The sequence below is a fragment of the Spirosoma endbachense genome, assembly GCF_010233585.1.
GTDB classification, from domain to species: Bacteria; Bacteroidota; Bacteroidia; order Cytophagales; family Spirosomataceae; genus Spirosoma; species Spirosoma endbachense.
Genome location: NZ_CP045997.1, coordinates 9,500,803 through 9,558,473, shown reverse-complemented (window position 1 = coordinate 9,558,473; position 57,671 = coordinate 9,500,803). Strand labels below are relative to the sequence as shown.

Here is a 57,671-nt window from a genome sequence, read left to right as displayed (position 1 = left end):
AGAACGATAAAGAGAATCCATACCTCGAAAAACGGAAGGTAGACTGGATTCGGGGATACCACGTAGGCGGCCGCTCCCTGATGTGGGGACGCCAGAGCTATCGGTTGAACAAAGAAGACTTTATGGCGAATGCCAAAGAGGGTATCGGTGTCGACTGGCCTATCCGCTATGAAGACCTTGCCCCCTGGTATAATTACGTAGAAACCTTCGCTGGTATTTCGGGTAGTAAAGACGGTCTTGATGTTCTGCCGGATGGTAATTACCTGCCACCCATGCAGATGAATTGTCTGGAGAAGGAAGCGAAAAAGAAAATTGAGAAAGCCTTCCCAGCCCGCACGGTTACAATGGGTCGCACGGCTCACCTGACTGCACCCAAACAACTGCATTACGATCTGGGCCGGGCGGCCTGCCAATTCCGTAACCAATGTATGCGCGGCTGTCCATATGGCGCTTATTTTAGCACGCAGTCGGCGACGTTGCCAGCCGCTGTCAAAACGGGCCGGTTAACGCTTCGTCCTGATTCGATTGTGGCTGAAGTCCTGTATGACGAGAAAAAAGGAAAGGCCACCGGTGTTCGCGTGATCGATCAGAATACGAAAGAAGTTCGTGAGTATTATGCCCGGATTATCTTCCTGAATGCGTCGGCATTTGCCAGTACGTCGATTCTGATGAACTCAAAGTCGCACCGGTTCCCGAATGGAATGGGTAATGAGTCTGACCAGCTTGGCCGGAACATTATGGACCACCACCTGGCGGTTGGAGCGGCTGGCACGTTTGATGGCATGGAGGATCAGTATTATTATGGTCGGCGGGCCAATGGAGTTTATGTACCACGTTACCGCAACTGGGCTGGCGACAAACGCGATTATGTTCGTGGCTTTGGCTATCAGGGTGGTGCCGGTCGGGGTGGCTGGGGCCGTGGAAATGGCATGGAAGGTTTTGGTGGTGATTTCAAAGACAGCCTGACCAAACCCGGTCCATGGACGATGAGCCTGGGCGGCTTCGGTGAAATGATTGCCGATCCGAACAACCGCATGACGCTATCGCCCGATCAGAAAGACAAATGGGGACTGCCCCTGATTGTGTTTGACGCGGCTTACGGCGAAAACGAGAAAAAAATGCGCATCGACATGATGAACGATGCGGCCGAAATGCTCGAAGCGGCTGGTATTAAAAACGTGACCCCATACAACGATGAGTCGAAGCATCCGGGTATTGGCATTCACGAAATGGGTACTGCCCGCATGGGTCGTGATCCAAAAACGTCGATCCTGAACGCGCACAATCAGATCCATACGGTTAAAAACGTGTTTAACACCGACGGAGCCTGTATGACATCAGCATCGTGTGTGAATCCTTCGCTAACATACATGGCCCTAACGGCTCGCGCTGCCGATTTCGCTGTAAAAGAAATGAAAAAGGGGAATCTCTAATAAAGTACGTTTTCATAAAAAGGGGGGTGGGCAACGGGTTGCTCACCCCCCTTTTTTTAGTTGATGATTTTGATCATTTAAGCTTTTAGCATAGGTAGTCGGGTTTGGTTGTAACAACGCCACGAATTGTTTTCACATAATGATTCGGTTGACTATAAATGGGAAGCTATTGATCGAAAACTCATGACAGATTTGGAGCTTCTTCGGGCGTGTCAGCGGAATGACCCTCGTGCACAAACCGTATTATATCAACGATTCAAGGGGCGCCTGATGGGGTTGCATCGTCGGTATGCCCGCAATCGGCCTGAAGCCGAAGATATGTTTCAGGAGGGATTTATCCGGATTTTTCAGCAACTCCATACCATTGAACAACCCGAACGAATGCTTCACTGGATGAAACGGGTAATGGTTAATACCGCTATCAATGCTTATCATAAGAACCAGCAGCAACGATATGAAACAGATCGTCTGGACGATATAGGCGAAGCCGCACTCGAATGTAGTACACATGATTATCGCGACACGTTTGCCCGCTTATCGGCCGATGAAGTAGCCAAACTGGTGCATGAACTACCCGATGGTTATCGGATGGTCTTTAAGTTGCATGTCATGGATGGTTATAACCATCCCGAAATCGCTCAATTGCTGGATATTTCCGAAGGTACTTCCAAATCACAACTGGTCCGTGCTAAAAATTCATTGAAAGTGAAACTTAAAAAAATCGGTATTGTCCGTTATGAATGCTGCTGAACTTTCCCGGATTAGCTCGGCGCAAAGCAGCCTTTACAATTGATATTCCTGGGATAGAATTAAGTAGTTGACGTGAAAAGTTGTTGATAAGAGCGTAGTGATTCAGGATTTTACGTATCTATGTTAATTTAGTGCGATTATTAGACTTTATGGAAGGTAAATTATTGATAATTAGTAGTTTATATTATTTTCTGCAAACTGTAAAAGCACGGATTTCCTAACTTTTACAGGAAAAAAAACTAAAAAAAGTTAAACAACACCTTATTAGTTGAGTTATACTATAGAATATCAGGTGAAAAGAGATAATCAATATAACTCAACTATGAAAAAGATACTAATGATGGGTTTCATGCTGGCAGCCGGCCTGGCCCTTAATGCACAAGCACAGACGACGAACACGGGTTCAACCGGAACGACGGGTACGACAAACACTGGTACTTATTCGAACGGTCAGAATACGGGCACAAATACTGGGACCTACCAATCGCAGCCGCAAACCGGTACGGCTCAGCCACCTACGAATACGGGTACCATAAATAACGGAACAACGTATGGTACTGGTACGACTGGTACCCAGCCACCAACAAATACCGGCACCACAAATACAGGAACAACATACGGTACGGGTACGACTGGTACCACCGGAGCTACAGGCACAGGTAGTACAACGTCTGGATCCTATTCAACCGGAACCGGTACGATGAACAGCGGTTCTACTACCGGTAGCCAGCCAACAATGGGTACGACCGACCGTGTAAATGGCGGTACGACTGGTAATCCGCCAACCCGTACAAACAGCCGTCCGTCGTCGACAACAACGACTCGACCCTCTTCTATGACGTATTAATTGAGCGCAATACGTAAAGAAATAAGCCGTGTGGATAACTTTGCGAAGTTGTTCTCCCGGCTTATTTCATGTCTACTCAAACCGATTTAATAGCGTTAAAAAATTTTTCAGTCAGTAGATCTGGCAAGGTTATCCTGTCAGAGCTAACCGTAACGATTCGCTCGGGCGAATGCTGGGCTATTACTGGACCCACTGGCAGCGGTAAAACCACACTTCTGCAAGCACTGGCTGGCCAACTACCAGTCGTACCGGGTACGCTAATCCGTAGACAGTTTGCTGCATTTGTCTCGTTCAAAGAAGAGTCGCAGCAGTTCTCCTATAGCGGACATTTTTATCAGCAGCGTTATCACGCAACCATGAGTGACTCTCATGGCGGAAAACCCGCGTTGACATTACGCGACTATCTGCGCTTTTCTGGGTCAGTAGAAGATACGGCTTTAGTACAACGGCTCGGGCTTGAACCTCTCCTTGATTCGGCATTCATAAAACTGTCAAATGGGCAGACCCGGAAAGCTCGAATTGGCCGTGCATTGTTACAACATACTGAGTTACTCTTGCTCGATAATCCCTTTGTGGGGCTTGATGCTGCTTTTCGCCAGGACTTGAGCCATTGGCTGGGCGATCTCATTCATCATGGACTTACGCTTGTAGTGGCAGCTGAACCTGATCAGCTACCTCCCTTTATTACCCATGTACTGGCGCTGGAAAAAGGACGGATGGTGGAAGCAGGTCCTAAACAAAACAGTGTCTGGACAGGAGTGATTCCGACGAATCCATCATTTCCTACTTTGGAAACCCCCGCAAAGCCTGCTGATTTTTCGGAAGCGTTCCGACTCACCGATGTTAGTGTGCGTTATGGTGATCGGGTTATTCTGGATTCCATCAACTGGGCCGTAAAAGTGAATGAACGCTGGGCTTTGATGGGGCGAAATGGGGCAGGTAAATCGGTATTGCTAAGCTTACTATATGGGGATCATCCGCAGGCTTATGCAAACGATGTTCGTGTATTTGAGCATCGACGGGGTAAAGGCGAGAGTATCTGGGATGTTAAACGTCGGATAGGCTTTGTTTCTCCTGAGCTACATTTATATTTTCCTCAGCATCTGACCGTTGCCCAGGTTGCCTTTACGGGTCTGACCGATACCCTGACCGTTCCTGCCCGTGTGCCAGCCAACGCTGAAACCGACTTACATAGCCTATTGTCCTACTTTGGCATAGTGCAGTTAATAGATCGCGCTTTTGGAACCTTATCTGTCGGCGAACAACGGCTTGCCTTGCTGGTGCGGGCCTTGCTCAAAAATGCACCTGTGTTAATTCTTGACGAGCCATTTCAGGCAATGGACGCCCATCGTATTCAACTGGCCCGGCAGTTGCTGGATTCGTTGCCCAACAAGACTATTTTGTTTGTTACACACGACCGGGGAGAACTACCTGATAGCGTTGATCAGATTTTTGAGTTAACGTAACAGAGTTTATGTAAAACTTGTTGAGTAAAAAGTTACTAAAAAAGTATTTTTCTATAAGTCTAGTAGCTTTTTGTAGTTCTCTAGGTGCACAAGATTGATAACGTTGGCATGGTTTGTGAGGAATTAGAGCCTTACTTTTTACAAGGACTTATCAGCTGAATCCGCCTTGCCATTAGAACAATAAGTGGTCGAATCTAAATTGAATACTACTCAACTTCCCTTCATGTGTTACTTTCAGCAGCGCTTGGCATGATATTCGTCTACTATACTGATATTATGCAGGATGTATGACAAAACGGCTACTGAATAAATTTATACAAAATATTTTGTGGGTGATTATGGGGATCATGGTAACAAATTATTCTGTTGCCAGAATGTATCCATTGGCTGATACATGCCAAAACCCAGAGCCACCCCTTATCATAGGTACAGCCAAATCTATATGCCGTAATGAAGTTGTCTCGCTGATGGCTACGGGCTGCGCAGGGCATGCTCGTTGGTCTGATGGGGGCAAAGCAGTGGTTCATTCGGTAACTCCTTATATAACGGCCACGTTTCGGGCTATTTGTGAAATTGGCTCCTGCCGAAATGATAATTCAGAAGCTAAGTCGATAACCGTCCTGCCGTTTAACCAGAAGTTCGCCTTAACTCATACACTTACGCATAGCTACCCCTTCCAGACGGCTGATTTGTCAAAAGCATTTAGCACCAACCGCCTAAACTCAGGTATTCGCCTTGACACGCTGGAATGGTTAAAAGGCGTTGTATGTTTGCAAGGCAGGCTCGGTAGCTCAGCTACCCAGGCTGCCTTGCAGAGTAATGGAGAAGGACTGGTTGCTAATCCGTTTACCCTAAATAGGCCTGACCTTGTTGGGAGCGGTCCTTGCGGAGGTGCCTCAGCACAAATTGCGGTAGTTGCTCCGGTTGCTCCGCGGGCGATTGTAGGTTTAAGTAAGAAAGTAAGTGAGCCAGTTTGGATTGTGGAAGGTGCTGCGCGGTTGGTCGAACTGACATATCAATTAACAGCGGTGAATGATGGCAAACGTGCGTTGACACAGCTACAGATTTCTGATAATCTGGACCCTGTATTTACTGCTTTGGATGCAGGAATACAGCCAGTACAGGTGCGTGCGGCTAGTGGATTAGTGGCAAATCCGGCCTACACAGGTCGTGGAGCTGATACAACATTACCTACTAGGGAGTCAACTGGCTTCTGGAAGAAAAGGTACTGTCTGGCTGACAGTCTGGGCTGATCTAAGTCAGGTTTTTTGACGCTGGCCCGTTGATTTTTGAGAAGTGAACTTTAAGGCGGTAAATCTGCCAATTGATAGATCAGAACCGGCTTTGCCGGACGTAAGTACGATACCAATGAGAACAAGTTGGGTAAAGCTGATTTTGGGCGTGTTACTATGGCTTGGCTGTTCAACAACGGCCTGGTCACAGGCAGATTCGTTATTACGGCAGGCAGAACGCCTGCTCAGTTATAAAGCGTATGGCCGCGCTATTGATGCCTACACGCAGATCCTGTCAGAACAGGGCGACCAGCTTACTACTGCCCAGAAAGCCACAGCGCAGGGGAAATTGGCTTACGCTTATCAGCAGGTTGGCGATGGCGTGAAAGCCGAACGCTATTATCGGGAGGCCCTGACCAACGGAACGGATGAAGATCCACAGCAACTATTGCAGTTTGCGCAGACGCTGGCCAGTAATGGAAAGTATCAGGAATCGCAAAAACAATATGAACGATACCTGCAATTACGGGAAAATACACCCTCTCGTCGACCATCAGTAACGCCAGACGGTGATGTTCCCATTTCAGGTGGTCGAAAAGAAGCGATCCGTTACCGATTAGAATACCTGGCCCTGAATTCAGCAGGAGAAGAATTTAGTCCGGCGTTTTATCAGGAAGGATTGGTATATGTATCTGGTAAAAAAGGAGGCTCCGCTATTGAAACCAAAGGGAATGGCGGAGGAGCTGGTTACCTGGATTTGTTTTATGTTCCGAATCGGAATAGCCTGAAAATAGCCAGTATCATCAATGCCGATGGAAGTACCAGTAAGCCGGTAAACGAGCGGATAAAAAACGAACGGCAGGTGGGTAGCGATGAATATACGCGACCAACGGCCAACGATTCACGAACGGTGCCCGGTTTTGATGCCAGCATCAACATTACAGAGGGATTGGGTTACGATGTTCGATCTACAAGTTCCGGGCAACGATTCAGTAAAACAATTAATACCAAATACCACGAAGGGCCGGCAACCTTCTCCAAAGATGGTTCCCGCATTATTTTTACGCGGAATAACTACAATGAAGGCCGCTCCGGAAAGAGCGATGAAGGGGTTAACAAACTTAAACTCTATACAGCTCGCCAGCAAAATGGAATCTGGATCGACGTTGAAGAACTGCCTTTTAACAGCGATGAATACTCGGTTGGTCACCCAACCCTGAGCCGAGATGAACAGTTCCTTTACTTTGCGTCAGATATGCCCGGCGGGTTTGGGGGGACGGATATTTACGTTAGCCGCTTCCTGAATGGCCAATGGGGAAGACCGGTTAATCTTGGGCAAACCGTGAATACAAAAGGAAATGAACTGTTTCCCTTTGTTGACGATGCCGGTAATCTCTATTTCTCGTCTGATGGTCGTGGTGGGCTTGGCGCTCTGGATGTCTTTTTCGCCACGTTAGCCAATCCGTCGACAGTACAGTCGGTTGAGCATCTGGATGCACCGATCAACTCCGCTGAAGATGATTTTGGCCTGATTACCGACGCCGGTCGGCGTGGCGGGTACTTCAGTAGTAGCCGGCGTGATGGCAATGATAATATCTATCGTTTCGTTCGGGAAAGTTCACTTTTTGGATGCCGTGACCTGACGATTCGGCTGTACGATACAAACACCGATGCACCCTTAGACAGCGTTACAGTACTGGTGAAAGCGAAGGGCGAAGGCCGTCCGGATCAGACCATAACAACCGACCGCAACGGACTGGTGCGCATATGCCTGGAGGGAAACAATAATTTTACTTTTCAGGCCAGTCGCGACGGCTACATCAACAGCACGATTGGTTTTACGACTCGCGCGCTAACCGACGATCAACCTACACGGCTTGAGATATCAATGATGAAACCTACGGTGATTATGGATACCATTCCGGATGCATCGGCAGGGCCTGTTTCGTTGACGCGTTCGCGAATTACAGGAATCGTAATAAGTGAACGCGACCGTCGACCCATCGAGGGCGTAACGGTCCGGCTCCGGAACGAGTGTGATCGTACGCAGCTTGAATACGTGACCGGCTCCGATGGACGTTATAGCTTCGATCTTGACCCTGGCTGTGATTATACACTGGTTGCGTCGAAACCGGAGTTTGGAACAAATACCAATCGAATCAAACGGCTTCCCAAAAAGGCAAAACCAAAGGAATTGTCGGCTGATTTACGCATGCTTAGTGTTGGTGATGTTGTCACGATTGATAACATTTATTACGATCTGGATCGGTACAGCCTCCGCCCGGATGCGGCTCGTGAATTAGATCGACTGGTCGCTACGATGCGTAAATATCCGTCGTTAGTCATCGAAATTCGATCCCATACCGACAGCCGGGGCGATGCGGGTCACAACAAAATACTATCGACCGAACGGGCTAAAGCCGTTGCCAATTACCTCAATTCGAGAGGAATTAGCCGTAAGCGCATGGTGGCTATTGGGATGGGTGAGTCGCAGTTAGTGAACAACTGTACCGATGGTGTTATCTGCACCGATGCCGAACATCAGCGGAATCGCCGGACAGAGTTTAAGGTGGTGTCAATAAAATGATGCGTGATGAATTATGAATGATGAGGCACCTATTGTACATTCATCGTTCATAACGGCACTGGTATCCCGTCATCATTTGCGTCAATGCTTACTTTTCCAAACGCCAAAATAAACCTCGGACTGCTCATTACCGAAAAACGGACCGATGGTTTTCATAATCTTCAATCTTGTTTTTATCCGGTCGGATGGACCGATATGCTGGAAGTAATTTCGGCGGAGAGCTTTAGTTTTAGCAGCAGCGGGCTCCCTATTCCCGGCAATACTTCGGCAAATCTCTGCGTTCGTGCTTATGAGCTAGTAAAAGCTGATTTTGACTTGCCGCCGGTTCAGATGCATTTGCATAAAATTGTTCCGATTGGGGCTGGTTTAGGGGGCGGTTCTGCCGATGCTGCTTTTGCGCTCAATCTCCTCAACGAGCAGTTTAAATTAGGCTTGAGCGGTTCGCACCTGCAGGCCTATGCCCGAAAACTAGGTAGTGATTGTGCGTTTTTTATTGAAAACAAACCCGCTTATTGCCTCGAAAAAGGCGATGTATTTGAAGAAATAGCCCTTGATCTAAGCGGCTATTACATCCTGCTTGTTTACCCAAACATAGCCATTTCTACCGCCGAAGCGTATGCGAATGTGCGCCCTCACAAACCTGAGCAATCCTTACGGAAACACCTTCAGGAACCGATTGAAACCTGGCAGCAAACGGTCCATAATGATTTTGAAACCAGCCTGTTTCCGAGCTATCCGGTATTGAGTGAAATCAAACAACAGCTCTATGATTCAGGAGCGGTTTATGCCAGTATGAGCGGTTCCGGCTCGACAGTATATGGAATTTTTAACGCCCCTCCTCTTGTCCCAAACCAATTTTCGGATTACAGCGTTTGGCAAGGAAGACTTTAAACCAGTTTATGTTCTGTAGTTTCTGGTTCAGGAGTATATTGACTGAGGTCTAACCCTAAACTACAAACCACGAAGCTCACCAATGGGTAATTTCATCACGAAACGGCGGGAGCCGTTCCGCTTTATGGTTTGGCTTGGAATTGCGAGTAGCGTCATGCTCTTCACTATTCTTCTGGTGACCTATATTATCCGCCGAACCGGACCAGACTGGGCCGATGTGAAATTACCCAACGTGTTTTTAATCAGCACAGTAGTAATCGTCCTGAGTAGCTTTACGCTTAATAACGCAACACAGGCGTTTCGGCACGAACGATTTGGCAGTTACCGCACAAATATTGCGACGACGCTGGTGCTGGGAACCTTGTTTATACTACTTCAGGGCTGGGGCTGGCGACAGATGATTTTAGCGGGTATCAAATTAGAAGGTAATCCGGCGGGCGGTTTTGTCTATATCATCTCCGGAATACACTTGCTGCATATTTTAATTGGCTTGATTTTTTTAGTTATTGCGTTGGCTGAAGCGTTACGCCGTCGGCCTTACGTCGACTCGTTTGTTTACAGTGTCAATCCGCCCAATCAGCTTAAAATCCGACTTATTACGCTCTATTGGCATTTTGTTGATATTCTTTGGGTGGGCCTGTTTGTATTTCTATTGATTCATCATGGTCTTGATTTACGGCTATCTTTCTAATTACGGGTAAACCTGATCATCCAGTTTTACTACTTTATCACGTTATTTGTATAAAATCTGTTTTTAATTGCTTCATGAAAAAAATCGCTCTTTGGGCGGGGCTATGGGCGTTTAGCTTAATTTCTTTCGCTCAGAACGCACCGTCGTCAACGTCGGCAGTGGGGTCAAAATATGATCCTCTTGCTTTGTTTCATCCCTTATTCAATATGCAGCCGGGCAACGACTACAGAACCGGCAGTGGTGCCCCTGGGCCTCGCTACTGGCAGAACCGCTCGGACTATCAGATTAACGTTGCGCTCGATGATCAGCAAAATACGATTACCGGTGAGGTAACGATTACGTATAAAAATAACTCACCCGAAACGCTGGCCTATCTGTGGTTACAACTCGACCAGAATGCTTTTAGCGATACGTCCAGGGCTTCTAAAACAACGCCCGTAACAGGCGGACGATTTGGGAATCAGGGCTTTGCTGGTGGCCTTTCCATCACGAGTGTGACTGTTGATCAGGGAAAAAATAAATTCGCAACGGTTCCTTACGAGATTACCGACACCCGGATGCAGGTGCGATTGGCTGAGCCAGTCAAACCAGGTGGCGATGTGGTGAAAGTAAAAGTCGCCTATTCGTTTAAAATCCCCGAATACGGTTCTGACCGGATGGGGCAACTGAAGCGTAAAGATGGTATCATTTACGAAATCGCGCAGTGGTATCCACGGATGTGTGTTTACGATGACATTGAAGGCTGGAACGTACTGCCTTATCTGGGAGCGGGCGAGTTTTACCTCGATTACGGCGATTATGAATACAATGTGACTGTACCCTGGGATCATATTGTTGTTGGTTCGGGCGAACTCCTGAATCCGAACGATGTACTGACCGCCGACCAGATCAAACGGTTGGCGCAGGCTCACCAGAGTGATAAAACGGTTATTATTCGCGGTAAGGATGAAGTAGCTGATGCGAATTCCCGCCCTAAGAAATCGGGTACACTAACCTGGAAATTCCGTTGTCAGAACACGCGCGATGTTGCCTGGGCTTCATCGAAAGCGTTCGTATGGGATGCGGCAAAAATGAATCTGCCGAGTGGTAAAACGGCTCTTGCTCAATCTGTGTATCCGGTTGAAAGCGCTACCAACGATTCATGGGGCCGCTCTACGGAGTATGTGAAAGGTTGTGTGGAGTTCTATTCCAAATACCTCTATGAATTCAGCTATCCGGTAGCAACCAATGTGGCTGGCATTGTGGGCGGCATGGAGTATCCGGGTATTATTTTTTGTGATCATAAAAGCCGTAAGGATGGGTTATGGGGCGTTACAGACCATGAGTTTGGGCATAACTGGTTCCCAATGATTGTCGGCAATAATGAACGGAAATTCCCCTGGATGGATGAAGGATTTAATACCTTCATCAATACATTGTCTACGACCAACTTTAATAAAGGTGAATATGACCGGGAGCGTGGCACCATGCATGATATAGCTCCGGCTCTGTTTTATCCGGCCGAGCCAATCATGACCATTCCTGATGTGCAGCAGGCGCGTGCACTGGGTATTCTGGCCTACTATAAGCCTGGTATGGGCTTGAAACTCCTGCGCGAGGTTGTACTTGGTCCGGATCGCTTCGACTTTGCGTTTAAAAATTATGTTAGCCGTTGGGCGTTCAAACACCCGACACCATATGATTTCTTCCGAAGTATGGAAGATGGTGCTGGCGAAGATTTAGGCTGGTTCTGGCGTGGTTTCTTCTACGAGACCTGGAAATTGGACCAGGGTATTAAGGAAGTAAAGTACGTAGATGGTTCTGCCGAGAAAGGCTCGCTGATTTCGATCGAAAATCTGGAGAAATTTGCGATGCCTGCAACCATTGAAGTGACAGAAAGTAATGGTAAGAAAGGCCGCGTTAATCTGCCGATAGAAGTCTGGCAGCGTGGTGGGACCTGGACGTTCAAATATAATTCGACGTCGCCATTGAAGACGGTTGTTCTTGATCCGGATGAAAAACTGCCGGATGTCAATGAAAAGAACAATACCTGGCGGGCAGAAGCTCAATAGATAAGTAGATAAAAAGGGAGTAGGATAATTAGATGGAGCATTACTTATGAACCAACTAATTATCCTACTCCCTTTTTACGTTTATAAGGCTAGACTTCAATAAGCATTGCTCCGAATGAATAACCACCGCCAAAGACGGTTACAGCAATGCGCTGGCCTTTCTGAAACGTGTCCCATTGCTCCGAGAGCGCAATAGCGCAACCGGCGCAACCCGTATTGCCGTAGTACTGAATGTTCGAGATAAGCTTTTCTTCCGGGAGGCCGAGCGTATTCATCACATTGCGTGAAATACGTAGGTTCGCCTGATGCGGAAGCACATAATCAACGTCGGCGAGGGTCAGGCCACAACGGTCAAGTACCTGTAACGTCGCCTTAGGCATATATTGACACGCATTGATGAACACATCGCGACCGAAGGGCATTGTAACACCTCCATCTATGGGTTTCATCATAACCGCCGTGGTCGCTTTGGAGGTGTGAGCCGCTCCGCCCGTTAATAAGGCTTTGATCGTAAAATCACCTTCGCTCTGGCGCTCTTTCGTAATCAGTAGTGCAGCGGCACCGTCGCCCCATAAATGCCCGGAGATTGTATCATTCTCGTTATTGTAGGCTGTATTATGTTCAGACACAATAACCAGAGCGCGACTCGCCTTGTTGAGCGCAAAATAACCTTCTACCACCTCAATTGCATTGAGTAACGACGAACAGGCCGTTGAGATCGATACGACCGGAATATCAGCAATGCCAAGTAGATGTTGAGCCTCGTGAGCCAGTGAGACGATCGTATCGTAAGGCGTATAGGTTGCCCCAACAATCAAATCAACAGTCGAGAGGTCGGCTTTGGGCATCAGCCGCCGAACCACATCAACTGTCATGGTATTTGTATTCTCACCGGGAGCCGCTTTACGGCGCTCCTTAATGCCGGTACGCTCAATTATCCAATCGCTGGAAAGGCCATTTAGCCTCGTAAAATGTTCATTGCCGACTACCTCTGTGGGGAGGTAATGACTTACTGCATGAATATACATCAGGTCAAAAAAGTAAGGCTAATGCAGGCATAACCCGAATTAACATCGAAAGTTAAATACTTCCGTGAAATCGTGGTATTCAACATTAGAACAATACTATAATGTGGGGGATAAGTGATAAGATTTTTCTATTTTACTGGCATAATCCCTCTATAATTATGCCATTCTGGACTTTAAGGTGTCGATGCTCAACTTTGTTTAGACTACTTTTCGATGCTATTCATTTGCATCTGACTCCCTTGTTGCGGGCCAACCATCATTAGTTTGCTACAAATCTACGAAGTAAAGGGCACTTTATGGTTTATATGGCGAATGTTGAATAGATCAGAACCTTATAGAGTGGTTAACCGTTCTGGTATTGTTTTCGCAAATCTGAGCGTTCGGCTGAGCCAATGTGAATCCAGTAAAGCCTACGACTGGTTCAGGACCGTTTCGTAAAAGCCTAGTAATTTTTGCGCTTCTGATTCCCAATTGTAGTAATTTTTAACAGCCAACCGACCCCGTTCACCCATCGCCCGACTTTCATCGGGATGTTTAATGAGGTAAGTTAATGCCTCTGCCAACTGCTTTGGGTCAGTAGGGTCTATACAAAAGCCGCACTGATGGTATTCGACTACTTGACGATAGAGCGCAAAGTTGGAGGTAATTACTGGTAGTCCTAAAGCCATGTATTCGAACATTTTAGTCGTATAGGAGTCCGGGTAGTCGCCAACGGCTTTGAGCAACGCAAAACCCGCTGTTGACCGGCTGACGTAGGGAAGAGCCTGCTGTTGATCGGTATAGCCGTAGAAATGTACGTTGTCCTGAATGGACGTAAAATCGGGGAACTGGTTCAGGTCTTTATTCGTGAAGGTTCGTTCGCCGAAAAAATGAGCCTGAAATTTCGGATGCGTTTTCTTCAGAATGGCTAATCCAGCCACTAGCGTATCGAAAGCCCGCTCGACGCTCATCCAGCCGATATAAAAAAAAGTTGGCTGTTCCTGGTCTGGATCATACGGTTGCCGAAATTTCTCTAAAAAAGACAGGAGCGGATAATTATAAATAACGACGTGCGCGTTCGCTGGATGCTGATACGTATCGAGATAGGCATGTTCGGTGAAAATGAGGTAAAACCGGCGTTGGGCCATTGCATCGAACCAGTAGAATAACTGCATCACAATGGCCCCCTGATTCTGGGCCTTTTCAGGCGACTTTTTATAAAGGTTCTCGTGGACTTCATAAATAACCGGTATTCTTAACAAAATCTGTATAAATCGGGCAAGCGGCAATAGCTCAGGATCATACAAATGAAGCAATTGCGGTCGGGTATATAGCGCATACCAAAGCACGAAGGGTTGACTAAACAGGATTCGCAGCCATACGCGCCGAAACTTGGGAAGCCACAAATAGTTAACCCCATGTCTGTAACCAGTAGATACATGGGGTAAGGCTGCAATTAATTCGTAATGGGGAGCCAGACTTGGAATGACCCGATAGGCTAATCGTGGGTCCTGAGAGGGATGAGCCGTACTGACGTGCAGAATGCGGACTTTCTTCATGAAATAGCAGAATCGCAGAATGTATTTATGCACAAATCAAGCCGCAATAGGCGATTCATTTGTTTTCCTGCGTAGACGTTAAACAGAAATAGTCATTTCTTCACCCCAAAAGTACGTAGTTCTGCGTCAATCTTTTGATTCCAGCGTTCCTGAGCTGCCTGATTGATACCATGATTGGTTTCGCCATCATACTGTTCCTGCATGTGATTCATTTCCCGAAACGATTCAATAAACTGATATTGAATGATGCTGTTATAATCGTCCAGCGTAAGGCTATCGGGCTGAATTTTACGTTTGAAGCGCTCAACGATAATCTTGACAACGTCGAAATGCCGTTGTTCATGGTTTAGTGAATAGGCATTGCGTGCTCCCTGTCTGCCCCAGGACGAGTTTTTGAGCATATATCCTTTTAGCGTCAGATTGACATTAATAATGCCATCTTTCACGGAGCTTTTACCTTCATAAGCGAAGCTCGTAAATACTTCGGCTGCATAATGGCTGCCCTGACGTGGTGTGGCCTGAAAGTCGGCCCAGGTTAGTTTACGGGAAGGATTGTAATGCACCGTATCGTCATCTGTGATGCGTGAGTCATCAATAATCGTGACGTTGAGACTTTTGGCTAGTTTTTCATTCTGGCCTGCTTCCCGGTTCATGTAGTCGTTCAGGCCTTTTAACGATGCCACCAAAGCTTGCCGAATGGTCGGTTCGATCACGGATAGCTGATTGAGGGGGCGGGTATAATTGGCACTTCCCCGATATTCGGTCAGGCGTGTGCTGGTTTCGTTTCCAGAATCGTCTTTACCTAGTAGCTCAAAGGCAGCGGCAAATGTGAACGTGCCCGTTACGCGATTGCCATTGGCTGTTTCGCTCACTTTGCACTGACGAATTCGCATGGCAATAGGCCGCAATGAGCGATTCTGCTTTAGGTTCTGATTGATAAACTGCCGAAAATGTGAAGCCACACCATCTTCCAGGTCAACGGGTTGAGCCGATTGGTTGAACACGAGGGCCAGTCGGGCAATTGGGCCCTGCTCTGGGCGCTGGTCTGTAACTGTCGCGATATAAAACTCTTTTGGCGTAAAGGGCAACGACTGAGAACTGAGCCTAATTGGGGCAGCTGCAGGAAGAAAAGAGAATAGCCCGATTAAAACCAGCCCCAATAATGCGTTTTTCATCTGCCTTGAAAACGGCTCATTACGTTTATACAAGCATTCTGTATAAGCATTGGTTTCTTACAAAAACGCCCCCCGAATATACAATCCGGGGGGCGTTTTATCAACAATTTATCTGGTTATTCGATGAGCATCGCTTTACCGCTTACGACATCGTTTTCAACCGTCTTGAATTTTACATCGCGTTTTACCGAACCATCAGCGTACTGAACGTTGACGCGGGCATTACGGTCAAGTTTGGCTACCCGCGCCGGTTGGCGAGGTGGTCCGGCGGGCATGGGCGGAGAGCCAGCGCCCATTGCGTTGTTTTCGGCCATTCGACGTGCATACTCTTCCGGACCTGTGGCGAGGTGATCATCGTCAAAGTCCTCCATGTTCGTATGTAGCTTCGGCTGTGGTTCGGGCCGACGCTGAGCTGGAGCCTGTCGAATTTCCTGCTGTACCTCTTCAGGTTCCTGAGCCGGAATGTCTGCTTTGGTCAGGAAGCTGATCGTATCGAAGTTAACCTTGTTCAGGAAACGCTTGAACAACTCCACCGATTCGAATTTATAAACCAGCAAAGGGTCTTTTTGCTCGAACACAGCATTTTGTACCGACTGTTTCAGGTCGTCCATTTCGCGGAGGTGCTCTTTCCATTCCTGGTCAATCACCGACAGCGTAACGGCCTTTTCCATTTCCGTCACTATTTCTCGTCCACCCGAATCTACAGCTTTCCGCAGATCGGCAACAACCGTTAATTCATGAATACCGTCGGAAAATGGCACCACAATATTTTTGATCTGGCTACCTTGCTCATTGAGCACCTGGGTCAATACAGGCAACGCCTTATCGGCAATTGCGTGGTTCTTGGCCTGGTATTGCGATTCGGCTTCGTCATACAAGCGCCGGATCTGGTCGGGTTTTTTCATCCGGCCAAACTCTTCGCTTGTCAGCTCTGGCGTAACGCCGAGTGTGGTTAACAACTGAAGCTTTACTTCCTCGTAATTGCCTTCGGCGTTATTGACGGTTTCTTCCACAACGTCATACATTGTGTTGGCAATATCGAGCGGTAACCGATCACCAAAGAGGGCATTCCGACGCCGTTTATAAATAGCTTCCCGCTGATAATTCATGACATCGTCATATTCCAGCAACCGCTTCCGAATTCCGAAGTTATTTTCTTCGACTTTCTTCTGCGCCCGCTCGATCGACTTCGTAATCATGGAATGCTGAATCACTTCGCCTTCTTCCAGCCCCATTCGGTCCATAACTTTAGCAATCCGTTCGGAACCAAACAGGCGCATCAGGCTATCTTCGAGCGATACGAAGAATTGCGACGTACCTGGATCGCCCTGACGTCCTGAACGACCGCGCAACTGCCGGTCGACCCGACGTGATTCGTGCCGTTCGGTACCAATAATGGCCAGCCCACCTGACGACCGCGAATCGGGCGTTAGTTTAATATCCGTACCACGTCCGGCCATGTTCGTGGCAATCGTTACCGTACCCGGTAAACCAGCCGTGGCCACAATTTCGGCTTCGCGCTGGTGGTACTTGGCATTCAGGACCTGGTGCTGAATTTTACGCAGCGTTAGCAGACGGCTTAACAACTCGGAGTTTTCGACTGAGGTTGTACCTACCAGAACGGGTCTGCCTTTTTCAACTAAACTCGTAATTTCATCGACGACCGCGTTGTACTTTTCCCGGACCGAGCGGTAAACTTTATCTTCTTCATCTTTCCGGCTAATGGATCGGTTCGTTGGAATAACGACCACATCCATTTTATAAATCTGCCAAAATTCAGAGGCTTCGGTTTCGGCAGTACCCGTCATACCCGCCCGCTTGTGATACATCCGGAAGTAGTTCTGGAGCGTAACCGTTGCGTAGGTTTGCGTAGCGTCTTCAACTTTTACGTTTTCTTTTGCTTCAACCGCCTGGTGTAAGCCATCCGACCACCGACGACCTTCCATAATCCGCCCCGTCTGTTCATCAACGATTTTTACTTTGCCGTCCATGATGACATATTCCGTATCGCGTTCAAATAAACAGAACGCTTTCAGCAATTGATTGACGGTATTAATGCGCTGTGTTTTGACGGCGTAATCACGAACGACGGATTCTTTATGGAGAATTTTTTCCTGTTCCGAAAATTCGCTGTCTTTATCGATCGCATTCAGATCGATCGAAAGGTCAGGCAGGATAAAGAAATTAGGATCTTCGCCCGAACCCGTAATAAAATCAATGCCTTTTTCGGTTAGATCAATGCCGTTATGCCGCTCGTCGATGGTGAAATAGAGTGGCGCATCGGCTTCGGGCATCAGTTTCTGATTTTCGGCCAGATAAATGGATTCCGTTTTCTGGAGCAGTGCTTTGTTGCCAGTTTCGGTCAAAAACTTGATAAGCGGTTTGTGTTTCGGCAAACCACGGTAGGCCCGAAATAACGACAGTCCCCCTTCTTTTTCGTCACCAGCCGCAATTTTCTTCTTGGCATCGTTCAAGTAATCGTAGACTAACTTGCGCTGTGCCTCAACCAAGCGTGCTACACGAGGCTTCAGTTCAATATAATCCTGTTCATCACCGCGGGGCACCGGGCCACTGATAATTAACGGAGTACGGGCGTCATCGATCAACACGGAGTCAACCTCATCCACCATGGCGTAATGGTGCTTCCGCTGAACCAGCTCACCTGTTTCGCGGGCCATGTTATCGCGGAGGTAATCGAAGCCAAATTCGTTGTTTGTTCCGTAAGTAATATCGGCCAGGTAAGCATGCTTCCGAGCAACTGAATTAGGCTGGTGTTTGTCGATACAATCAACCCGAAGACCGTGGAATTCAAAAAGCGGAGCCATCCATTCGGAGTCACGCTTGGCCAGATAGTCATTGACCGTAACGATATGCACACCCCGTCCGGCGAGGCCATTCAGGAAAGCGGGGAACGTAGCCACGAGGGTTTTACCTTCACCAGTGGCCATTTCAGCAATTTTACCCTGATGAAGCACAACTCCACCAATAATCTGGACATCATAATGGACCATGTCCCATTTAATCGGGCTACCGGCTGCATCCCAGCTATTAGCCCAATGGGCCTGATCGCCATCGATAACGACGTTTTTCTTACGGGAAGCGATCTCGCGATCAAAATCATTGACGGTTACGGTCAACTGCTCGTTTTCTGTAAACCGACGGGCGGTTTCTTTGACAACAGCAAAGGCACGAGGCAGGATGTCTAACAGAACCCGTTCCAGTTCGACATTGCGATCTGCTTCGAGTTTGTCGATCTGGTTAAACAGGCGCTCCTTCTCGTTTACGTCTACATCGGGGTGACTTGCGGCCTCACTAAGTTCAGCCAGTTGATTGTCGATGCCGCCAAGTTCCTCAGCGATCTGAGCTTTTAGCTCATCCGATACCCGGCGCAACTCGTCATTGGAAAGGTCTTTTAACCGGGCAAATTCGGTATTGACCTTCTCAACGTAAGGAAGCAACTCCTTGATATCCCGTTGTGATTTGGTACCGAAAAATTTAGCTATCAGATTAATCATATTTTCAGAAATAAGTATCGGCTATAGTTCAATAGTTAACAGACAGTAAGATAGACACTGCTGGCTGTTAACCACCGATCACCATTTTTCCACAAATTTAGTGCATTACAATGGGACTACAAGGTAAGTGTTACATTGTCAGATACACCTTATTGTATGGGAATGATGTTTTAAAAGGAATCTATTACTTTTGTGAATCAAATATTGGCCCAACAGCCACTGTTCATGCGTACCACCGACAAATTGTCACGTTTTAACCACCGTATAGGACCGTTTTATATTGGTTTAGTACTATTACTACTGACAGGAACGTATCAGGCTAGTGCCCAGGCTCCTCGTTCGCGTGTTGATCAACTCAGTGACGAAGACGTACAGAATTTTTATAAGCGGGCACAGGCCAGCGGTTTAAGCGAAGCCCAGATCGAACAGGCAGCTATGTCGCAGGGCTATACCCTGGATGATATAGCGAAAATGCGAAGGCGGATCAATGACCTTCGTACGCGAACATCACAGCCTCAAACGCAAACGGGCACTGTAACCGGACGAACACTGCCGACAGATCTTTCCCAGCGAACTGATTCGTCAGTGACCACTGGTGTACGTAAGGATACAAGCCGAAAATTACAGGTATTTGGAGCCTCGTTATTTGAAAATGCCAAACTGTCATTTGAACCCAATCTGCGAATTGCTACTCCTCGCAGCTATGTGGTTGGTCCGGATGATGAAATAAGAATTGATATTTCAGGAGCATCGACTGGTGAATTTCAGTTGAAAGTTACGCCGGATGGCACAGTAAAGGTGCCTAATCTACCCGCCATCTTTGTGGCGGGGCTCACCATTGAACAGGCAGAACAACGCATTATTGCCCGGTTAAGGCAGGGAGGCTATCAAGGCCTTGGCCAATCGGGGAGTGGTACAACAGCCAACGTGACGCTAACCAATATTCGTAGTATTCGCGTTACACTGGTTGGTGAGGTCGTTCGGCCGGGTACATATACGATCTCATCGCTGGGAACAGCTTTTAATGCCCTTTATCTGGCAGGAGGCCCTAATCCGGAAACAGGCTCATTCCGAAAAATCAATATTATTCGGGGTAATCGCGTTATACGTACGGTCGACTTGTATGATTTTATTCTGAGAGCCGACCAACGGGACAATGTACGGCTACAAGATCAGGACGTTATTCGGGTCGCCGATTACGAAACGCATGTTGAATTGACAGGACAGGTACGAAGACCGGCTATTTTTGAAGTACTGCCCGGCGAAACGCTAAAAACAGTCCTGGGCTTTGCGGGCGGTTTTGCCGACGATGCCTATCAGGCGTCGATCACGCTTCGACGTAATACGGCCCGTGAACGGCGTATCGTTACAATTACCGAAGAACAGCTGGCTAGTTTTATCCCGCAGCGGGGTGATAAATATTTTGTTGGAAAAATTCTTGAGCGTTATGAAAACCGGGTTCAACTGGCAGGAGCTGTGATGCGCCCCGGCGATTATGCGCTTGAACCGGGCCTGGAAACAGTGAAACAATTGATTGGCCGGGGAGAAGGGCTACGGAAGGATGCCTTCACGAACCGGGCCACGATTATACGGGAACGAGCGGATATGGATCGGGAGAATTTATCATTCGATTTGGGGAAGCTTTTGCGGGGAGAAATTGCCGACATTCCACTTCAAAGTCAGGACAGCCTGACCGTATTGTCGATTCGGGATTTGCGGGAACCCTATTATGTAACGATCGAAGGCGCTGTTAATCAGCCTGATACCGTCGATTTTGTGAATAATATGACAGTGGCCGATCTGATTGCCCAGGCGGGTGGTTTTCAGGAAGGTGCCAAGCCAAATCTGGTTGAAGTCGCCCGACGAATTCGGCAGGACTCAGCGGGTATTCGAACTACTATGCTGGAGATATACCGGTTTTCAGTTGATCGCAATTTGCAGATTACTCCTATAGAAAGCACCTCGCCCGAATTTCGACTGCAACCCTTCGACATTGTTTATGTCCGAACGTCGGTTAATTATGAAGCGCAGAAACAGGTAACGATCTATGGCGAAGTGATGCAGCCCGGTAATTACGCTATCTACAACCGAGAGGAGCGCATTAGCGATCTGATTAAACGGGTTGGCGGCTTAAAGCCCGAAGCCTACATCGCTGGTGCCCAACTTCGACGGATGGGACAAGTAGTCGGAAATGACTTGCGAAATATTCTTAACGATCCTGGGTCTGAAGAGAACTTGCTGCTTCAAAATGGCGATACCTTATTCATACCCCGCCGATCAGAAATTGTTTCCGTTCAAGGCGCTTTACTAAATCCTTCATCAGTCAGTTTTAAGGCTGATTACAAATTTGAAGATTATATAAGTGAGGCAGGGGGATATACTGATAATGCCCGGAAAAGTAAAGGATATGTAGTATATCCAAATGGACGTAAAGACCGGACACATAAATTCTTGTTTTTTGCTTCTAGACCAACTATTGAGCCCGGCTCAACAGTGATCGTTCCCTTTAAGCCATTGGATAATGGTCGACTCAGCTCAGCAGAACGTATTGGGATTCTTTCCTTGTTAGCTACTGTTTCAATTGCTCTTATCAATGTCATTCTTCGTTAATTACTTTCTTCTACACAATTAATCATGTCAGTTACAGAGACTAAAAGAAAGGAAATCATTGATGATGACGAAATAGAAATTCGGCTAAGCGATATTATAGGCTTTTTGAAAAATAGCAGACGCCGAATAATAATAGGTGCACTAATTGGCTTTACAGTCGGTGCATTGTACGCTTTCAGCAAATCCAACATCTATACTTCACAAGTTACAGTAATGCCAGAGATTCAGGCAAGAAGTGGCGGATTAGGTGGATTAGGATCTTTAGCTGGTTTAGCTGGTATTGATATCAATAGCGCTACTGGAGGAGGTGTTGATGCAATTCGTCCAGATGTTTATCCAGATGTATTACAGAGCGTTCCATTTGCATTATATCTGTTAAAACAACCTGTATATTCCCAAAAGTTACAGGCTAAAATGTCATTAGCTAAATTTGTAAATCAGATAAATGCTAGTGGTTTCATAGGAATAATTGCAGGCATGTTTTCTAAAAAAGATGAAATAACCAAGGACGAAAGACTTGATCCAGGAAATTTCAGCCAAGCAATTCAAGTCACAAAGGAACAGGAAGAATTAATTAAAGTAATCCAGAAAACTGTAACAGCGTTGTATGACAAGAAAACGGGTCTATTAACATTAACCTCTAGTGTGCAAGATCCCGTTGTCGCAGCTACAGTAGCTCGTTTATCACTTGAGTATTTAACTAATTATATTACTACCTATCGGACAGAAAAGGCTCGCAGACAAGTTACTTTTCTGGTACAAAGAGTTAATGAAGCAAAGAGCCGTTATCAGACAGCTGAATATATTTTATCAACTTATAGAGATCGTAATCGGAATGTATTTCTGAATACGGCTAAAATAGATGAACAAAGGCTTCAGGCTGATTTTTTGCTTGAGCAATCGGTCTATAATGAATTGTCTAAGCAACTAGAGCAAGCTAAAATTAAAGTACAAGACGAAACGCCCGTCTTTAAAATCTTGGAACCGCCAACTGTACCTTTACGTAAAAGTGCTCCCAAGCGATCATTAATAATACTAGGCTTCGGAATAGTTGGAGGAATTGTAAGTATAATAGGGGCATTTATTCGACGAATCCAATTGAATACTAAATCCCTATGATTTACATGAAAAGAGCCTTAATCTGTGGAATATCGGGCCAAGATGGTGCTTATCTGGCTAAATTGTTACTAGATAAAGGCTATCAAGTCTTTGGCGGTTCTCGAGATGCTCAAATGGCCTCCTTTAATAATCTTGTTCGATTAGGAATTCGAGAAGATATTCAATTGATATCCGTTAGTATTAACGACTTCCGGAGTGTACTCCAAACATTGTTGAAAGTGAAGCCAGATGAGATATATAATTTGGCTGGGCAAAGTTCCGTAGGTCTGTCGTTTGAGCAACCTGTTGAAACACTTGAAAGTATTAGTGTTGGAACGCTTAATTTGCTCGAAGCTATCAGATTTAGTAATCTACCAATAAAGTTTTATAACGCTGGTTCCAGCGAATGTTTTGGAGATACAGGCAGTTTAGCCGCCGATGAAACTACACCATTTCGGCCACGTAGTCCTTATGGTGTGGCAAAAGCAGCAGCTTTCTGGCAAGTTGCAAATTACCGTGAGGCTTATCAATTATTTGCAAGTACTGGGATCTTATTTAACCATGAATCGCCACTAAGACCTGAGCGATTTGTTACACAAAAGATTGTAGCAGCTGCTTGTCGTATTGCGAAAGGTAGTCGTGAAATTCTGACACTTGGAAATATAGATATTGCTCGTGATTGGGGATGGGCACCAGATTATGTAGAGGCTATGTGGCAAATGCTTCAACATAACCTTCCTAGTGATTATGTTATTGCGACAGGATACACTAATAAACTCAGTGAGTTTATTAGTGTTGTATTCAGGACCGTTGGTCTGGAATGGAAAGAACACGTTCGTATAGATTCATCATTTTTTCGCCCAACTGATATTGCTGAAGGTCATGCGAATCCAGCCAAAGCGTGGCTTCAGTTAGGGTGGAAGGCCAACTATAGAATGGAGAATGTTGCACAGCTAATGGTGGAACATAAGATGCAGAGCGAGACAGAAAGCGGGGAGAGATCAAGGCAACTATGAAAACTATATCACTTGATTACCTTCGTGAACGTATACGAAATGGACACCCGCGTACCCGAAAAGCACAATTTAATACTGTTTTAGGACTGGGAGTCAAGGGAGGGGGGGTATTGATTTCATTGCTATTAGTACCAATGACAATTGATTATCTAAGTAAAGATACATATGGGACTTGGTTGACAATTAGTTCAATTGTTACAATGATATCCTTTTTTGATATTGGTATTGGAAATGGCCTGCGTAACAAACTTTCAGAAGCGGTCTCCAGGAGAGAGATGATATTGGCTCGAGCTTATGTGAGCACGGCTTACTTTATCTTTGGTGTATTACAATTAACGTTCATTGTTATATTCCTACTTCTTTTTCGGTACGTACCTTGGCAACGAATTTTAAATACAACTATAGATAACGAACAACTTCAAAATGTAGTCTTAATTACGGCTATAGCCATTGCTATTAAGCTTGTACTTGATATTTTGTCGTACGTGCTATTTGCACTTCAAGAGTCGGGTGTAGTAAATTTATTTAATTTTTTATTCAATACCTTAATACTAATTGGTACATATTTACTAACGTGTTTTACGAAAGGCGATCTGATATATCTGGCTATAGTAACTACGTTTAGCCCCATTTTGGTACTATTAGTAAGTGGTTTTATTCTATATCGGAAACGGCTAAAAGCATACAAACCTACATTCCGGTTAGCAAATGTAAAATATGCAAAAAGCTTATTGTCACTAGGATATAAGTTCTTTGTTATTCAGATGGCGGTTATTATACTTTTTTATACTGATAACCTAATTATTACTCAACTTTTTGGCCCTTCCGAAGTTGCAACTTATAATGTATCATTCAGATATTTTAATGCTGCCAATACAATATTTAGTATTCTAATAGCGCCTTACTGGTCTGCATTTACAGAGGCATCCGTTAAAAATGATACTGAATGGATGAAACGAACATATATTAACTTGAAAAAAATGTGGTTATTTTTTTTCGCTTTAGTTATAATAATGATCATTGTGGCACAACCGGTTTGCATTATGTGGGTAGGAGATCGAGTTAAGGTACCTATCTTACTGAATTTAATTATGGGCTTAAATGTAGTAATTATTTGTTGGAATAATATCACTGTTACGGTGACCAATGGATTAGGGCGAATCAATCTGCAACTTTTTTGCTCAGTATTTGCCAGCCTGGTAAATATTCCACTAGCCATTTATTTAGGTCAAGGATTAGATTTAGGTAGCTCTGGAGTTATATTGTCTACTTGTATATCTTTACTGCCTGCGGCCTTGATAGGATATATCCAGTCTAAAAAACTAATTAATAATAATGCTCATGGTATCTGGGCTAACTAAATGAAGCTATGGCGTTAATTAAGAAAATAAAGAAATTATTTTATGAGATAAGTCGTATCAAAAGTGATAATAGTGAAACTCGCTTGTTACTTGGTGCGGTACTTGCAAAGAATGTCAGTTCATTAAAATCTTTCCAAGAAGCTGAATTTAAAGTATTTTCTCAGTTTGGTGATGATGGCATAATTCAATTTTTGCTTAATAAGCTAACATTTTCTAATGATAAATTCATAGAATTTGGCGTTGAAAACTATGAAGAAGCAAACACCCGTTTTTTGCTAATGCATAATAATTGGCAGGGATTGGTAATTGACGGATCACAAACTAACATTACATACATTAAGAATGATCCTATATACTGGCGTCATGACTTGACTGCTGTTTATTCATTCATTACGGTCGAAAATATTAATCAGATTTTAGCAGATAATGGATTTGCAGGAAAGGTAGGAATTTTAAGTATAGATATCGACGGTAATGATTATTGGGTTTGGAAGGCAATTACAGTTGTAGATGCTGATGTCGTAATAGTTGAGTACAATAGTATATTTGGATCTGAACGGGCTATTACAATACCTTATAAATCTGATTTTAGCTGTATGAGTGCACATTACTCAGGCCTTTACTTTGGTGCATCTTTGTCGGCCCTTTGTGAATTAGGAAATGAGAAAGGGTATTCCCTTATTGGGTGTAATCAAGCCGGTAATAATGCCTATTTTCTGAAAAATAGCTTACTAGAAGGATTCCAACCCATGTCTCCAGAAGAGGGTTTTGTAAAGTCTCGATTCAGACAAGCTCGTAGCCAGAGTGGTAAACTAACTTTTGCTGGTGAAGTTAATAGGATAAAGGAAATTACTGGTTTACCCGTGGTAAATACACGCACTAGTCTAATTGAAGCAATTTAGTATAAACGCCTTATTTAATTAGGCTGATTTTAAGCAAGCTTTTCGGATCAACATGAATTTAAAAACGGCTCAGGCAATCTATAATCGAAAACTTAATCAGGAAACTCAGACATGGTCGGGGCGATTGAAAGTTCGACTGATTAACATTATATTTAATCAAATTAAAAAGACGAACCCTCTAGTTGAGGCATTTGTTGGCCAATTTAAATTACATATACCTTTTTCGCATGAATTGCCATTTATCATAAAATCATCACCTTATTATTCGACAAATTTAGCTCGAATTGCTGAGCAAGTTAATCGAAAGTATTCGGATTTGAAATTTATCGATATTGGAGCAAATATAGGAGACTCTGTTGCTCTCTTGCGTAGTAAAGCAACGTTTCCTATCTTATGTATTGAAGGAGATCCTTACTTTTTTTCAATTCTTCATAAAAATGCTACTAACTTTGCAGATGTGTATCTATCTAAAACATATGTAGGGGAAACCGCTGGGGAGTTAAAAGCAAAATCTGTAGAAGTGGGTGGCACGGCTCATTTAAGCCAAGCTGGATTAGAAGCGGATACAATTCATATAAAAAAACTTTCCTCTATATTGGCTGGTAATCCGATATTTAAATTATCAAAAATGTTAAAAATTGATACAGATGGTTTTGATAATAAAATATTAAGAGGTTCAATCGATTTCATAGAAGCTGCCAAACCTGTTGTTTTTTTTGAATATGACCCTTTTTTCTTAGCTCAACAAAATGATGATGGTATATCGATCTTTGATACACTTGCTACAAATGGGTATCAGAATATATTGATTTATGAAAATTATGGTGAGCTAATGCTTTCAGCTGACTTGAAGGATAAAAGGCTTTTAGAAGACATTAATTATTTTTTTACAGGGCGTAAAGGTTTAATGTATTGTGATATTTGTGCATTTCATAAGGAAGATAATGACCTGTTTAATAAGATAAGGGAATCTGAAATTAACTTCTTCAGTCAAGCACGTATCTGAAATAGCTTGAAAAGTATATCAATAAGAAATTATTGTTCAATGTGCTAATAGGAAATAGGCTATAAAATTCATGAGAATTTTTTTTGACCATCAGACCTTCTCGCTTTTAACATATGGTGGTATACCACGCTATTATGCCGAACTGATTAGGGGTATTAATTCTACTCCTGATAATAGCGCTTATTTGCCTCTTCTTGTTTCAAATAATATCCATCTGCGTGAAACAAATATAGCGGTAAGACCATTTTTTGCAAATATTAGGATACCGAAAAAACTTCAGTCAATATATTACTTGAATCGACAGTACACTATTTATAAGCTGAATCAGCAACCTTATGATGTTTTTCATGCAACATATTACGATCCTTATTTTCTGCCTTATTTAAAGAAACGCCCCTTTGTTGTTACATTTTTAGATATGATTCACGAAAAATTTGGTACTCAGTTTAGTGAATTAGCTTATAATGGTGTAATTACAGAACAAAAGCGTCTTCTAGCTAATCGTGCTGACCGAATCATTGCTATTTCTGAAAGCACTAAGAATGATATAGTCGAATTATTGAATATTGCCCCGTCTAAAATAGATGTAATTTATTTAGGTAGTTCATTGTCGCCAGAGCCACTTAAACCATCTAGTCGCATATCCGAGCCCTCTTTTTTGCTATTTGTAGGTAATCGAAGTATGTATAAAAATTTTATATTTTTTTTGAAGGCAATTCATCCGGTATTAAAAAAATATAAAATCAAGCTTTTATGTGCGGGCGGAGGAGAGTTTACGAAGGCCGAAAGAGCTTTAATTCAATCCTTAAATGCTGACCTCCTCGTTGAACAATGTTCAATTAATGATCAAACTTTGCCCATACTTTATCAAAAGGCACTTGCATTTATATTTCCTACTCTATACGAAGGTTTTGGAATTCCTGTGTTGGAAGCATTTGCCTGCGACTGTCCATGTGTGGTTAGTAATGTGAGCTCATTACCTGAAGTGGCTGGTGATGCTGCGTTATATATAGACCCTACAATGTCAGATTCTATTATATACGCTGTTGAGCGTTTGGTAAATGATTCCAACCTGCGTGAAACATTAATTCAAAAAGGCCGTAAGCAATTGACTAAATTCTCTTGGCAACATACAGTTGCCGAAACTCTTAGTCTTTACAAAAATATTAGCTAATCTTAGCTTTTATAAATAGTGCCAAAATGAATGAGTGACCTAAGATGTAGAGTTTTGGGTTGACATTATATCAGGCTGAAAATAACGCCTAAAAGCGGCATTGCCATGAAAAATGCACTTATATCTGTAATTACAGTTGTTTATAACGCTCGTCCAACATTAGAATCTACGATTCAAAGTGTTCTTTGTCAAGACAAAAACCTGGTTGAATATTGGATTATTGATGGTGGAAGCACTGATGGCTCGATTGATCTCATACGTAAGTATGAACACCAACTTGCCGGATGGTGTAGTGAGCCAGATAATGGTATTTATGATGCTATGAATAAAGGTATTGATAGAGCAAATGGTAAATGGATTTATTTTCTAGGGGGAGATGATACTCTAAGGCCTAACGTGCTAAAACAAATAGAGCCTTATTTGGACCCAAAATACTCTATTGTATTCGGTGATGTAATGTTTGATAACGGACATCGAATGCGCTCATTTTTGGGTCCTAGAACTATTTTCCAAAATACTGTACATCATCAAAGTGCATTTTATAATTCATCATTATTTGTCAACTTTCGCTATGATAAGTCACTAACGATAGTATCTGAATACGATGTTCATTTACGTTTATATATACAGAAAGCATACACACGTTATGTTTCTATGATAGTAGCAGATTGTGCGACAGGAGGAGCAAGTAGTGAATTATCAAAATCATTAACAGAAACAAATCAAGTACGGGCGCGATATATAAAAAATAAATGGAAGAATAAGCTTCTTTCCTGTTTTTTAAGACTCTACTATATCCAAAAAAAAATTAGATACCTAATTTATGGCCATCGAGTATAATAACCATCAATCATATATAATATTTTATATCTAAAATTTTGCAGGCTTGTCGTGTATATTTTTAACAATAGATTTATATAATCATTACGTTATTGTTATGAACCAAGTTATTTAAAGTTTGTTTGCCAAATAGACATTATTATAGTAAAACCAATGCATCAACCCCTTATATCAATTATTATAACAATACTTAATGGTGAAAAAACATTAAGCCATTGCTTAGCAAGTATTGAATCTCAAACTTTCTCCGACTACGAATTAGTTATTGTAGATGGCGGCAGTAAAGATCGTACAGTACAGATTATTAATGAAAGCCCCATACTCAATAAAACAATACGAGTATTGCCGGGGATTGGTTTGTACGCAGGTTTAAACGCAGGTATAAAGCTATCAGTTGGGAAATGGCTTTATTTCATTGGCGCTGACGATGCACTAAGTAGCCCCGATATACTACAGAAAGTGTCTGAAATAATTAAAAATATAAAAAATAATATCAAGGTTGTTGTTGGCAGTGTTGAGTGTATAAAACAAGGAACTTTGCTTCAACCAATGTTTGGATCGCCTTACTGGATGCGCCATCAGGTACATCATCAAGGGATGTTTTATGATAGAAATATTTTTAATAATTCATTGTATAATGAAACTATGCGAATAGCGTCAGATTATGAATTTAATCTAAGACTGGCATTGATAGGCATACCTCATCAAGCAATGGATATTGTCATTTGTAATTTTGGTGGCGATGGTATCAGCGAAAACCAGATGGAACATGGTTATAAAGAAATGCAGAAAATTCACCAGCAACTTTTTAAAGGTATTGGCCGCCATTGGGCAATGAATTATTTTTGGTTAAGGCGTAGTATGAGTGCAATATTAAGACGATATAAACTTTCAAAGCTGAGCATGGGGCTCAAGAAAGTCTTTGGGTAATAGTTGGATGTTGGGCCTAAAAATTAGGATCACACTATTTTATACACAAACTTGTATAAAGTTTAGTAGTTTTTAATATAGAGGGCGAACTCGAGAAACAAAGATGGATATTAATTTTGGCATATTACCTGTTCTTTTTGGCTGGGCGACTGCGCTATTTATTGTGTATGCATTATTGTATAATAAATATATTTACTCGATAATAGATCCTCTTTTTATGTGGATTTTTACCACTGCTTTTTCAAGTGTTTTAGCTATTCAAATTATTCCTACATTACAAGATCTTCTTCACTTCTTTGGATGCCAAATTGCATTATGGGCAGGCTTTGCAATAGCATATCGTAAAACTAATTATTTAGATTCAGGTCTAAACCAAACTGGACAGGTTTATGAATTTTCTGATCAATTACTTCTTCGGTGGATTACTTATACACTACTTGGTGTTTACATTTTATCAAATATAATTATAGGATATAATAAAGGTTTCGCTTTACTATCAGACGCTCCAACACAATCGAAAATTGCTAATTTTCAGGAAGGATTTGGCTTATTTAGGAAAATAAACTGGAGCACTGGTACATTTGTCAGCACTGGTCTTGTATTTATGTATTTTTTGAAAAAAAGACAAATAGATTTACTGTTTTTACTGATAGTAATTCTTTTACATACTTTAGACGGATCTAAGACGGCACTCTTGCAAGTTATTATTTCAATAGGAATTGTACTTTACCACCCAGCATTCTCTTATAATAAAAATGCGTTAAAAAAATTTCAACGATATTTGCCAGTAATTTTTTTGGGTATTATGGGCATTTTTTTTACGGTGCTTATAAAGGAGAACAATGGTTATGAAGAGGCTTTTTTAGCTTTTATAACTCGTCTATTATATAGTGCTGATTCTGTTTTGTATTTTTATATGCCTGCTAATGTCGATTATTTTGCTGACTATTCCTTTTGGGACTATTTCCCCCGTTTGGTAAATCCAATTCTTGGTTTCCTTCGCTTAGCGCCTTACCAAGAAGCCCTTGGAAATACAATGGTTGATAATTTACGCCCGCCAGGTTACGTGCAAACAAATGTTACAGTTGGCCCTAATGCACCATTTTATATTGAAGGGCGTATCTATTTCTATTATTGGCTAGCCTTTCCTTACAGCTTACTGGTGGGGTATTTATATGCACTAATTAGAAAGCATTTTTTTTCGCTTACTCGTACCAGTGCTTTCTACTTTGTTTATATGGGTAGTTTTTGCCACTTGGCTTATGCTTTGATTGTCGATGTTAATCTTGCCATTACTCAATCGTTTGATTTAGCATTCTTTGTTATTCCACCTTATATAGTACTTAGTTTTTTGCTAACTAGCAAACTAACTATACGATTAAGCCCATTTCTATTTAAATTCTACAAAAATAATTTAAATTTATAAGATGACCCGGATCAGTGTTTGTATGGCTACTTATAATGGGGAGCGATTTATCCGAGAACAAATTGAGTCGATTCTTCCCCAATTGGGATTTGATGATGAATTAATTGTTTCAGATGATGCCTCGACGGACAGTACGCTAACAATTATTCGTCAATTTGCCGATAACCGCATTCGCATAGTAACTAACCATTCCTCTCGGTCAGCAACTCGGAATTTTGAGAATGCTTTGCATCATTCTACTGGTGATATAATTTTCCTGTCTGATCAGGATGACGTCTGGTTCTTCAATAAAGTAAAAACAATGATGACCTATTTGCACAATCACGATTTGGTTGTTAGTGATTGTGATTTCATTGATGAAAAAGGCCAGCTACTTGGGGGATCATTTTTCGAGCACTTTCATTCAAATGCTGGCTTGTTGAAAAATTTTGTTAAAAATACCTTCTTAGGGAATTGCATGGCCTTTCGTCGTACTCTGCTTGACCGGGCATTGCCCTTTCCCAAAGAATTGCACGAGGCAACTCGCTATTTAGTTTACCAGGATGTCTGGTTAGGATTATTAGCAAACTCTCTTTTCCGGGTTGTATTTATACCTGAAAAACTATCCTGTTTTCGGAGGCATGCCAATAATGCCAGCCCTACTGAAATGACTGTTAGTAGCCCGCAGCCCTTAGGTCATAAACTTTTTGGAAGAATTCTTTTAGCCATTGCTCTGCTAAAACGAGTTTCAAATATTGCTTAAACCTAGATTATGCGTATTCTATTATATAGCATCAGCTATTCCCCTGAAGTAGCTGGATCTGGGCGCTTTAATGGTGAACTCACTAAGTGGCTTGCAGAACAGGGCCACCATGTTGACGTGATAACAGCTCATCCATACTATCCTGAGTGGAAGGTTAGGAGTGAATATCGGCATAAAGGTTGGTTTACCGAGAAAGCGGACAACCTGTCTGTTTTCCGGACCCCACTGTACGTACCCGAACACGTAACAGGGAAAACTCGAATTTTACATGAGTTGTCATTTGCAATCAACTCATTAGTGCATTGGTTAAGGGTATTATTTAGACGATATGATGTATTAATAGGCGTTTGTCCACCACTTCTGGCTGGCTGGGTGCCTTATATATTTAGCCGGCTCAAAAAAACGCCATTTGTATTCCATATCCAGGACTTGCAGGTTGATGCCGCTCGTAATTTAGGTTTAATTAAAAATAAACAGCTGCTCAGCTTCTTAGATAGCATAGAACGATATTTATTGCGTAATGCTGAATGTGTATCGAGTATTAGTGAAGGAATGAAACGTAATATCCTTTCTAAAGGAACACCTGCAGCTAACTATTTTATGTTAGAGAATTGGACAGATATAGATACAATGCGCCCTATTCCAGCTCAGGAATCTTTACGGACTGAATTAGGATTCAGCGGAACTGATAAAATAGTGCTTTACTCGGGTAATATAGGTGAAAAGCAAGGCCTGGAAATTTTGATCGAGGTCGCAGCCCAGCTAAGCCAATATTCAGACATAACTATTTTGGTTGTGGGTGAAGGTGTTGCCCGAAAAAAATTGGTTGAACAGGCAGAACAGAAGATGCTAAAGAATATACGTTTTTTAGCTCCAATACCTTATTCTGAGTTGCCCCGCATGCTATCTATTGCAGATATTCATTTGGTGATTCAAAAGCGGGCAACATCTGACTTGGTTATGCCGTCAAAGTTTGTAAACATACTATCTGTAGGTGGTGGTGCTATTGTTTCTGCTGACACTAATACCTCGTTGAGAGATATTATTGTTGATAATCAATTAGGATGGGTAGTTGAACCCGAACAAGCAGATAAGCTAGCCAATGAAATTCTTCTAGCCCTTCGCTCTCCTCAATTACATCAATACCGGCTCAACGCTCGAAAATATGCAGAAGATCATCTCAGCAAACAAGCTATTCTCCCTCGTTTTGAAGCAATGCTTTCAAAATTAGTAAATAGCTATTCGTAATGACCATAAGCCTATTTATGCTTAGCGAAAAATAACAGAATCATTTGCCAGAAAATTGGATTGTAACTCTGCCGATCCATTATATGTAATAGGGTCACCAGAACTCGTACCAATTGTGCGTGGAGTCAACAGAACAGAGCCAATGCCATTCGCGAAAGCTACATCGACAGTTATACCAACAATATCAACATAAGCAGCATTAGTCGTTGTTCTATCTAGTATGACAACAGTAACTGAAGTTGGGCTGAACAAACCATTATAACTTTGTGTGACCAGCAATTGGGCTTGAAAAGATAGAGTGGCAGCTGCCTGGGTGCCATAAGAGCCCGCTTCTACAACTCCGTCGATCCAGATACGATAGCTACCACCGTTTGTATTGTTAATGGTCGTAGGACTAGCTAATGAAAAACGTAGAATAGCTGTTGTTGAGCCAGTTGGTGTCTGGCCAATGGCAATGAAACTAGTGAAAAGTTGTCGGATACGCCCTCCTTTTTTTTCAAATGCCTGATCACTATTAAACTGCACATTATCGGCACGGCGAAGAAGGTTCTGGGAAATAACATTGCGATTGTCAGTAATATCAGTGCAAGTAATTACCGAATTATTCAAATAACCGTTAGCCACTTGTGTTCCTCCACCTACAGGAGCATGGTACATTACAAGTCGATTTCGTTCAGTAGGATTCGGTAAGCTAATCTGACATGTAAAGCCTTTTACTCCGCAATTTGTAACATCAATGAGCTCAGTAGCTGGGGACGTGTTATTCGCTAAAACCACTTTAAGTTCATTGTTCTCAAAACCTCCCAGAATGGCTTTTAAAACTCGCGAAAATGATTCGATGGTAGCCAGTATACGCAAATTTACGGTGTATCGTACGCATAGAATCGCAGTTTCGTTTGTACCTGCACTGGCAGTAAGTCGACTTATATAGCCCTGAAAATTGAGGCTATTAGTCCCTAGTAGCACCATAGCTGGTTGCCTCTTCTCATAATTTTGTAATGATGTACCAGTAATATCTACTACACCCATTGATCCGACTCCACTCGAAAGCGTCTGAAATGAACTCGATACCGTGAAACTTGTCCCTGTTTCTGATAGATCTCTTGTATAAGAGAAGATTACTGACGTATTTGCACGAATTAGACATTCGTGTATAAAAAACTCTTCACTACGAATATTGAGTAGACCAATCGAGCCAAACCCACCATTGGCTGAAGGTGTATCATTCATTTCGAAATAACAGTGGCGGATACCACAACTTAATCCACCATTATTGGTTAAAGCAAATAATACGCCGATAGTAGATCGACTGTTACGATCTGATGTTAAAAAGGAAAAATTCTCGCAACCCGATAGAGACGAGCCACTGAAATCAAAAATAGCTCCTCCGGTGCTACCAAAAATGATAGTATTCAAATAGGAACCACCATCACCCGTAAGCCAGATTCCATTAGTATTTGTCAGGTTGATTGGACTGGCGAGATAATAATAACCAGCCGGGAAATAAACAGTAACACGATAAATTGTTGCTGGGCTACCAGGCGCACTACGAGTTTTTGCATAGTCAATAGCTCGTTGAATAGCCGGTGAATCATTGGTAGCACCATCACCAATTGCTCCAAATTGAGCATCCTTTACATTAATAGGCATGTAATATGTATTTTATGGACAATAAGTACTTAATTGTGACGATAAGTAAAATAAACCTGTCTCCTATATGAATTGTTGCTTTTTATATATAATTTGATTTTTTTTGGATAAAATATTCAGAATATGAAAAATAATATACACACACTGACGCTTTGGGTTTTAACAAGTATTACGGCTTGGGCTCAAACTAATTATGTCGCCACAACCCCATCTTCAGCTACACCTGGCTCAGATAATACACTTGTGGGCGTAGGTGCTGGTAATTTAAATATGAGTGGTGCGAGTAACCTGTTCATTGGGCGTGGAACTGGTATTCAGAATATGAACGGTACACAGAATGCATTTGTGGGAGCTTCAGCCGGTAATCAGAATACAGCTGGACAAAAGAACTCATTTGTTGGGTACGGATCCGGCTACAGCAATACAACTGGTAATAATAATACATTTATCGGTTCAGAAGCTGGGTATACTAATGGTAGCGGTTTTAATAATGCATTTGTTGGGCAACGTACGGGCTATTTTAATTCTCAAGGTAGTAACAACTCTTTCTTCGGAACGGGTGCTGGTTACTCTAGCACACAGGGGAGTGATAATACCTTTATAGGCTCAGATGCAGGAGGAGGAAATACAACAGGAGGAGGAAATACATTTTTAGGCTCGTTAGCTGGGGCATCAAATGGGGGCGCCAATCAAAATACCTTTATTGGAAAAAGTAGTGGATTGAGCAATACAGGTAATAACAATACTTTTTTGGGTTACGAGACAGGGAAAACGAATACCATCGGTACCAATAACGTTTTTATTGGTCTTCAAGCTGGCCTGAATAACTCCACTGGTATCAGTAATGTATTTACAGGCTCATTTTCTGGATACTCGAATTCGACAGGAGGCTTTAATGTATTTGTCGGGCCAACAGCTGGAGCGAATAATACCACGGGGAGCTATAATATGTTTCTAGGTAATTCGGCTGCTAGTACGAATACCACAGGTAGCTACAATATGGCTATTGGTGATGGTGCTGGATTTAAGAATAATGCTAATCAAAATACATACATTGGTACTCATGCTGGATTTAATAATCAGTCTGGAAACAACAATGTATTTATTGGTCAAGATGTTGCTGGTGGGATTATTAGCGGTAGTAATAATACATTTATTGGCTGGCAAGCCAACAGTGCTGGTGCAAATGCTAGTAGCCTTACAAATGCTGGAGCTATTGGAGCTAATGCCCAAGTGTCAATATCTAACGCACTTGTTCTCGGTAATAATGCTAATGTTGGTATTGGCACCTCGGCTCCCGCTAACAAGCTGGAAATTACCCAGGGAACGGCTGGTAACAGCGGCTTACGGTTTACAAACCTCACCTCTGGATCAACGGCTAGTGCTCTTAACCAAACGAAGTTCTTAACTGTTAATGCGCAGGGTGATGTAATTCTGGGTAGCCTCGGAGGAGCACGAGTCGGTGCGGATGAAGGAACTGCTAGCTGGGAAGTAACCGGTGATAATATCCAGAATACGAATACGGGGGGTGTTGTGATCGGTCCTGGCGTCAGCAAGACGCCGGCTGGCTATCGATTATATGTAGCTGATGGTGTATTGACCGAGAAAGTGAAAGTGGCTGTTAAGAGCACCAATGACTGGTCTGACCGGGTGTTTGACCAAGGCTATCGGCTGAAAAGCCTATCGGAAGTGGAGTCTTATATTCATCAGGCCAAACATTTGCCAGGTGTGCCTTCAGCGGAAGAAGTTGTTAAAGAGGGTGTAGATGTTGGACAAATGCAGGCGAAACTACTCGAGAAAGTAGAAGAGCTTACACTTTATGTAATTGAGTTGAAAAAACAGAATGATGCTTTAAAACAGAAGAGCACTCAGTTAGAGAAACGTATCAATAAACTCCACTCTAAAGCCCGCAAGTAATATGAAGCTATTAACTATACTAGCGGGGTGCTGTCTAGCATTGAATAGCCAGGCACAGAGCCCTCCGAAAAACCTTCGGATTCAACTGAGTTATGAGAAGGCCGGTCAATACCTTCAGCAAGCTGTTGAAACCATAGAAGCTTCAAATACGATAGGTTTGGCCAGTACTGTCGACTATAAAGCGGGTCGTTCTATTACGCTGATGGCTGGTTTTGAAGCCAAATCGGGAAGTACATTTACCGCGAATATTCAGCCCGTTACTAGTGAAGGTGAGATTTCATTGCAATTGAAAGCATACCCTAATCCATTTGAGCATTCTACAAGAATTGATTATTACCTTCCTGCTGATGGAGTTGTCAACTTGTGGGTTATAGATGCGCAGGGTAAAATAGTCGGGCAGTTAATACAGGGAGAGAACCAATCAGCTGGTAAGCATCAAGTGGAATGGAAGCCTTCAGCTTTGGATGCAGGCATATATATACCCATTATTGAAGCCAATCAGCAGAAAGTGACTACTCGTATCGTAAAGAAATAATAGGAAACAACTTCATTCATAAAAAAGGCCCGTGTTTACTGCACGGGCCTTTTTTATGAATATCTATATCCTTTTCATAGTGCAATGTGTGAATGTGAAGAGAAAGACTGAACACGCAAACTCAAAAAGTAAGAGGGTTAGCAATAAAGACGAACTTAAGGCATTATTATTGTGAGTTCATTTTCTCACTCTACCCGACAATCAATGCATAATTGTTTAAGGTCAGGTTTCTTACACTACTTTGTTGGTATACTCACCGGTTTTGCTTCTTCCGCGCAGGCTCAATCAATCCGTCAACCTAATTATTACACTGCTGAAATAGGAACCTATGTATCTTCCTCGACAGAAACTCCATTTTGGTTAAGAGCGAATCAATATGGTATTGTTCCCAATAGGTCACCTTTGGTGACATTTCGGGCTGGTGTCTATAGTGGTTATGACACCACTCAACATAATACAGGAAGGTGGCATGACTCAAAGTATGATTTTGCTTATGGGCTTAATGTAGTTGTTAATGCGACTCAAAATCAATTAGCCTACGAACATAATGTGTTATTGCATGAGGCCTATGTAAAAGTACGTCGTGGTATTTTCGAACTTTATGTCGGCCGGCAGCGGGAAAAATTTGGCCTGGCTGATTCGACATTGTCAACAGGTTCATATGCCTGGTCAGGAAACGCAATGCCTGTTCCTAAAATCCAAATCTCTATTCCCGTTTTCACGCCAATTGGTTTTACAAAAGGCTGGGTCGCTGTTCAGGGTACGTTTGCACATGGCTATCTGGATGCCCAAGGGTATATTAAAAACACCATGCTGCACCAAAAGTCGTTGTATCTGCGTGTAGGCCGGGAGCGGGATCCTGTGCGGGTGTATGGAGGAATTAATCATCAGGCCGTTTGGGGAGGGCAGGCAACCGATCCTACGGGTATTCCAGGAACAATTCCGGTAGGTGGTAAACTCCCAAATGGTTTACTCAACTATCTGTACGTAGTGAGTACGATTAATTCGGGCCGTACGGATACGCAGCAATACACCTATTTTGATTTGACAAACCGGGTAGGTAATCACCTTGGTTCGGTCGATCTGGCCGCTGAGTTCGATCTGGTACGTCATACCTTATATATGTATAGACAAAATTTATACGAAGATGGCTCGTTGTTCTATTTACTGAATATAGCAGATGGCTTGAATGGCATTCGATTACGGCGGAATGATCCCAATGCAATTGTGCGGGATTTTCTGTTTGAGTTTTTGAATACAACCAGTCAAGGGGGGCCTGTATTTGTTCTTGATGATCCTGATAAGCGGGGGAAAGATGATTATTTTAACCATCAACAGTATCGGGATGGCTGGGCTTATCGCCAGCATACGATCGGCACGCCTTTTATTGCCCCTGCTCTTGGCGCACAAGATCAATACCCCTATGGAACATTCACCAGAAATAATAGAGTATATGTCTTTCATGTGGGGATGGCTGGAAGTCTGCCAATACAGGGAAGTCTGCTGACGAGCCCTATTGCGTATCAGGTGAAGTTGTCATTTAGTCGAAACTTAGGTACTTATGACAATCCTTTTCAAACTATTCGGAACCAGTTTTCGGGATATGCAAGTATAGTAGCTCCTTTAGACATTTTAGGGGGCATTGACCTGACCGGGAGTATTGCTACAGATGCTGGAACATTGTATCAGAATGGAGTAGGGGGATACATTAGCCTGAAGAAAAACTGGCAGGCCCGATAGAAGGATAGACTGCTTATTAAACCTATTAACAGATCATGTCAACAAATAGGATAAAAATCACTACATTGCGAGGCATTCTGATGAACCGTAGGATAATTTTAAGAAATGACGCCAATTTCAGGCATTATATTAGCCCTACTAGCGTGAATAAGTAGTAGACAGGTCCGCACATTAAATCAATAAATATGAGGCATCGTTATTCCATATTGTTCTTTCCGCTCCATGTAATAGTTGATTTCCTGAGCCTGAATGCGGCTTTTATTGGTGCGTATGGAATAAAGTTTGGAACAATTGATCCCGTTTTTGAACCACCTTATGCTACCTTATGGTGGGTTTTTAATTTGATCTGGTTAGCTGAAATTCTATTATTTAAGCCCTATATTTTTCCCCGTCAGCTATTTAAGGCTGACCATTTAATCAAAAAAATGTTTGTACTGATGGCCGTTCATATGGCTGTCATTGCCTTATATTGGGTTGCTGTTAAAGGGTATTATTATTCACGAGAGCATTTAGCCATTACTTATGGAATATTTGCCAGCCTGGGAATAGCCTTTCGGATCGGTGGGTTGATCTTTTTAAAGGAATATCGCGCCAGAGGGTACAATAACCGCAAATATATTGTGGTAGGGTACGGTAAATTGGCAACGACAATCCGCGGTTTTTATGACGCTCATCCTGAAATGGGATTCCATTTCTACGGCTATTTTGATGAACCCACAACCGATACCGCTAATTTGCTGAGAGGTGGTTACGATCAACTTCTTGAATATGTTCGTATTAATCAAATCGACTGTGTCTATTGTTGTATGCCTTACATTGATAATGGTCGCCTAAAGGATATTGTAGACGATGCTGAAGAAGTTGACTATCAGGTAAAACTTTTGGTTGACTTTAGAGGATTTCTGGCAAGGGGTGCTTCTGTTGAGTACCATGATATTCTGCCAGTACTGAATCTGTCGTCGCAGATGCTGGCTGATTTCCAGGTTAATACCCTTAAACGAGGATTCGATATCGCTTTCTCGCTGGGTGTACTGCTTTTTGGTGCTCCTATTTTTTTGGTAATGGCGCTTATAACCCGGCTAACCTCAGAAGGGCCGGTGCTTTATGCGCAGGAGCGTATTGGTCGTAATGGGAAGCCCTTCCATATCTATAAATTCCGTAGCATGTATATCAACGCGGAGGCTAATGGGCCAGTGTTGTCGGCAGGCAATCGTGATGGCCGTATTACATCGTGGGGATGGTTTATGCGTCAGACCAGACTGGATGAATTACCTCAATTTTTTAACGTACTCAAAGGGGATATGTCTGTAGTTGGGCCACGTCCAGAGCGACAGTTCTTTATTGACCAGATTGTTGAAGTAGCTCCTGAATATCGCACATTACTTAAAGTTAAACCAGGGATTACGTCTATTGGCCAAATCAAATTTGGCTATGCTGCTAATATTGAAGAAATGGTGCAGCGTTTACGATATGATCTACTCTATCCTGAGCGTCGGTCTTTCCTGTTTGACATGTGGATTATTGCCCAAACGGTTCGGGTGATGGTACAGGGCCGTGGTAAGTAGCTGCTAAAGCGGCTGGCACTAGTCCATCTTTTTTCTCTCTTTATGAGAATTTCCTTTTTCGGTATTTGTTGGCTGTGTTTTCTGGTTGGATGTACTTTTGCATCATACGGACAACGAATTAATCAATATTCGGCTGAAGTAGGTGGAATGGCTTCATCTGATCAAACGCCGTTCTGGTTACGTGCCAATCAATATGGTACAGTTCCTCTAACTACGCCATTCCTGCGTCTGAATGTCAATCTACATTCCGATTACCGGCCAACTGACAGCACAGGTTATCGCCCTAAATCAGATTGGGGGTACGGTTTAACTGTTGTAGCTAATGCTGGGCAAACCAGCCAGTTTTTACTCCCGGAAGCATACATCAAAGGCCGATTAGGGGCGTTTGAATTTTATGCTGGTCGTCGAAAAGAAATCGTTGGACTGGTTGATACACTCCTGACAACTGGGGCTTATGCGTGGTCAGGGAATGCACTTCCGATTCCTAAAATCCAGATTAGCCTGCCAACCTTTACACCGATTCCATTCACAAAAGGAGTTATATCTGTGTTAGGTGCCTGGGCACACGGCTGGTTCGAAAATTCGGACCGTTTAGTAAAGGATTCTTACTTACATCATAAATATTTCTATTTGCGAGTAGGTAAACCATCCTGGCGGGTTCGTCTCTACAGTGGATTTAATCACCAGGTTATCTGGGGTGGGTATGCTGATCCTAAAGTATTGGGTCCTGTTGTTGCCGTAGATGGAAAATTGCCATCGAGTTTACGATACTACCCGAACGTAATTTTAGGAACGAGGGGCAATGATTTCGCTACTGATAATAACCTTACTTCATTTGAAGATAACCGCATCGGCAATCATTTAGGCTCTCTCGATATAGCCGCCGATGTTGACTTCAATTCCTGGAACCTCTATATCTATCGGCAATTTCCATATGATGACGGATCGTTATTTTATGGGACAAACATTCAGGACGGGCTCAATGGGTTACGGATCAAGAACCTGACTGAGCCAACCGGATCAGCATTTTTCCTGCGTCAGTTTACATTTGAATATCTGTTCACAGGTAGTCAGGGTGGAGCTGAGTTTGTCATTGACGACCCTGAGCGCCGTGGACGTGATAATTATTTCAATCATAGCCAGTTTGTTGACGGCTGGACCTACTTTGGGCGTACAATAGGTACTCCCTTTTTAATGCCCAGAGCGGAAGTTAATCCGGATTTATCTACGTTTAGTAGCGCTATTGCCAATAACCGGGTTAGCGTGTTTCATGTTGGGTTTAGTGCTTTGTTGTTTAATGCAATCGATTTAACAACACGGCTGTCATATAGTATTAATGCCGGAACGTACGACATACCATTTGTCAATCTTCCCCGTCAGTTTTCGGGTTTACTAACTTTAGGGGTACCTATCAATATTTTGGGTGGTGCGGTAATTAATGGATCGATTGCGGCTGACGCCGGAAAATTACTGCCAGGAAGTGTTGGCGCTTATCTGGGTCTCAAGAAAACGGGTTTTCTGGGTGGCCAACCATCACGAACTAAACCAGTTACAAATCCGACGAGACGCTCAGTTCCTGAAACGCCGAACTACCGTTGGTAATAACAATTGACAGCCGCTTCAGATCGCCAGCTTTTTTTAGCTAATTTCGAACGAACGGGTATTATCTATAAGGTAGCTAGCTTTATTTTTGTGCGTAAATAATAAGTAGAGTAAGCGTAAAACATGTGCGTGAGGATGGTGCGGATGAACAAAATATGGAGTACAATAAGTGTATTAGTCCTGCTAAACCTTATTCTTTCCTGTGGCCAGAGTACACAGAAGCAATTGGATAAGTCAGCGAATGCCCTGCGCACTTGTGCCGATGAGCAAATACTAACATCCAACCAGCAAACAACGATTCGTCAGCAGATTAATGCCGATGAAAAGGCTCAGCAGATTGAGCGCATTTTTCAGCAGAAAGTTCGCGAGGGGTTAAATGGGAATGTGCTCGTGGCTCAGAAAGGCATGGTTCTCTATAAACATTGCTTTGGACTGGGCCATTTTGAACGAGGTGCCCGCGATACACTGGTCGAAGACTCTAAATTCCAGTTGGCATCTCTCTCGAAAACCTTTACCGCCGTTGGAACCCTTAAATTAATTGAGCTCGGTAAGCTTAATTTTGAGGATACCATTCAGAAATTCTACCCGGAATTTCCCTATCATGGCATTACCATTCGTCAGTTGCTGAGCCACCGAAGCGGCTTACCCAATTATCAATATGCCTTCGACGATAGTATGAAGGTGAATTTCTACAAAAAAGAGAAGCCATACCCGACCAATGCGACTATTATGCACTGGTTTGCAACGGTCAAACCAACACCGCACGCCTACAACGTACCGGGGAGAGGCTTTAGCTACAGCAATACCAACTACATGGTTCTGGCGTCCATAATCGAAAAAGTGACAGGCAAGAGCTATGAAGCCTATATTCATTCGGCAATTTTTGAGCCTCTGGGCATGCACCAGACCTTTGTTGCTACCACTAAAAACGACTCACTAAATTACCACCGGACCGCCGGTTATCAATGGAATAGGCGAATACCCAAAGATTATTACGACGATGTAGTAGGCGATAAAGGAATCTATTCGACAATTGGCGATTTGTTCCGTTGGTATCGGGCGCTTAACGGTGATTGCGTGTTGCAGAAAAAGACATTGAAAGAGGCTTTTATACCCCGAAGCTTCGAACGGAAAGGCGCGAAGAACTATGGGTATGGGTTTCGAATGATGTTGAACGACAGCAACCAACCTGAATTTATCTATCATTCAGGCTGGTGGAAGGGCTATAATACCATGTTCTGGTTTAGTCCCAAAGATGAGTATGTCATTATCATGCTCGGTAATAAGTATAATAAAACGGTCTATCGGGTCAAAGAACTCATTGATGTGTTGCATGGTGGTTCCAAAAATTCGGAGGTGACCGACGACGCTGAAGCCGAAATATGAGTAGAGCCGACCACCCGGTCGGCTTTTCTGTACTCATGAATGTCTGCTCATTGTTAACCCGTTGCCTTTTATGCGCGCCTTATTTGTTACGACGCTTTTGACTATGCTCCTTACGCAAACTGCCCGCTCGCAGGAAGTTCTGAAATTATGGCCCGATAATGCCATACCCAATGCCATTGCTGGCGTGCAGATTGACGAAAAAGCAGATCCCGGTAGTGATGGTATTATGCGTATCAGTAATGTGTCGGTGCCAACGCTTACCGCTTATTTGCCCGCCAAAGGAAAAGAGACAGGTGCAGCCGTAATGATTTGCCCCGGTGGCGGTTATTCGATTCTGGCGTCGGGACATGAGGGAGTCGATGTGGCTAAATGGTTCAATGAGATGGGCGTGACGGCTTTTGTGTTGAAATACCGCCTGCCTAATGAGAAAATCATGACCAATCAGCAGGAAGTTCCGTTGCTGGATGCTATGCAGGGCATGCTGCTGATTCGGCAAAATGCGGCCAAATATGGGATTGATCCCAATAAAATTGGTGTAATGGGCTTCTCGGCGGGTGGACATCTGGCCGCAACGCTTGCTACCCACTATCATCGGGGACCTAAAGCCAGTGAGCAATCCAAACCGAATTTCGCTATTCTCCTGTATCCGGTGGTAACCTTCGGTGATAAAGCGCACGTCGGTTCGCGGGATAAATTATTGGGTAAGTTGAATACCTCACCGGAGATGATTACTTACTATTCGAACGAGCTACAGGTAAGCAGCCAAACACCACCAACGTTTCTGGTTCACTCGGAAGACGATAAGGCCGTTCCGGTTGAAAACAGCATTAATTATTACCTCGCCTGCCTGAAAAATAACATTCCGGTTGAAATGCACCTTTACCCAAAAGGTGGACATGGCTACGGACTTCGCACCGCAAAATTCGGATCACTCAATACCTGGCCCGAAACCTGCAAAGCCTGGTTAATGGCCCTGACAGCTCCTAAACAGAATTAGCGTGTAGCTATTTCCCTATAAAGGAACCATAAGAGTAGCCATTCGCTACTAAGACTGGTGAGTGATTAACTTCGTACAGTTGAAGAACTGGCTAAGCAGGCACCGGATGCGTGTAGTGAGTGAGGTCAGGTTCTTCAACCTGACCTTTGCAGTTTAAGTAACCTCGCTATGTCGGTTTTAAGAAACCGATACCACATTACCGTTTAGTGCGTGAAGCCAGGTTTATTGACGAGAGGTCAAGTCTATTCAAGTGAGGTCAGGTTCTTCAACCTGACCTTTGCGGTTTCTTTAAACCGCCACAGCGAATCGTCGCCACTATGTCGGTTTAAAGAAACCGATGTCACATTACCACGAACAAAAGGCAATAACTTTTCCATCGACGTGAATAACGTCGTGTAGCCTTCCTGACATCAATAGATGGTTCGGCGTAGCCAAAAAGATCCTGCCATCGTGTGGTTGTTTGGCAATCGGGCGGACTGCAAATAGCCAAATCCACCCGGTAGTTGTCGCTAACCCACGAAAAACAACTGACATCCACCCCAATAAACGACGCTTAATAAAATAAGGTACGTTTAATAAATAGGCGATAACCATGATGATTTATGCCCAGCTGCATTCAATAACTTGCTGAATCATGGCGTGGCAACAAGCCCCGATGAATGCATATGCGAAAACTATCTACACAAACAGTAACGCTTTCTCTTTTATTACTGGTTGGCCTGTTCTGGCAATGCGAGGACATTCCGCCGGCAGCGTCCAGGCTGGTCTACGTGAGCGCCGACCAGAATGACATGGCCCGCCGGGTAACTACCGACTGCGCATTTCGGTATAACATCGCTAATACCTTTAAACGACTCAACAACGATGGGCAACGGGCGGCCATTCGGGCTGGGTTTGATCTGTGGCAAAAAGTCAATCCTAATCTCGGCTTTCTGGAATTACCGGAACGATCCGTGCTGGTGGTTAAGTTTGTCGATCCATCAGAAATACCCAATCAGACGGCTACGTCAACGGTGGGTTTAGTAAGAGGGGCGGCAACTGTGACTGGAGGGCTTCGTAAAGAAAGCAACGGGACCTACACCATTTTATTAAGCGACACCTACGACTGGAGCGAAACGGCGCTGACCAAGGCCATCGCTTACCATGCGGGTTTGTTTATGGGAATGGCCACCTCTACCGAATCGAGTTCGCTGATGTCGACGCTATTTGTCGGGCAATCAATTCGTGCTTCAAAAGCAGATTCCGCAGCAATCAATAAACTGTATACAACTACTTGCAAAGATCTTACTGTAAGCTATCTGCCGTTTACGCTGCAAGTAAATGGGCCAATTACTAAAACGGTCAAGTTAGATAAGCAGGGGACCATTTCAGTAAAAGCTACCGGACTCATCACTGTCGGTGTATTTGTTGGTATTACGGGGCCAGAAGGGAAAGATGGTCTATTTGGCTTTCCAATTCCTCAATATAGCATTGTACCAGACTTTCTCCATGCCTCCCTAATGTACAAACTCAACAATGAAGCGAACTGGCATTATTGTGGTAAAGAGTGTAGCTTTCCTACGACTGGAACACAATACGCTGATTTTACATTTGGGGTCAATGATCTCAATTTAACCGACAATACCGGTGCCTATACAGTAGTCGTGGATTACGTGAAATAACCTGAATTACCTTCCTCCTAGTTAGCCTTCTTCTGTTCCGTGAACTGCCGATCTGCCTGCTGGCTGTTGCTCCTGCTCCTTTCGGTGCCCAGACTTACGTGGGCGCAGGCGGCCCTGTCTGATAAATACCGTCAGCGAGCCGAGTCGCTTTATGATAGTAGTGATTACAAAGGGGCCATAATCTGGTACGAAAAAGCCTTTGGGCTGGTGCAGCATAGCGACCCCGTACGGGCAGCCAACCTCTGCGTTGACCTCAGCAGCATGGATTACATGAAGAACCATACCCGTAAGGCTACCGACCGTTGCCTGCTCGGGCTGCGCTACCTTAATCCCTTGAAAACGGCTCCCGACTCAATTCGTTTTAAGCTGTTTTCGAGTTTGGGAACGTACTACAAAGCACTATACCGAAAAGATTCTGCACTGTTCTATTTTCGCAAAGCCGATGCATTGTTAGCACAAAATCCACACATCGAACAGCAAATACCGCTGTATGTGTTATATCATTTTAATAACCAGGCGAACTGGTTTTTTAAAGTAGGTAATTATACAAGGGGTATAGTTTGCTTGACTAAAGCGGAGGAGATTTCTAACAAGTATGGATCTCCCAAAGAGATGGCATATGTAGAAAGTAATCTTGCGGGCTGTTATGATGCTATGGGCAATTTTAATGAAGCTCTATTTCATATATATCGAGCGGAAAAAATTTATTCGAATAATGATATTCAGAAATGGCGTTATACATCAGGTATTGGATTGACATTATATAATTTAAAGCATTATAGCGAAGCATTAGATTATTTTGTCAAAGCAGAACGATTGCTGACTGAATTACGTAAAAGGCCATCAGACTATTTGTCAGATCAAATTCATCTTTGGCGTATGATGAGTAGCTGCTATCGTGCAGTTAACCAATTGTCGACATCCGATCACTATATCGATCAGGCAACTCGCTTGCACTATCAATACATAGGTAATCAAGGATCTTCACTAGCTCAGGTGTTGCTAGAAAAGGGGAAACTCTATGAAGCGTGGAATGAGCCCGAACGGGCTCTAAGGTCCTATCAGGCTGCTATTCGGGCCGTTTGCCGCGATACAACCGGATTGACGAATAATTGGCGAAACCCTTCAGCTGAAACTGCTTCTGATGAAGCCACTTTACTACTGGCCGCTACCCATAAAGCGGCTGCTCTGAAAAAACAGTATGACGCCACACGCAAAAATACCTACCTGACCGCATCGGTTGACACCTACCGCTATTGTGTCGGACTTCAGCAGCGCATTCGGCATGGAATCGATACCGATCAGTCGCAGGTTATTTTTTCAGATCGCCAGTATGCGCTTGTACCCGATGCCATAGCCGCTACATTCGAAGCGTACCAGCATCAGCCAGGCACAGCGTTGCGAGAGGCCCTGTTTCAGCTTTTCGAGCAGGCACAGGCCAGTAGTCTGCGCGAAGCCTTCCGGTTGAATACCATAAAACCCCAGACTATACCGGGACCCATGCTCGAACGGGAGCAACGCCTGAAAAAACGGATCAGTGAGCTGAAAAAACGTTCGGTTAGCGATACGGCCGCGAGTACTGAACTTACGGCTTGCCAGCTCCAGTGGCACCAGCTCATGGAAACGTTCCGCCAGGATTATCCGGCCTATTACCGGCTCAACTATCAGTATGTGGTCATGAGTAGCCGAGACTTACAGCAGCAACTGGGCCATCAGGCTGCCTATGTTGCCTATGTTCGGCGGGGGGCTTCACTATTTATCCTGGTGGTTACCGATGGGGCCATTGATGTTATTCGTCAGCCCATTGATGCGGCTCGTTTCGATGAGCAGTTGATAAAATTGAGTCAGGAACTTTACCATGACCCCGTGCTGGGACGATACAACGGAACGGCCTATGCCGCAGGGTTGTATGCCGCCTGCATCGAGCCGATTCGGAAGCAGCTGGCGGGCAAAACACGACTCGTTATCAGCCGCGACTGGAGCTTTAATTTTTTGCCATTCGAAGTGCTTGAAACGGGCAGGCAGTCGCGGGATTACCTGACTCGCCATGTGGCTATCGCCTATGCCTTTTCGGCCCAGTCGTTTTTCGATGTACACCAACGTTCGGCCAGTACCAACCCCGTGCTGGTGATGGCCCCATTTGCGCGGGCTGAGGCACTTGAATCAACCGTCAACCGCCAGGGTACAGCGCAGACACTGGCATCGAGCGAAGCCGAAGCCCGTAGCATTGGTGGCGATGTGCTGATTGGCCTTGAAGCCAATTTGCCGAATTTTCTGCAAACAAGTTTCGATCGGCCGGTTATATACTTTGCTACGCATGCCAAAACCGACGACGCCGATCCGGCCAACTCCTACATCGCGTTTTATCCCGGCGAAACAGATAAACTTTATACCGACGACATCTATAATCTGTCGCTGACATCCACGGGACTGGCTGTGCTGGGGGCCTGCGAAACCGGGTCGGGCCAGATCAGGAAAGGAGAAGGAATTCTGTCACTGGCGCGGGCGTTTGCGTATGCGGGTTGCCCATCGGTTGTCACAACGCTCTGGAAAGCCAATGACGAAACCACATCTTTTCTGACCATTCGGCTCCACCATTATTTGGAGGAGGGCATGTCTACCGATCGGGCGTTACAGCAGGCTCGACTCGATTTTTTCGAATCGCCGATATTCCCTAAATACGATCATCCTTATTACTGGGCCAATTATACCTTGCTTGGCAACTATAATCCGGTGATGCCGGATGGGGATCGATCAATGGCCGTTTGGTGGCTGCTTCTTGTTGTGGGCATTGGTCTGCTTGTGTTCTGGCAGCGAAAACGATTGGTACATTCTTTAAAAGAAAAGGAGTTGGTAGCCTAAACCTATAAGAGTAGTGCATTGAACAGGGCCTCTAACTAAAAATGAGCCCCCATTTGAGGCTCATTTTTATGATAAACTTAATTCCCACCACCATTACCATCCTTCGGTGGTTGGTCGGCCTCGTCATCAGCGAGGGCAGGATGAGCTTGGGTAGTTTTTTTAACCGGAGCGGCTTGAGGTTCAACGGACTCCGACTGGCAGGAAGCCAGGGTAAAGGTGGTCGCCAGGGCGAACAGGACCAGCAGATTTTTAAGGTTGGTACGCATGGTTTTAATAAATGGTATAACGCTTAAAATTAGGGATTTCCTAATCGTGGTCTGTACACCGAAAAATAAAAATGAGCCCCGTTTGAGGCTCATTTTTATGGCAAACTTAATTCGGCCAACCATCCTTCGGCGGCTTATCGGCCTCGTCATCGGCGAGGGTGGGATGAGCTTCGGTGGTTTTTTTAACCGGAGCGGCTTGAGGTTCAACGGACTCCGACTGGCAGGAAGCCAGGGTAAAGGTGGTCGCCAGGGCGAACAGGACCAGCAGATTTTTAAGGTTAGCGCGCATAAGAAAATAGGAAATGAAGTTTGTCAAACCGAATCCCCCCGGATTCACAGCTTCACGTCCTGGGTTTTCACATTTCCTGATGCGTGCTTAAAAATTTTTTATTTTTTTTTAGGTGTTACCTCGTCGGCATTGGGCGGCATAAAGACACAAAGAAGCTTCTATCCTTCCTCATGCAGAAAACCTTTACAGACCAGCAGATTTTTGACGGTTTACTCACGAAGAATGCCCCGCTAGTGGAGGCCATTGTCAGCTTCCTCTATGAGCAGTGTCAGCGAAGCGTTACGCGGATGGTAACCCGCAACAAAGGCTCGGATGCCGATGCCGAGGATTTGTTTCAGGAGGTAATTGTGGTATTCCTGCAAAACACCTGGGATGGTAAATTCCAGCTCCGTCAGAATACCCGCGTAACGACCTACATTTACGAAATCGCGCACCTGATGTGGCTGAAAGAGCTGCGCAGGCGGGCCGCCCAGAACAAACGCAACGATCGCTACGGCCAGCAGCAGAGTGTTGAGCAACCCGATGCGCCCAGCCCCGAGCAGGAACTTATGAGCGAGGAGGAAGTGAGATCGGCACGGGCCATCTTCGGGCGGCTGGGCGACATGTGCCAGGAGCTATTGAAGGCATTTTACTTCGATAAGAAGTCGATGAAACAGATAGCCGAAGAGTTTGGATTGGGAACGGAAGACAACGCCAAAACCAAAAAGTACCGATGCGTGCTTGCGCTGAGGAAACTAATGACATCATGAAAAGACCAACAGATAAACAACAGGAACACGAGTGGATAGAGCGATATCTGAGCGGTCAGATGACCAGCGACGAAAGGGCTGAGGTGGAGGCCGAAAGGCAAACCGATCCCGACTTCGATAATGAAGTAATTCTCCTTAAACGCACACACGAACTAATGAAGGAAGCTTTTCTGGAACAGCGGGCCGTGGCCACGCTAAAACAACTTCAACAGCAAAGCCGCCAGCGAACGCAGCGCATTCGGTTAGTCCGCCGTTCGCTGTCAGGGGTTGTCAGTGCGGGCTTCATGCTGATTCTATATCTGTCGGTTGTGCCGGTGGTTTTCCCCGATTCCGAAAACGACATCAACGTAACCCGCAGCCTGGCCGACGATAGCAGTACGGTCGCCGTGGTTCAGAAACGCGCCTTCAACCAGTTTTTTGAAGGGCAGGCTCACCTGACCGAAGGCCAGTATGCGCTGGCGGTGAAAAACTTCGAACAGGTGCTGAGGTCATCGGATATTCGACCCTATTTCCGCGAAGCAGCCCAATGGCATCTGGCCGTCGCCTACCTGAAAAGCGGTGAACCTGACAAAGCAGAGCGCGTATATGCTCAATTTACGCAGTGTATCGATTGTGAGTATCCGATCAAAACGGTTGACCGCTGGAAAATCTGGTGGCAAATCAAATGGGCACAGTGGCTCAGCTAATGTTTTTTGATCTTTATCGGTGAACATGTCCACATTTTCTTTTTTCCCGAATCGTAAAAGAGACATTGCCCGTCTGATCGAGCAGAGCCGACTGCTGTTCGATGCCGAATCGAAGCAAAACTTCGCCGAACAGGTTAGCGAGGTCTTCGATCCGCTGATCGATCGTCGTCTGTCAAAAGCCGAACGCGCCAATGAACCCCTACAACAAACGATCCTTTTCGAGCTTTGCGGTCTGATCGGTACGCTGACCCTGACGGACACGTATTTTATAGAACACTATAAGACCGTTCTGGATGATCTGATTGATGCCTGCCGCTGGAAAATCCGGATCAAGGATATTCCCTTTGTGGAAATGGCTCAGAACAGCGGGCAGCGGCAGACGGATATTCGACGGTGGATTACCCAGATTCGTGAACGTCAGAAGCCCAGCCATGCCCAGAAACTGGCGCTCCTGCTGACTCCGACCGATCAACAGGAAGTTGCCTACCGAACATTACGATCCTATCTGGCCTATCTGGAAAAACAGAACCAGCCTATCCACACGACTCCTTTATTCTGGCTTCGTAACGGGCGTGTTCAACTGCGTATCAATCTTTTTCGGGAGTCCTTACTCGAACAGATCGCACTACGGGTATATTTATTCCATAAATCCAGCGAGGCCGGTTTCATTGAAGAGAGCCTGAGTAAAGTAAAGCACTGGGTAACGGCGCAGGTGGCCGATCGGGCAGAAGGAATGGGGCCGGAACTAATCGAAGGCATCAACGATATTGTCAGCAAGGTAAAACTGGAATTCATCAACAAATGCCAGCGTTACCGGGCCGATCCGGAAACGTTTTATCTGGACGCCAGACTGACGAGTTATCTGACTGGTTTCGTTAAACGAAGTGCCGCCATCAGCAAGCTTCTGGCCGCGCAGAAACAGGATGGTAACGAAGATGAACTGGCCACTAAAAATGCCAGCACTGAATACACGCCTTATGACACTGATCCGTATGAGGCCGACGATTTAGGGGATGATGATGTGTTTGCTTTCGACACATCCGATCCTCTGGAAGAGCAGCGAGATATAGTGCGTTCGTGTTTGAAATTGTTATGCGATACGTGCCGTGACATCATTATGCGACATTATAACGATGGGTTTAGCCAGCCAGTACCGTTTAAGACGCTTGCCATCGAATTTGGCGGATCGGTAAAAACCCTGGAAAGCAGGTACATAAAATGCATGGAGCAATTAAAAAAGTTGGCCCATGACGCTTATAAAAAACAACAACTAATACCATACCCCCGATGACACCATCTCAACGTCGACGACTTATCGAAAAACGCCAGCGGGGTACACTGACTGAAGAAGAGAATCAGCAATATCAGGAATTGCTGAGGACTGATTCCTCGTTTTACGACGATGTCAATATGCATGCCATGTTGACGGATGTATCCAGGCGGGATGCTGGTCAGGAATTATGGGAAGCGGCCGGTAAAGCGCGGGCCAAGGCTCGTAAACGCTCTACCGTTCTGGCAACAGTATGGCGCCATCCCTATGCCTATGCCATGGCGGCCTGTGTTTCGCTATTGATTGTAGGTGTGTGGGTAGGTGGAGGAGACTGGTTAAGAAATCTTTTCACGCTGCCGAACAGCACGCCACAAATCGTAAAATCAGAGAAACGGGATGTTCGTTTGTTGACAGACAACTCGACGATGGGGTATGATGACTACGGTGGTTCTATATGGATACAATGGAAGCGGAATCAGCAACAAAAGATACCGCAGGCCTATACATTCTGCCGTGACACATTGACTGTTTTTTTGAAAAATCCTCAGGATACTGCCCAGTGGCAGTCGGTGGGGTTGCGTTTTAATTCGGAGAAACAGATATTGTATGTCAGTAGGCTTAATAAACCGCTTCTGCCACTCCTCGAATGTACTCAAGCTCCTCAATCGCTTCCATTCTCGCCCTGACCGGGCTAGTTGGAACTCTCTTTTTAGCTACACCAGTCAAGGCACAGTTGCTGCGTGATGCTGATCGCTGTGACTGTGAAGATATTCCTGTTAAAAAGAGGCAGGGTTATCTGATAAATGAAGAAAAGGCCATCCAATTGGTCAACCAGATGTTGGTCGATATTAAAAAGTATGCACCCCAGATCCGGTTTAAGGGGAAGATTAAAGTTATAGAGACTGATTGTCCCTACCCAAGCGCCTTGCTTTGTACCTCGACGGCCAATGGCGAAGAGCGATTGATCACTTACAACAATGAGTATCTGAACCGAATCTCTAAAGAAAAGAATAAATTGACCTGGGTAGACTGGCATGTACTGGCACACGAAGTTGGTCACCATGTGTTAGGTCATCTGGATGGTAGTAGCCCGATCAATCCTGCCCAAAAAGCATTAGAGAAAGAACCAAAAACTGGTGAGGGCGAAAAGGCTGTGAAGGGGCAAAATACGAAACAAAAAGCATCGGATAGGCATGTTAAGGCTAATCAGCAGGCCAAAGAAATAGAAGCCGACTTTTTTGCTGTATGGCTGCTTATGAATAGTAATGACCGGTTTTCGTTCAGGAGTTTTATCACTAGTTTCGATAGCATCTTCGTTCGTTCATCGGAACGGGAAAGCCAAAGGCGAACCACAACTAAAAACAAAGCAGGCCGCTCCAATGACTCATCTGTCGAATCGGCATCGCATCCTTTTTTTGGAGACCGGCTTAAGGCAATGACGCAGTTTTGGGATAAACTCCAGGCTAAGCGTGTAACCCTTGCCAGAGCTCATTACTTTTCTGATGCCGCCAATGCGGCCTATGTTGAACTACAACCCGAACGTGTTATTTGGGATCTTGGATTCGTGGCAGGCATGACAGTGGCAGGAAAGCCTGTATTTACGTCAAATGGGCTACCGGTGGCTGGTCTGCTTTATTCATTCCCTGATACGAAAAACTGGTATGCTGGCCTGAATATTAGCCGTTTTAAGTGGCATAGCCCTTTGCGCTATGAAGCAGATGTAGCCTTCTCGAGCCAGCGGTATGGTACAATGCTTGGCGATGGTAGCTCAAAGCGGCTGATCGAAACGCTGGATTTGCGCTATTTGACAGTCTTTCCGAAGGTTACCTGGAGTCCGCTGGGCCGGAGAAGCAATCAATTCGTTGCTAACCGGATTGGTTTCTTTGCGAGTGCAGGACCAACGTTGAGGCTACCGTTGGGCATCGACTATACTAATTCGGCTACGACTGTAGCTCCGGCTAATGTCCCGACGCTTCAAGTATCCGTTAGCCCACGAGTAACAATAGGCATCGAATTGCTCAGAAAAACCATTCGGGCGGGTGCTTACAAACTTGCAGTAAGCTATGAGTGTCAGAATATTCAGCTCAATACCGATCCGCACCCTAAAACAAAATCACACAATTTAGACGTCACCCTTCAATACAACTTTGCCCGTTGGTAAGGATCTGTAAAGAATTGGTTCCTGAGTAAGACTTCGTCAGCATATCGGATGCTGGTTTACTAAACTGACAATTTTCGAAAGTGGGCCTTAGTGTCTGATTGTTAAGGTATACTCCTGACAATCAGATACTAAGGCCCACTTTTTTGTGCCTCCACGCTCGCCAGATCATCTGATTTTCGCTTAGTTAAAAATACTTCTAACATTCCCTGTTACCTCGATCATCTGGCAGGCATAAAGAACTAAAAGCCAGCTATCAGACTCGGTTGGGTAGCTGGTCACACATAACCTACTCACAATCAAAGACTACATGTATGGTAAAACTAATACGCAATGGTTGGCTGGTACTCCCGCTTCTGATGCTGCTGACCAGCCCTTTAGCCGCTCAGAAAACGCCTGAGATCACACTCGAAAAAGTCGCTGAAAAATGCAAAGGACTTGCCCGTGACAAACGCGTGGTAGTGAAAGTGGCCCGGTTTAATGTATCGACTAAATCGGCCCAGGCTAACTCAACATTTGGCGATGAACTAGCCACAATGCTGACTTCGGCCATTCAGCAGACCAACTGCTTCCGGGTTATGGAAATGAACCGCAATGTGGGTGATGCGACCGGCGAAATGGCTTTTGGTCAGGATGGTTTTACGGATGGTTCTGGCCCACAGGCTGGTAAAATGGTTGGAGCACAGCTAGTTGTGACGGGCGAGGTGACTGACTTCACTGAGGGTAACAAATCGACGCAGGTGGGTGGATTCAATTTTGGCGGCAATACGGCAACGCTAGGCTTTACGCTGAAACTGCTCAATCCGCAAACAGGCGAACTGCTTTTCAGCCGTGATATCAACATGAAAGGCAATTCGTCGGGGTTCCGGGGTATGAAACTCGGCGGAGCAAATGGCCTGGCAATTGGTGGCTCTACCGAGAACCGTGCTGTACAGGATGCTGTCCAGAAGGCCATTATCAAGGCCGTTGAGATCATGTCGGATGCGAAAGACCAGATTGAAATGCCTGAGCCGATGAAACCGAAGGAAATCAAACGGTACACGGCCCAAAACTGTCAGATGCTCCGAAATGGCTCTCCTAAAGTGATTATTCTGGTAACGGAAGCCACAACTGCCGGTACTGCCCGCGACAATACAACGACCGATCTGAACCGGCGCGAGCGCGAAATAGCACTCAAGGAACGGGAAGCGAATGTAGGCCTGGCGAGTGAGGTGGTCAAGGGAATATTTGGTGGCCGCAATCGGGATGCGAAAAAAGAAGAGCCAGCCAGTCGGCAGACAGCCTCGTCGGCGGTGTTTAAACCCGTCGTGATCGAGCAATCGGCTACCGAGACGGAGTTAATTCGCCAGTTTGTCGAAGCGGGTTTCCGGGTCGTTGATCCCAAAATCTACGGAAAGATGCGACAGGTCGCTGATTCGTCGGCCGATCTGGCAGCCATGGCATCGCTCGGTCTGAAAATGGGAGCTAACATCATCGTTACAGGGCAAACGATTTCGGAACGTACGAACTCGCAGGGAGGCATGGTGTCTTGTCGGGCACGGCTCGAAATTCGGGCCATCGCTACCGAAGATGGGTCGATTCTGGCGACGAATGCTGTAGCAGGTGGTGGCATTGATGTGTCTGAAGCGATTGCCAATAAAATTGCCATCCGGAATGCATCCGAGAACATGACACAGTATCTGCTCGAACGGTTGTGTTCCATGAACGTGCAGTTTGCAAGCGCAGTTGGTGGCGGTGGTAAATCTACGGCAAGCCCGGCGGCTGCCATTGCTTCCGTACCAGCAGCAGCCGTGACCGATATCGATATTGCCAATACCAGTTACGCGAAACTTACGACGGTGGCCGAGTTCCTGAAGAAAAACTCCAAAGTAAAAGCTGTTCAGAAAAATCTGAAAGGCAGCGATGGTGTGCTCCATATCGAACACCTGGGCACTACCGATGAACTGGTTGATCTACTCAGCAAAAATCCGGCAATCAAATTTGATGTCGTGAGCCTGGAAGCAGGTAAGGCCAGCCTGAAAATGAATTGAGTCTCGCTTGTTTCAATGCTTTCCGTTTCTACCACACCATAAAAGCCCCACAGCCATAAAGGCTATGGTGACGTGGGGCCATTTTTTTAAATTACTTGATTTTACTTGTCATGAACATCCGAAAGGCACTATTGATTTTCCTGATTCTCGGCTCATTCTCTGGAATCGTATACGCGCAAAAATCGTCGATGGTAATAGCACCAACGGGTAATGCAGAGGGGCTCACGCGGGAAACCGTTGATGCCGGGCAGGAATTTTATCCGCGCATTAGCCCCGATGGAAAACTGCTGCTCTATAATAGCCTGGAAAAGACTACCTATTTCACACTCTCGGAGACCGGCAATCTGATGGCCAAGACGGATAAAAAACTCCGGATCATCAAGAAGGAAATTGGTTCACCCGTTACGAACCCACTGGTTACCGATGCGGCTTATCCGACCTGGATGCCAAACAATTCCGGTATTCTATTCTCGTACGTCAAACCGGTGCGTGCGGTCATTGTTCGTTCCAGTCTGGCCGGCGTTGGCCTGAACTATGTGTCGCAGGGCGAAATGGGAGAAGATGATGCTGAGCCTGTTATCACGCGGGACATGAGCAAAATTTACTTCACAACGATTATGGGCCGAAGCCGGATGATCTGCTCGATGGATGCAAAAGGCGGCAATTTCACGGTCTTAACCGAAGGAGGGCACCTGGCGCTCAATCCGAATGATAACACGAAAATTATTTACAACGCCAAAGTTGGGAAAGT

At 44.6% G+C, this 57,671-nt stretch carries 44 protein-coding genes (2 of these 44 only partly in view); 37 read left to right on the top strand and 7 right to left on the bottom strand.

Features of this window, described 5'->3' with window-relative positions:
• The 9 genes from GJR95_RS38430 to GJR95_RS38390 all read left to right on the top strand — a co-directional run.
• Nucleotides 1-1,433: the 3' portion of a GMC oxidoreductase gene (locus tag GJR95_RS38430; RefSeq protein ID WP_162390909.1), read on the top strand. Its footprint begins 286 nt before the window's first position; 1,433 of the gene's 1,719 nt are visible here — the last part of the coding sequence; its start codon lies off the left edge, out of view; it ends in the stop codon at nt 1,431-1,433.
• Nucleotides 1,434-1,616: 183 nt separating this feature from the next.
• Entirely contained in the window at nt 1,617-2,183 is a 567-nt protein-coding gene (locus tag GJR95_RS38425; RefSeq protein WP_162390908.1) for an RNA polymerase sigma factor, read from the top strand.
• A 322-nt stretch (nt 2,184-2,505) separates the two neighbouring features.
• On the top strand, nt 2,506-3,030 hold the full coding sequence (locus GJR95_RS38420; protein ID WP_162390907.1) for a hypothetical protein: 525 nt from the start codon (nt 2,506-2,508) through the stop codon (nt 3,028-3,030).
• A gap of 68 nt (nt 3,031-3,098) precedes the next feature.
• Nucleotides 3,099-4,496, top strand: coding sequence for an ATP-binding cassette domain-containing protein (locus GJR95_RS38415; RefSeq protein WP_162390906.1), 1,398 nt, complete (start codon nt 3,099-3,101; stop codon nt 4,494-4,496).
• 467 nt (nt 4,497-4,963) lie between these two features.
• A complete protein-coding gene (locus GJR95_RS38410) occupies nt 4,964-5,749 on the top strand; it encodes a hypothetical protein (RefSeq protein WP_162390905.1) in 786 nt (261 codons plus the stop codon).
• A 115-nt stretch (nt 5,750-5,864) separates the two neighbouring features.
• Nucleotides 5,865-8,315: a carboxypeptidase regulatory-like domain-containing protein gene (locus GJR95_RS38405; protein ID WP_162390904.1), complete on the top strand. Its 2,451-nt coding sequence runs from the start codon at nt 5,865-5,867 to the stop codon at nt 8,313-8,315.
• 84 nt (nt 8,316-8,399) lie between these two features.
• Nucleotides 8,400-9,206, top strand: coding sequence for a 4-(cytidine 5'-diphospho)-2-C-methyl-D-erythritol kinase (gene ispE, locus GJR95_RS38400; RefSeq protein ID WP_162390903.1), 807 nt, complete (start codon nt 8,400-8,402; stop codon nt 9,204-9,206).
• Between the two features lie 82 nt (nt 9,207-9,288).
• On the top strand, nt 9,289-9,897 hold the full coding sequence (locus GJR95_RS38395; RefSeq protein WP_162390902.1) for a cytochrome c oxidase subunit 3: 609 nt from the start codon (nt 9,289-9,291) through the stop codon (nt 9,895-9,897).
• A gap of 74 nt (nt 9,898-9,971) precedes the next feature.
• A complete protein-coding gene (locus GJR95_RS38390) occupies nt 9,972-11,948 on the top strand; it encodes a M1 family metallopeptidase (protein WP_162390901.1) in 1,977 nt (658 codons plus the stop codon).
• 89 nt (nt 11,949-12,037) lie between these two features.
• Here GJR95_RS38390 and GJR95_RS38385 read toward each other — a convergent pair whose 3' ends face one another.
• From GJR95_RS38385 to secA, 4 genes are all read right to left on the bottom strand, one after another.
• Nucleotides 12,038-12,976 (bottom strand): 3-oxoacyl-ACP synthase III family protein, encoded by a 939-nt coding sequence (locus GJR95_RS38385; RefSeq protein WP_162390900.1) that lies wholly within the window; start codon nt 12,974-12,976, stop codon nt 12,038-12,040.
• A 410-nt stretch (nt 12,977-13,386) separates the two neighbouring features.
• The gene (locus tag GJR95_RS38380; RefSeq protein WP_162390899.1) at nt 13,387-14,514 is read right to left on the bottom strand and encodes a glycosyltransferase; all 1,128 of its coding nucleotides are present in this window, start codon (nt 14,512-14,514) and stop codon (nt 13,387-13,389) included.
• A gap of 92 nt (nt 14,515-14,606) precedes the next feature.
• Entirely contained in the window at nt 14,607-15,689 is a 1,083-nt protein-coding gene (locus tag GJR95_RS38375; protein WP_162390898.1) for a hypothetical protein, read from the bottom strand.
• Between the two features lie 116 nt (nt 15,690-15,805).
• Nucleotides 15,806-19,204, bottom strand: coding sequence for a preprotein translocase subunit SecA (gene secA, locus GJR95_RS38370; protein WP_162390897.1), 3,399 nt, complete (start codon nt 19,202-19,204; stop codon nt 15,806-15,808).
• 225 nt (nt 19,205-19,429) lie between these two features.
• Here secA and GJR95_RS38365 point away from each other — a divergent pair, with 225 nt between their 5' ends.
• The 12 genes from GJR95_RS38365 to GJR95_RS38310 all read left to right on the top strand — a co-directional run bounded on the left by GJR95_RS38365 (nt 19,430) and on the right by GJR95_RS38310 (nt 33,557).
• Complete coding sequence (locus GJR95_RS38365; protein WP_162390896.1) at nt 19,430-21,814, top strand: SLBB domain-containing protein; 2,385 nt, start codon at nt 19,430-19,432, stop codon at nt 21,812-21,814.
• Nucleotides 21,815-21,838: 24 nt separating this feature from the next.
• A complete protein-coding gene (locus tag GJR95_RS38360; protein ID WP_162390895.1) occupies nt 21,839-22,933 on the top strand; it encodes a GNVR domain-containing protein in 1,095 nt (364 codons plus the stop codon).
• Between the two features lie 5 nt (nt 22,934-22,938).
• Nucleotides 22,939-23,928: a GDP-mannose 4,6-dehydratase gene (locus GJR95_RS38355; protein ID WP_162390894.1), complete on the top strand. Its 990-nt coding sequence runs from the start codon at nt 22,939-22,941 to the stop codon at nt 23,926-23,928.
• Nucleotides 23,925-25,289, top strand: coding sequence for an oligosaccharide flippase family protein (locus tag GJR95_RS38350; protein WP_162390893.1), 1,365 nt, complete (start codon nt 23,925-23,927; stop codon nt 25,287-25,289). Before GJR95_RS38355 ends, GJR95_RS38350 begins: the two co-directional genes overlap by 4 nt.
• 8 nt (nt 25,290-25,297) lie before the next feature.
• The gene (locus tag GJR95_RS38345; RefSeq protein WP_162390892.1) at nt 25,298-26,191 is read left to right on the top strand and encodes a hypothetical protein; all 894 of its coding nucleotides are present in this window, start codon (nt 25,298-25,300) and stop codon (nt 26,189-26,191) included.
• Between the two features lie 52 nt (nt 26,192-26,243).
• Nucleotides 26,244-27,197, top strand: a complete 954-nt coding sequence (locus GJR95_RS38340) for an FkbM family methyltransferase (RefSeq protein WP_162390891.1) — start codon at nt 26,244-26,246, stop codon at nt 27,195-27,197.
• 70 nt (nt 27,198-27,267) lie between these two features.
• Complete coding sequence (locus tag GJR95_RS38335; RefSeq protein WP_162390890.1) at nt 27,268-28,371, top strand: glycosyltransferase family 4 protein; 1,104 nt, start codon at nt 27,268-27,270, stop codon at nt 28,369-28,371.
• 105 nt (nt 28,372-28,476) lie between these two features.
• Nucleotides 28,477-29,211, top strand: coding sequence for a glycosyltransferase family 2 protein (locus GJR95_RS38330; protein ID WP_162390889.1), 735 nt, complete (start codon nt 28,477-28,479; stop codon nt 29,209-29,211).
• 153 nt (nt 29,212-29,364) lie between these two features.
• On the top strand, nt 29,365-30,141 hold the full coding sequence (locus GJR95_RS38325) for a glycosyltransferase (RefSeq protein WP_162390888.1): 777 nt from the start codon (nt 29,365-29,367) through the stop codon (nt 30,139-30,141).
• A 103-nt stretch (nt 30,142-30,244) separates the two neighbouring features.
• The gene (locus tag GJR95_RS38320; protein ID WP_162390887.1) at nt 30,245-31,567 is read left to right on the top strand and encodes an oligosaccharide repeat unit polymerase; all 1,323 of its coding nucleotides are present in this window, start codon (nt 30,245-30,247) and stop codon (nt 31,565-31,567) included.
• A gap of 1 nt (nt 31,568) precedes the next feature.
• Complete coding sequence (locus GJR95_RS38315) at nt 31,569-32,309, top strand: glycosyltransferase family 2 protein (protein WP_162390886.1); 741 nt, start codon at nt 31,569-31,571, stop codon at nt 32,307-32,309.
• Between the two features lie 9 nt (nt 32,310-32,318).
• Nucleotides 32,319-33,557 carry a WcaI family glycosyltransferase gene (locus GJR95_RS38310; RefSeq protein WP_162390885.1) on the top strand — a complete coding sequence of 413 codons (1,239 nt, stop codon included), beginning with the start codon at nt 32,319-32,321 and terminating at the stop codon, nt 33,555-33,557.
• Nucleotides 33,558-33,578: 21 nt separating this feature from the next.
• On the opposite strand, the gene GJR95_RS38305 is transcribed toward GJR95_RS38310, so the two are convergent.
• On the bottom strand, nt 33,579-35,207 hold the full coding sequence (locus tag GJR95_RS38305; protein ID WP_162390884.1) for a glycosyl hydrolase family 28-related protein: 1,629 nt from the start codon (nt 35,205-35,207) through the stop codon (nt 33,579-33,581).
• A 123-nt stretch (nt 35,208-35,330) separates the two neighbouring features.
• Between GJR95_RS38305 and GJR95_RS38300 the strand changes: the two genes are divergently transcribed.
• The 9 genes from GJR95_RS38300 (at nt 35,331) to GJR95_RS38260 (ending at nt 49,472) form a co-directional block, all read left to right on the top strand.
• Nucleotides 35,331-37,124, top strand: coding sequence for a beta strand repeat-containing protein (locus tag GJR95_RS38300; RefSeq protein WP_232541001.1), 1,794 nt, complete (start codon nt 35,331-35,333; stop codon nt 37,122-37,124).
• A gap of 1 nt (nt 37,125) precedes the next feature.
• Nucleotides 37,126-37,659, top strand: a complete 534-nt coding sequence (locus GJR95_RS38295) for a T9SS type A sorting domain-containing protein (RefSeq protein WP_162390883.1) — start codon at nt 37,126-37,128, stop codon at nt 37,657-37,659.
• A gap of 204 nt (nt 37,660-37,863) precedes the next feature.
• Nucleotides 37,864-39,399: a capsule assembly Wzi family protein gene (locus tag GJR95_RS38290; protein ID WP_162390882.1), complete on the top strand. Its 1,536-nt coding sequence runs from the start codon at nt 37,864-37,866 to the stop codon at nt 39,397-39,399.
• 185 nt (nt 39,400-39,584) lie between these two features.
• Nucleotides 39,585-40,964 (top strand): sugar transferase, encoded by a 1,380-nt coding sequence (locus GJR95_RS38285; RefSeq protein ID WP_162390881.1) that lies wholly within the window; start codon nt 39,585-39,587, stop codon nt 40,962-40,964.
• Nucleotides 40,965-41,006: 42 nt separating this feature from the next.
• Nucleotides 41,007-42,566: a capsule assembly Wzi family protein gene (locus GJR95_RS38280; RefSeq protein WP_162390880.1), complete on the top strand. Its 1,560-nt coding sequence runs from the start codon at nt 41,007-41,009 to the stop codon at nt 42,564-42,566.
• A gap of 123 nt (nt 42,567-42,689) precedes the next feature.
• Nucleotides 42,690-43,952 carry a serine hydrolase domain-containing protein gene (locus tag GJR95_RS38275; RefSeq protein ID WP_394369975.1) on the top strand — a complete coding sequence of 421 codons (1,263 nt, stop codon included), beginning with the start codon at nt 42,690-42,692 and terminating at the stop codon, nt 43,950-43,952.
• A gap of 70 nt (nt 43,953-44,022) precedes the next feature.
• Nucleotides 44,023-44,949, top strand: a complete 927-nt coding sequence (locus tag GJR95_RS38270; protein ID WP_162390879.1) for an alpha/beta hydrolase — start codon at nt 44,023-44,025, stop codon at nt 44,947-44,949.
• A 665-nt stretch (nt 44,950-45,614) separates the two neighbouring features.
• A complete protein-coding gene (locus GJR95_RS38265) occupies nt 45,615-46,610 on the top strand; it encodes a matrixin family metalloprotease (protein ID WP_162390878.1) in 996 nt (331 codons plus the stop codon).
• A gap of 84 nt (nt 46,611-46,694) precedes the next feature.
• Nucleotides 46,695-49,472, top strand: coding sequence for a CHAT domain-containing protein (locus GJR95_RS38260; protein ID WP_232541000.1), 2,778 nt, complete (start codon nt 46,695-46,697; stop codon nt 49,470-49,472).
• A 77-nt stretch (nt 49,473-49,549) separates the two neighbouring features.
• Here the strand turns inward: GJR95_RS38260 and GJR95_RS38255 are convergent, their stop codons facing one another.
• Both GJR95_RS38255 and GJR95_RS38250 read right to left on the bottom strand, forming a co-directional pair.
• The gene (locus GJR95_RS38255; RefSeq protein WP_162390877.1) at nt 49,550-49,738 is read right to left on the bottom strand and encodes a hypothetical protein; all 189 of its coding nucleotides are present in this window, start codon (nt 49,736-49,738) and stop codon (nt 49,550-49,552) included.
• Between the two features lie 106 nt (nt 49,739-49,844).
• Complete coding sequence (locus tag GJR95_RS38250) at nt 49,845-50,027, bottom strand: hypothetical protein (protein WP_162390876.1); 183 nt, start codon at nt 50,025-50,027, stop codon at nt 49,845-49,847.
• Between the two features lie 170 nt (nt 50,028-50,197).
• Between GJR95_RS38250 and GJR95_RS38245 the strand changes: the two genes are divergently transcribed.
• The 7 genes from GJR95_RS38245 to GJR95_RS38215 form a co-directional block, all read left to right on the top strand.
• Nucleotides 50,198-50,776 (top strand): RNA polymerase sigma factor, encoded by a 579-nt coding sequence (locus tag GJR95_RS38245; RefSeq protein ID WP_162390875.1) that lies wholly within the window; start codon nt 50,198-50,200, stop codon nt 50,774-50,776.
• Complete coding sequence (locus GJR95_RS38240) at nt 50,773-51,462, top strand: tetratricopeptide repeat protein (protein WP_162390874.1); 690 nt, start codon at nt 50,773-50,775, stop codon at nt 51,460-51,462. Before GJR95_RS38245 ends, GJR95_RS38240 begins: the two co-directional genes overlap by 4 nt.
• 25 nt (nt 51,463-51,487) lie before the next feature.
• Entirely contained in the window at nt 51,488-52,753 is a 1,266-nt protein-coding gene (locus tag GJR95_RS38235) for a sigma-70 family RNA polymerase sigma factor (RefSeq protein WP_162390873.1), read from the top strand.
• A complete protein-coding gene (locus GJR95_RS38230; RefSeq protein ID WP_162390872.1) occupies nt 52,750-53,418 on the top strand; it encodes a hypothetical protein in 669 nt (222 codons plus the stop codon). The genes GJR95_RS38235 and GJR95_RS38230 overlap by 4 nt, the downstream gene beginning before the upstream one ends.
• Entirely contained in the window at nt 53,379-54,893 is a 1,515-nt protein-coding gene (locus GJR95_RS38225) for a hypothetical protein (RefSeq protein ID WP_162390871.1), read from the top strand. Before GJR95_RS38230 ends, GJR95_RS38225 begins: the two co-directional genes overlap by 40 nt.
• A gap of 311 nt (nt 54,894-55,204) precedes the next feature.
• Nucleotides 55,205-56,920 carry a CsgG/HfaB family protein gene (locus GJR95_RS38220; protein ID WP_162390870.1) on the top strand — a complete coding sequence of 572 codons (1,716 nt, stop codon included), beginning with the start codon at nt 55,205-55,207 and terminating at the stop codon, nt 56,918-56,920.
• A gap of 110 nt (nt 56,921-57,030) precedes the next feature.
• Nucleotides 57,031-57,671, top strand: the 5' portion of a protein-coding gene (locus GJR95_RS38215) for a DUF5050 domain-containing protein (RefSeq protein ID WP_174260251.1). It continues 313 nt past the right edge of the window; only the first 641 of its 954 coding nucleotides appear in the window; the start codon lies at nt 57,031-57,033; its stop codon lies off the right edge, out of view.

Coding starts and splice junctions, on each gene's coding strand:
- GJR95_RS38325 (WP_162390888.1), top strand. CDS start 29,365: ATGCATCAACCCCTTATATCAATTATTATAACAATACTTAATGGTGAA.
- GJR95_RS38375 (WP_162390898.1), bottom strand. CDS start 15,689: ATGAAAAACGCATTATTGGGGCTGGTTTTAATCGGGCTATTCTCTTTT.
- GJR95_RS38320 (WP_162390887.1), top strand. CDS start 30,245: ATGGATATTAATTTTGGCATATTACCTGTTCTTTTTGGCTGGGCGACT.
- GJR95_RS38360 (WP_162390895.1), top strand. CDS start 21,839: ATGTCAGTTACAGAGACTAAAAGAAAGGAAATCATTGATGATGACGAA.
- GJR95_RS38420 (WP_162390907.1), top strand. CDS start 2,506: ATGAAAAAGATACTAATGATGGGTTTCATGCTGGCAGCCGGCCTGGCC.
- GJR95_RS38295 (WP_162390883.1), top strand. CDS start 37,126: ATGAAGCTATTAACTATACTAGCGGGGTGCTGTCTAGCATTGAATAGC.
- GJR95_RS38405 (WP_162390904.1), top strand. CDS start 5,865: ATGAGAACAAGTTGGGTAAAGCTGATTTTGGGCGTGTTACTATGGCTT.
- GJR95_RS38225 (WP_162390871.1), top strand. CDS start 53,379: ATGTACTCAAGCTCCTCAATCGCTTCCATTCTCGCCCTGACCGGGCTA.
- ispE (WP_162390903.1), top strand. CDS start 8,400: ATGCTTACTTTTCCAAACGCCAAAATAAACCTCGGACTGCTCATTACC.
- GJR95_RS38305 (WP_162390884.1), bottom strand. CDS start 35,207: ATGCCTATTAATGTAAAGGATGCTCAATTTGGAGCAATTGGTGATGGT.
- GJR95_RS38235 (WP_162390873.1), top strand. CDS start 51,488: ATGTCCACATTTTCTTTTTTCCCGAATCGTAAAAGAGACATTGCCCGT.
- GJR95_RS38415 (WP_162390906.1), top strand. CDS start 3,099: ATGTCTACTCAAACCGATTTAATAGCGTTAAAAAATTTTTCAGTCAGT.
- GJR95_RS38230 (WP_162390872.1), top strand. CDS start 52,750: ATGACACCATCTCAACGTCGACGACTTATCGAAAAACGCCAGCGGGGT.
- GJR95_RS38270 (WP_162390879.1), top strand. CDS start 44,023: ATGCGCGCCTTATTTGTTACGACGCTTTTGACTATGCTCCTTACGCAA.
- GJR95_RS38410 (WP_162390905.1), top strand. CDS start 4,964: ATGGCTACGGGCTGCGCAGGGCATGCTCGTTGGTCTGATGGGGGCAAA.
- GJR95_RS38425 (WP_162390908.1), top strand. CDS start 1,617: ATGACAGATTTGGAGCTTCTTCGGGCGTGTCAGCGGAATGACCCTCGT.
- GJR95_RS38355 (WP_162390894.1), top strand. CDS start 22,939: ATGAAAAGAGCCTTAATCTGTGGAATATCGGGCCAAGATGGTGCTTAT.
- GJR95_RS38275 (WP_394369975.1), top strand. CDS start 42,690: ATGTGCGTGAGGATGGTGCGGATGAACAAAATATGGAGTACAATAAGT.
- GJR95_RS38345 (WP_162390892.1), top strand. CDS start 25,298: ATGGCGTTAATTAAGAAAATAAAGAAATTATTTTATGAGATAAGTCGT.
- GJR95_RS38335 (WP_162390890.1), top strand. CDS start 27,268: ATGAGAATTTTTTTTGACCATCAGACCTTCTCGCTTTTAACATATGGT.
- GJR95_RS38330 (WP_162390889.1), top strand. CDS start 28,477: ATGAAAAATGCACTTATATCTGTAATTACAGTTGTTTATAACGCTCGT.
- GJR95_RS38350 (WP_162390893.1), top strand. CDS start 23,925: ATGAAAACTATATCACTTGATTACCTTCGTGAACGTATACGAAATGGA.
- GJR95_RS38300 (WP_232541001.1), top strand. CDS start 35,331: ATGAAAAATAATATACACACACTGACGCTTTGGGTTTTAACAAGTATT.
- GJR95_RS38220 (WP_162390870.1), top strand. CDS start 55,205: ATGGTAAAACTAATACGCAATGGTTGGCTGGTACTCCCGCTTCTGATG.
- GJR95_RS38390 (WP_162390901.1), top strand. CDS start 9,972: ATGAAAAAAATCGCTCTTTGGGCGGGGCTATGGGCGTTTAGCTTAATT.
- GJR95_RS38310 (WP_162390885.1), top strand. CDS start 32,319: ATGCGTATTCTATTATATAGCATCAGCTATTCCCCTGAAGTAGCTGGA.
- GJR95_RS38290 (WP_162390882.1), top strand. CDS start 37,864: ATGCATAATTGTTTAAGGTCAGGTTTCTTACACTACTTTGTTGGTATA.
- GJR95_RS38395 (WP_162390902.1), top strand. CDS start 9,289: ATGGGTAATTTCATCACGAAACGGCGGGAGCCGTTCCGCTTTATGGTT.
- GJR95_RS38380 (WP_162390899.1), bottom strand. CDS start 14,514: ATGAAGAAAGTCCGCATTCTGCACGTCAGTACGGCTCATCCCTCTCAG.
- GJR95_RS38255 (WP_162390877.1), bottom strand. CDS start 49,738: ATGCGTACCAACCTTAAAAATCTGCTGGTCCTGTTCGCCCTGGCGACC.
- GJR95_RS38265 (WP_162390878.1), top strand. CDS start 45,615: ATGCGAAAACTATCTACACAAACAGTAACGCTTTCTCTTTTATTACTG.
- GJR95_RS38365 (WP_162390896.1), top strand. CDS start 19,430: ATGCGTACCACCGACAAATTGTCACGTTTTAACCACCGTATAGGACCG.
- GJR95_RS38340 (WP_162390891.1), top strand. CDS start 26,244: ATGAATTTAAAAACGGCTCAGGCAATCTATAATCGAAAACTTAATCAG.
- GJR95_RS38250 (WP_162390876.1), bottom strand. CDS start 50,027: ATGCGCGCTAACCTTAAAAATCTGCTGGTCCTGTTCGCCCTGGCGACC.
- GJR95_RS38385 (WP_162390900.1), bottom strand. CDS start 12,976: ATGTATATTCATGCAGTAAGTCATTACCTCCCCACAGAGGTAGTCGGC.
- GJR95_RS38315 (WP_162390886.1), top strand. CDS start 31,569: ATGACCCGGATCAGTGTTTGTATGGCTACTTATAATGGGGAGCGATTT.
- GJR95_RS38285 (WP_162390881.1), top strand. CDS start 39,585: ATGAGGCATCGTTATTCCATATTGTTCTTTCCGCTCCATGTAATAGTT.
- GJR95_RS38245 (WP_162390875.1), top strand. CDS start 50,198: ATGCAGAAAACCTTTACAGACCAGCAGATTTTTGACGGTTTACTCACG.
- GJR95_RS38280 (WP_162390880.1), top strand. CDS start 41,007: ATGAGAATTTCCTTTTTCGGTATTTGTTGGCTGTGTTTTCTGGTTGGA.
- GJR95_RS38240 (WP_162390874.1), top strand. CDS start 50,773: ATGAAAAGACCAACAGATAAACAACAGGAACACGAGTGGATAGAGCGA.
- secA (WP_162390897.1), bottom strand. CDS start 19,204: ATGATTAATCTGATAGCTAAATTTTTCGGTACCAAATCACAACGGGAT.